39 protein-coding genes (1 of these 39 running past the window's edge) are annotated in these 57,671 nt (G+C 35.2%); 22 read left to right on the forward strand and 17 right to left on the reverse strand.

Annotated elements, in window-relative coordinates:
• The 12 genes from BLP44_RS09450 to BLP44_RS09505 form a co-directional block, all read left to right on the forward strand.
• Window positions 1-2,173: the 3' portion of a baseplate J/gp47 family protein gene (locus BLP44_RS09450; RefSeq protein ID WP_091132112.1), read on the forward strand. It extends 1,202 nt beyond the left edge of the window; the window shows 2,173 of its 3,375 coding nt (coding positions 1,203-3,375); its start codon lies beyond the left edge, outside the window; the stop codon is at window positions 2,171-2,173.
• The gene (locus BLP44_RS09455) at window positions 2,161-4,869 is read left to right on the forward strand and encodes a hypothetical protein (RefSeq protein ID WP_091132117.1); all 2,709 of its coding nucleotides are present in this window, start codon (window positions 2,161-2,163) and stop codon (window positions 4,867-4,869) included. The genes BLP44_RS09450 and BLP44_RS09455 overlap by 13 nt, the downstream gene beginning before the upstream one ends.
• Before the next feature lie 11 nt (window positions 4,870-4,880).
• The gene (locus BLP44_RS09460; protein WP_091132120.1) at window positions 4,881-8,321 is read left to right on the forward strand and encodes a hypothetical protein; all 3,441 of its coding nucleotides are present in this window, start codon (window positions 4,881-4,883) and stop codon (window positions 8,319-8,321) included.
• Window positions 8,305-10,122, forward strand: coding sequence for a contractile injection system tape measure protein (locus tag BLP44_RS09465; protein ID WP_091132124.1), 1,818 nt, complete (start codon window positions 8,305-8,307; stop codon window positions 10,120-10,122). The genes BLP44_RS09460 and BLP44_RS09465 overlap by 17 nt, the downstream gene beginning before the upstream one ends.
• An 11-nt stretch (window positions 10,123-10,133) precedes the next feature.
• Complete coding sequence (locus BLP44_RS09470) at window positions 10,134-10,712, forward strand: hypothetical protein (RefSeq protein WP_091132878.1); 579 nt, start codon at window positions 10,134-10,136, stop codon at window positions 10,710-10,712.
• Entirely contained in the window at window positions 10,709-11,536 is an 828-nt protein-coding gene (locus tag BLP44_RS09475) for a DUF6734 family protein (RefSeq protein ID WP_091132127.1), read from the forward strand. Before BLP44_RS09470 ends, BLP44_RS09475 begins: the two co-directional genes overlap by 4 nt.
• A gap of 11 nt (window positions 11,537-11,547) precedes the next feature.
• Complete coding sequence (locus tag BLP44_RS09480) at window positions 11,548-12,408, forward strand: DUF6734 family protein (RefSeq protein WP_091132131.1); 861 nt, start codon at window positions 11,548-11,550, stop codon at window positions 12,406-12,408.
• A 39-nt stretch (window positions 12,409-12,447) separates the two neighbouring features.
• Window positions 12,448-13,932, forward strand: coding sequence for an eCIS core domain-containing protein (locus tag BLP44_RS09485; RefSeq protein ID WP_091132134.1), 1,485 nt, complete (start codon window positions 12,448-12,450; stop codon window positions 13,930-13,932).
• Window positions 13,933-18,039 (forward strand): eCIS core domain-containing protein, encoded by a 4,107-nt coding sequence (locus BLP44_RS09490; protein WP_244511721.1) that lies wholly within the window; start codon window positions 13,933-13,935, stop codon window positions 18,037-18,039. It begins immediately after the preceding gene.
• A complete protein-coding gene (locus BLP44_RS09495) occupies window positions 18,036-18,689 on the forward strand; it encodes a hypothetical protein (protein ID WP_091132138.1) in 654 nt (217 codons plus the stop codon). The genes BLP44_RS09490 and BLP44_RS09495 overlap by 4 nt, the downstream gene beginning before the upstream one ends.
• A gap of 68 nt (window positions 18,690-18,757) precedes the next feature.
• Entirely contained in the window at window positions 18,758-19,576 is an 819-nt protein-coding gene (locus BLP44_RS09500; RefSeq protein ID WP_091132141.1) for a peptidoglycan-binding protein, read from the forward strand.
• A gap of 3 nt (window positions 19,577-19,579) precedes the next feature.
• A complete protein-coding gene (locus tag BLP44_RS09505; protein WP_091132144.1) occupies window positions 19,580-20,884 on the forward strand; it encodes an ATP-binding protein in 1,305 nt (434 codons plus the stop codon).
• Between the two features lie 308 nt (window positions 20,885-21,192).
• On the opposite strand, the gene BLP44_RS09510 is transcribed toward BLP44_RS09505, so the two are convergent.
• Together BLP44_RS09510 and BLP44_RS09515 are read right to left on the reverse strand one after the other, a co-directional pair.
• Window positions 21,193-24,135, reverse strand: coding sequence for an Ig-like domain-containing protein (locus tag BLP44_RS09510; protein WP_091132148.1), 2,943 nt, complete (start codon window positions 24,133-24,135; stop codon window positions 21,193-21,195).
• A 283-nt stretch (window positions 24,136-24,418) separates the two neighbouring features.
• The gene (locus tag BLP44_RS09515; protein ID WP_091132152.1) at window positions 24,419-25,015 is read right to left on the reverse strand and encodes a hypothetical protein; all 597 of its coding nucleotides are present in this window, start codon (window positions 25,013-25,015) and stop codon (window positions 24,419-24,421) included.
• Between the two features lie 182 nt (window positions 25,016-25,197).
• Between BLP44_RS09515 and BLP44_RS09520 the strand changes: the two genes are divergently transcribed.
• Both BLP44_RS09520 and BLP44_RS09525 read left to right on the forward strand, forming a co-directional pair.
• The gene (locus BLP44_RS09520; protein ID WP_091132156.1) at window positions 25,198-25,605 is read left to right on the forward strand and encodes a helix-turn-helix domain-containing protein; all 408 of its coding nucleotides are present in this window, start codon (window positions 25,198-25,200) and stop codon (window positions 25,603-25,605) included.
• A gap of 1,074 nt (window positions 25,606-26,679) precedes the next feature.
• Entirely contained in the window at window positions 26,680-27,531 is an 852-nt protein-coding gene (locus BLP44_RS09525; RefSeq protein ID WP_091132159.1) for a hypothetical protein, read from the forward strand.
• Between the two features lie 253 nt (window positions 27,532-27,784).
• Here the strand turns inward: BLP44_RS09525 and BLP44_RS09530 are convergent, their stop codons facing one another.
• The 4 genes from BLP44_RS09530 to BLP44_RS09550 all read right to left on the reverse strand — a co-directional run bounded on the left by BLP44_RS09530 (window position 27,785) and on the right by BLP44_RS09550 (window position 31,755).
• The gene (locus tag BLP44_RS09530; RefSeq protein ID WP_091132163.1) at window positions 27,785-28,807 is read right to left on the reverse strand and encodes an META domain-containing protein; all 1,023 of its coding nucleotides are present in this window, start codon (window positions 28,805-28,807) and stop codon (window positions 27,785-27,787) included.
• A 285-nt stretch (window positions 28,808-29,092) separates the two neighbouring features.
• A complete protein-coding gene (locus tag BLP44_RS09535; RefSeq protein ID WP_091132166.1) occupies window positions 29,093-29,791 on the reverse strand; it encodes a DUF1826 domain-containing protein in 699 nt (232 codons plus the stop codon).
• Between the two features lie 545 nt (window positions 29,792-30,336).
• Window positions 30,337-31,029 carry a DUF1266 domain-containing protein gene (locus BLP44_RS09545; RefSeq protein ID WP_244511722.1) on the reverse strand — a complete coding sequence of 231 codons (693 nt, stop codon included), beginning with the start codon at window positions 31,027-31,029 and terminating at the stop codon, window positions 30,337-30,339.
• 27 nt (window positions 31,030-31,056) lie between these two features.
• On the reverse strand, window positions 31,057-31,755 hold the full coding sequence (locus BLP44_RS09550; RefSeq protein WP_091132175.1) for a hypothetical protein: 699 nt from the start codon (window positions 31,753-31,755) through the stop codon (window positions 31,057-31,059).
• A gap of 312 nt (window positions 31,756-32,067) precedes the next feature.
• On the opposite strand from BLP44_RS09550, the gene BLP44_RS09555 reads away from it, so the two are divergent.
• Complete coding sequence (locus BLP44_RS09555; protein ID WP_091132178.1) at window positions 32,068-33,069, forward strand: SDR family NAD(P)-dependent oxidoreductase; 1,002 nt, start codon at window positions 32,068-32,070, stop codon at window positions 33,067-33,069.
• Window positions 33,070-33,135: 66 nt separating this feature from the next.
• Window positions 33,136-33,939 carry an AraC family transcriptional regulator gene (locus BLP44_RS09560; protein ID WP_008463560.1) on the forward strand — a complete coding sequence of 268 codons (804 nt, stop codon included), beginning with the start codon at window positions 33,136-33,138 and terminating at the stop codon, window positions 33,937-33,939.
• Between the two features lie 9 nt (window positions 33,940-33,948).
• Here the strand turns inward: BLP44_RS09560 and BLP44_RS09565 are convergent, their stop codons facing one another.
• From BLP44_RS09565 to katG, 5 genes are all read right to left on the reverse strand, one after another.
• Entirely contained in the window at window positions 33,949-34,896 is a 948-nt protein-coding gene (locus BLP44_RS09565) for an aldo/keto reductase (protein WP_244511723.1), read from the reverse strand.
• Window positions 34,897-34,941: 45 nt separating this feature from the next.
• A complete protein-coding gene (locus BLP44_RS09570; protein ID WP_066034823.1) occupies window positions 34,942-35,550 on the reverse strand; it encodes a class I SAM-dependent methyltransferase in 609 nt (202 codons plus the stop codon).
• 136 nt (window positions 35,551-35,686) lie between these two features.
• Window positions 35,687-37,804, reverse strand: coding sequence for a cation:proton antiporter (locus tag BLP44_RS09575; RefSeq protein WP_091132185.1), 2,118 nt, complete (start codon window positions 37,802-37,804; stop codon window positions 35,687-35,689).
• Between the two features lie 3 nt (window positions 37,805-37,807).
• On the reverse strand, window positions 37,808-38,383 hold the full coding sequence (locus BLP44_RS09580) for a hypothetical protein (RefSeq protein WP_091132190.1): 576 nt from the start codon (window positions 38,381-38,383) through the stop codon (window positions 37,808-37,810).
• A gap of 158 nt (window positions 38,384-38,541) precedes the next feature.
• Complete coding sequence (gene katG, locus BLP44_RS09585; protein ID WP_091132194.1) at window positions 38,542-40,818, reverse strand: catalase/peroxidase HPI; 2,277 nt, start codon at window positions 40,816-40,818, stop codon at window positions 38,542-38,544.
• 485 nt (window positions 40,819-41,303) lie between these two features.
• Between katG and BLP44_RS09590 the strand changes: the two genes are divergently transcribed.
• On the forward strand, window positions 41,304-42,095 hold the full coding sequence (locus BLP44_RS09590; protein WP_008463552.1) for a polysaccharide lyase: 792 nt from the start codon (window positions 41,304-41,306) through the stop codon (window positions 42,093-42,095).
• 198 nt (window positions 42,096-42,293) lie between these two features.
• Here BLP44_RS09590 and BLP44_RS09595 read toward each other — a convergent pair whose 3' ends face one another.
• The gene (locus BLP44_RS09595) at window positions 42,294-43,316 is read right to left on the reverse strand and encodes an LLM class flavin-dependent oxidoreductase (protein ID WP_008463550.1); all 1,023 of its coding nucleotides are present in this window, start codon (window positions 43,314-43,316) and stop codon (window positions 42,294-42,296) included.
• Window positions 43,317-43,663: 347 nt separating this feature from the next.
• On the opposite strand from BLP44_RS09595, the gene aspT reads away from it, so the two are divergent.
• The 4 genes from aspT to BLP44_RS09615 are packed head-to-tail and all read left to right on the forward strand — an operon-like array spanning window position 43,664 to window position 49,330.
• Window positions 43,664-45,358, forward strand: coding sequence for an aspartate-alanine antiporter (gene aspT / locus BLP44_RS09600; RefSeq protein ID WP_091132197.1), 1,695 nt, complete (start codon window positions 43,664-43,666; stop codon window positions 45,356-45,358).
• A 35-nt stretch (window positions 45,359-45,393) separates the two neighbouring features.
• Window positions 45,394-47,040, forward strand: coding sequence for an aspartate 4-decarboxylase (aspD, locus tag BLP44_RS09605; protein WP_091132201.1), 1,647 nt, complete (start codon window positions 45,394-45,396; stop codon window positions 47,038-47,040).
• 29 nt (window positions 47,041-47,069) lie between these two features.
• On the forward strand, window positions 47,070-48,119 hold the full coding sequence (locus BLP44_RS09610; RefSeq protein WP_066034829.1) for a type II asparaginase: 1,050 nt from the start codon (window positions 47,070-47,072) through the stop codon (window positions 48,117-48,119).
• 17 nt (window positions 48,120-48,136) lie between these two features.
• Window positions 48,137-49,330, forward strand: coding sequence for a porin (locus BLP44_RS09615; protein WP_091132206.1), 1,194 nt, complete (start codon window positions 48,137-48,139; stop codon window positions 49,328-49,330).
• A gap of 380 nt (window positions 49,331-49,710) precedes the next feature.
• Here the strand turns inward: BLP44_RS09615 and BLP44_RS09620 are convergent, their stop codons facing one another.
• From BLP44_RS09620 to BLP44_RS09640, 5 genes are all read right to left on the reverse strand, one after another.
• On the reverse strand, window positions 49,711-50,871 hold the full coding sequence (locus tag BLP44_RS09620; RefSeq protein WP_091132210.1) for an ABC transporter permease: 1,161 nt from the start codon (window positions 50,869-50,871) through the stop codon (window positions 49,711-49,713).
• Window positions 50,840-52,024, reverse strand: a complete 1,185-nt coding sequence (locus tag BLP44_RS09625) for an ABC transporter permease (protein WP_091132213.1) — start codon at window positions 52,022-52,024, stop codon at window positions 50,840-50,842. The genes BLP44_RS09620 and BLP44_RS09625 overlap by 32 nt, the downstream gene beginning before the upstream one ends.
• On the reverse strand, window positions 52,024-53,010 hold the full coding sequence (locus tag BLP44_RS09630; protein ID WP_091132217.1) for an HlyD family secretion protein: 987 nt from the start codon (window positions 53,008-53,010) through the stop codon (window positions 52,024-52,026). The genes BLP44_RS09625 and BLP44_RS09630 overlap by 1 nt, the downstream gene beginning before the upstream one ends.
• The gene (locus tag BLP44_RS09635; RefSeq protein ID WP_244511724.1) at window positions 53,011-54,399 is read right to left on the reverse strand and encodes a TolC family protein; all 1,389 of its coding nucleotides are present in this window, start codon (window positions 54,397-54,399) and stop codon (window positions 53,011-53,013) included.
• Between the two features lie 469 nt (window positions 54,400-54,868).
• Window positions 54,869-56,521: a sulfatase-like hydrolase/transferase gene (locus BLP44_RS09640; RefSeq protein WP_091132223.1), complete on the reverse strand. Its 1,653-nt coding sequence runs from the start codon at window positions 56,519-56,521 to the stop codon at window positions 54,869-54,871.
• A 459-nt stretch (window positions 56,522-56,980) separates the two neighbouring features.
• On the opposite strand from BLP44_RS09640, the gene BLP44_RS09645 reads away from it, so the two are divergent.
• Window positions 56,981-57,661: a metal-dependent hydrolase gene (locus BLP44_RS09645; protein ID WP_091132886.1), complete on the forward strand. Its 681-nt coding sequence runs from the start codon at window positions 56,981-56,983 to the stop codon at window positions 57,659-57,661.
• Window positions 57,662-57,671 lie beyond the last annotated feature (10 nt).

Below are 57,671 nucleotides of genomic sequence, written 5' to 3' on the forward strand. Positions count from 1 at the left end.
ACCTATAAATAGTATTAAAGTAAAAGTTGAAGTTAAGGATGTAAAATCTTTAGTATTAGAAAGCGATACTGGTCTTCTTAATGCCGCGAAACCTTTTTTCCCTTTTACAACTCAACCCGAAAAAAATAGCTCATTTATAATCAACTATCCTGAGATTTTTTCTAAAAAATGGACAGACGCAGATATTAACATAAAATGGAAAAATACTCCATTATCATTTGAAACTCATTATGCCGCTTACAAAAGTAGTTTTATAGAAAAAATAAGCAAAAAGATTTTTATTGACGCCATTTTTATCAAAGATAATATTGAGGCGAAAATGAACGTCAATCAACCTGAAGATGGAATTGCCAAAAAAAACAATTCAGAAATAGAAACCGTTTCAGAAGCCAACCATTCACTTGAAATAAATCCAGACAATCCAATTGTAACAAAGGATTATTTTAAAGCAACATTATCCGTTTTAAACAAAGAAGTTTGGCACGAACAAAATAAAACAGTCAATTTATTTGATGCTGATGAAGGTAATGGATTCGAATCAAATATCCACGTAAAAGGAGATTATGAACTTGGCAAAAGCGGTCCCATTCGATTGACCCTAAATCAGTCATTTTTACATTCATTATTTCCAAAAATATATACTTTGGCGATAATGAATGTGGCGACAGATCCATCAACGCCAATTCCAAATGAGCCTTACACACCTGTTGTAGAAAGCATAAGTTTGAATTATTCTGCAGAGGAAACTATTGATTTTGGTATTTCTGCCTACGAGTCCAACCGAATAAAATTGTTTCATGAAGCTCCTTTTGGACAGCGCGAAGAACATTCTTATTTGAAACAGCAAGCCATCAATAAAGAAATTTTAGAAGTTGAACCAATTACCAATTGTCTGGTTCCTGATTATTGCAATGGAGGCGAATTTTACATCGGTCTTCAAGATGCCGAAATATCACAACAGATTTCACTATTATTTCAAATATTGGAAGGGAGCGAAAATACCGGCGTACCCACCTTTACAGGAAAACAAAAAGTAGAATGGTACATATTGTGCGATAATTACTGGAAAAATCTTGACAAGGATATTTTAGCAAATGGGATAGATAACTTCTTAAAATCAGGAATCGTAAAATTTGGCATTCCAAAACAGGCATCCAATGACAATACATTGTTTCCAGCCAATACCATTTGGATAAAAGCCAAAATGCACAAAGATTATGATGCCGTTTGCAAAGTTATCGATGTGAAAACTCAAGTTGTTACCGCTCAATTTTTTGATAACAACAATAATTTAGCTCATTTAGAGAGCACATTACCTGCCAAAACAATATCTAAATTAATTACACGAGTTCCGCAGATTAAAAGCATAGAACAGCCATTTAATTCGTTTGATGGAAAGCCATTAGAATCAGATCCCTCCTATTATCTGCGTGTGAGCGAACGCTTGCGCCACAAAAACAGAGCTATAACGCTTTGGGATTATGAGCATCTTATTTTACAGGAATTTCCAAGCGTGTTTAGAGTAAAATGCCTAAACCATACTTTTATTTCGGGTACAGAAACCTCATTTTTATCTCCAGGAAAAGTAACGCTAGTCGTAATTCCAGATATCGTAGACAAAAATGTATTCGATATTTATGAGCCAAGAGTTAGCACAGCCACATTAAACAGCATTGAAAGTTTTATCAATTCTAAAAATTCCATGTTAGTATCTGCTAAAGTCATTAATCCTGATTATGAAAAAGTTATAATCAAACTGGATGTAAAGTTTTATCCCGAATTCGATGAGAATTTTTATAAAAAACAGCTTAATGAAGATCTTATCAAATTTTTATCGCCTTGGGCCTTTGATACCTCAAAACAAATCATATTTGGAGTTGAACTGCAACGAAGCATTGTTATCGAATACATCGAAAACCTGTACTATGTAGATTTTTTATCTACTCTGGAAATGGCAATCTATATCGATAAGAAAACAGATAAGGAACATCCTAAACCATTAGAAGACACAGAAAACAATAAAGACAATATTCATCTTTTAGACTTTCAAACCACATTATCACCATCAAGCCCTAAGAATATTTTAGTCTCTGTTAAAAACCACATTATCAGCACCAATATCATGACCTGTAAACCAACAACCCACGAAGAACCTGAAAAATGTCGCTACTAAACCCACATATCACCATTCCTAAAAAATCAGCATCAGAAGATGATTTGGATTTCTTTTATCTAAGAAAAAAAGGAATCGAATATATTGAGTCTTTTGGCAGCAAATTCTGGACTGATTTTAACGAGCATGATCCAGGTATTACAATGCTCGAGATACTTTGCTATGCCGTTTCAGATCTGGGCATGAGACTTAATCTTCCTATAGAAAATATATTAGCATCTGATGACATCAATAAAGACATTCCAAAGCAGTTTTTTAAAGCTTCAGAAGTATTGTCTTCCAGCCCTGTTACCCAAAATGATTACCGAAAACTATTTATAGACATAGATGGGGTTAGAAATTGCTGGCTCGCCAAACATGAGAAAACGGTTTATGTAGACTGCAAAAAAAATCAGCTTTCTTATGATGTTAACGATTATAATAATCTTGCAGCAACTCCGAACTTAAGAAAGTCTTTCGAACTAAATGGTTTGTATGATTTGTATGTAGATTTCGAAAGTTCAAAACCATCAGAAATAGAGATTGTTAAAGAAAAAATAAGAAAGCAGTATCATGCCAACAGAAACCTTTGCGAAGATCTTGTCGATATCAAAAAAGTCGTAGACTATCCTATCAAAATATGTGCTGATATTGAAGTAAATACAGAAGCCGATGAAGAATTGGTTCATGCCAATGTTCTTCATGCCCTTGAAAGTTACTTATCGACAACGGTCAATTTTTATTCGTTAAAACAAATGATTGACAAAGGATATTCGACTTTGGAAATTTTTGATGGTCCATCTTTAGAGAATGGTTTCATTGATACCAAAGAATTGCTTAAAGCCGATTTGAGAAACGAAGTGCGTCTTTCAGATATCATGAGAATCATCATGTCGGTGCCAGATGTGATTCTGATTAAAGATATTTCTTTGGGAAACTGTGGTGGTGATGATTTAGAAAACAAATGGCTTATCTGCCTTGCGCCTTATCAAAAACCAGTTATTTGTGCCAAAAGTGTTTTCAATTACAACAAAGGATTATTGCCTCTGAATATCAATCAGGCACAAGTAAAAATTTATTTAGATGCCATAAAAGCCGAAAAAGACAAAGCTACAACCAACGCCAGCCAGAATAAAGAATTAGAAATACCTAATGGCGAATACCTCAACACCGATTTTTACACCACCATACAAAATGATTTCCCTGAAACCTATGGTATTGGCGAAGTAGGTCTTCCAACTCGAGCGTCTGTTGAACGTAAAGCTAAAGCAAAACAATTAAAAGGATATCTTTTATTTTTTGATCAGATATTAGGGAGTTATTTTAAACAATTAGGTCAGGTAAGCGAATTGCTTTCGGTAAGCGGAAATTTGACCCGAACTCTTTTTACTCAAGTCGTTAAAGACATTGAAGGCGCGAATGACATTGTCGACGGATACGATAATTACACTGACGACAGCATTACAGAACTGCTTTTTGACCAGCAGGACAATAATATCGAAAGAAGAAACAAAATTTTAGATCATCTATTATCTCGTTTTGCTGAGAATTTTTCAGAATACGTTTTTGTCAATAAAACTATTTATGGCAATACTACAGACCAAGTGGTATTGCGCGACAAAGAAAACTTTTTGAAAGATTATAAAGTTGTAAGCAAAGACCGAGGCAATGCTTTTGATTATTACAAACAGCCTATTGCCAATTTATGGAATACAAATAATGTTTCAGGAGCGGAAAAAAGGATTTCAAGACTCATTGGCATTAAAGATTACAGCCGAAGAAATCTTTCCAACTCTTTTGTTCAGATGTACAATTTTATTGATTCAGACAATCAATCGGTATATAGATGGCGTATTGTGGACACAAATAATGAGATTGTGCTTTCTTCAACGGCAGAATACTTTGATACTTCTGCTGCAAATAAAGAGCTTTATTTTGCTGTATTGCAAATTATTCAGACTCGGGAATATAAAATAAAAGAAGCCTTTAAAAACGGCACTGTAAAAGATTTATCCATTATCGACAATATCTTAATTCAGATATCAGACGCTGGGAAATATTCGTATGACATTATAAATCCAGCCATCAAAGACAAGAAAAACCCAAACCGAATTATTGCCCGCAGATTTGAATATTATACTAATCTTCCTGATTTAGAAAAATCGATTCTGGATTTAATTCAATTCATGAAAGAAGATTTTACTGAGGAAGGAATGTTTTTGGTTGAACACATGATGCTCCGCCCAGATGTACATCAAACAACAGTAAATCCAGATACTTTCATGCCAATCTGCGCCGAAGAGTGCGGCGATTGCGAACCGATAGACCCTTACTCCTACCGTGTGAGCGTAGTGCTGCCAGGATATACATTGCGATTTGCCAATACCGATTTTAGAAATTATATAGAAAAAATAATCAAAGAAGAGCTGCCAGCTCACGTTCTGGCAAAAATATGCTGGATTGGCTATAGGGAAAAAGATGTGAAAGACCCCGCAGAAAATCAGCTCGTTCAATTTGAAAAAACGTACAAAGACTACTTGATTGCCAAAACCGATTTGAATCAAGAGCAGCCAGAACCGCAATTAATCAGTTTCATTAAGGCTTTAACCTCTCTAGACAATGTTTACCCAACAGGACGTCTATTTGACTGCAGTGATGAAAATGAACGATTGTCAGATAAAATTATACTAGGAAAAACGAATTTAGGATCACTATAAAAACTATTGCCATGTCAGCAAAACTTTCAACAATAACAACACAATACCGACGATTCACAAAGAATCAGGTACTTACAGAAGGAAACCTTAATGAGGTTGTAGATTTTTTTGACGACCAGGATCGCCTATCGCGCATTTACCTGAGTGGCGTTGGTATAGTTTGCGGACTTTATCCAAGTTATGATGAGTCTCAAAAAACGATTTCAATAACGCAGGGAACTGGTGTAACTACAGATGGTGATCTTTTTAAATTATATCAGGCAGATGTATTGGGAAACAAAAAAATCGATTTTGATTCTAAAACCTATACGCACTGCAAAGTCTATGATAATACAAAAGCGGCATACAAGCCTTTTTTCTACGGTGGAGCAAATCAGCAATTGCCTCTTTTTGAACTCTTGACAGAAGAACACCAAAAAAAAGAAAAGGATCCAAATTTTGCTTTAGCACAATTTAAAGCAAATACAAGTTTTGAGCTTAAAGATGCTGTAATTCTTTTGTATCTAGAGTCTTATGAAAAAGAATCTGACCTTTGCGTAAGCCTTTCATGCGATAATCAGGGATTGGAAATTGTTGGAAATTATAAAGTTTTAATTGTCAGCAAAGACGTTGCCGCAAAAATAATGAATTATGACAGCATGATTGGCAAAATCAATTATGGCAATTTATACCATACATTACCAGATCTAAAATCGAACAGAATTGTATTAAAAAAAGAAGATTTTGTTCACCTTGAAGCATTAAAACAAACTTTTACAAAAGGTATTTTCAAAAATAATGTAGTTAAGAATTTGCAGGATGGCTACAATAAGCTGCTGACAGGCCTAAACATGCCGATAGTTTTAGATGTTATTCAAAAAAAAATAACCGAACTATTTAATTTTGATGGAGATCCCATACTTCCTTCAGATTTTCAATATCGATATGATCTGCTTAACGATCTTGTGGATACTTACAACGAAACTAGAGCGCTTTTACTCAATTTAGAGGATAGTTACTGTTATCCTGATATTAATGCTTTTCCGAAACACTTAATGCTGGGCGAACTATTCAAATCAGAACCTTGTTTTGAATTTCGTCATGCCTTCTACAAATCGCCTTTGCTTACAGGAGAAAGCCTTACTCCTTGCAATGATTGCCTTGCAGATGATACTGATTCTGAAGAAAAAGACATCACATCAGATGAACTGAAAATATGCTATGGCGAAGATACAGCCAGACAAAGAATGTACAGTCTTATTCTAAGAAGTGCAGAATTATTAGAAAATTACAATACAGCCTATGATTTTATAAAAATCACGCCTTCACTGCAACTGGGCAAACTGGGCAAAAAAGCCATTCCTTTTTACAATGATGTAAACGAATCGCTTATTAAGGCTTGGGATTTTGACAAAACCATTTTAGGATTGCAAAAAAACAATGTTAGTTATCACGATGACTTGTTGAATACTAAAAAACCACTTGAAATACATCTTGATAGTGATTTTTATAGAATTGAAGGCCATCAAGGACGCAATTACAAAGAAGCACTAAAAGTAATCCAGCAAATTAGGCTGGATAATGGTCTTGGATTCAACATCATGATTCTGGCGGTAAATGCTAATGAATTGGATAAAACAATCCAAAAATTCACCGAGTATTACCTTAACAAAAATCATGGCTACGAGCATAAAGCAGGTGTAATTCCAGGAGGAACATTCATAATGATCTATTTGGAAGAAAAAGTACCGTATTACTATTATTATAACACCCGAAAACCATCTTTAACTGGAGATTTTGAAAAATTTACAGAAGGCATCCCTATTTTAAATCCAATTGTCGCCGATTTTTCGTTGCCTTATTTATGCTGTGACGAAAACAACATAGGTCTTAGTTTGCCTGTAGATAAAATTTGTTTTGACAGCAAAACACCTCCTCTGCCTTTTAAAGTATCTCCGTCGGGAGGTTTTGTAAAAGCCAATGTTAGACCTGACCAAAATGGAGGAATAGCCGTAAACGAATATGGCGCACTTGTTTTTGATCCAAATTTAGTTAGTAAAGATTTAATTGGCCAGCCGATAACCTTTACAGTCAACAATTTTGATACGGATTGTAAAATAACCATTTTCGAAAAACCGAAATTCGATTTTACAGCTGTTCCTTCAAAATCTCCAGGAGCTGACGAAACGGAAATCATTTTTACCATAACTGGAGAAAATATTGAAGGAAATAAGTTTACTTGGGATTTTGGAGACAAAACCGATTGGGTTACAGATGATAAAACCGAAATAACACATATCTACAAGTATAATAGCGAATCACAAAAGAAATTCACGTTTGATGTTACACTTTATGCAGACAATGGCAATTGTGATTTTAAAGTAACACATCCAGTGACATTTGAAATTTCAGATCCAAAAGTACTGGTCGATGGTAAATTACTTAACAAAATATCTTTTTGCCGAAACGATAAACCTGTGGAACTTACTTTAGAACCTAATGTAAAAGGAGCACAAATTTTAGGAGAAGGAGTTCAAGTTACATTCGGAGAAAAATATATGTTTGTTCCAGGTGAAGTATCTAAGGATATCCAAATCGTAACTATTTTTATAGACGACAAACCATCCAATCTTACCATTACACTTTTAGATCTGCCTATTGCTAGTTTTAGTTACAATGTAGATGCTACAACAGGAATTCTGACCCTAAACAACAATTCCCAAAATGCTGCGGCCTATACTTGGCACATTGACAAGGAAGTAATTGTAACAGATAAAAAAGATCCGATAACGCGACAAACTTCGATGTATAATGAATCTTCAATCTCTGTTTCATTAATTGCTGAGGGTAAATGTGGTTCGGTAACCGATGGTCCAAGATCAATAGAGATTAGAAAAACCGTTGAAGAGAATACATGTCTTGATAATGCAGGTTTATTTATAAATAACTCCATTGGAACGATCTCCAATCTAAGAGAAATTGCTGTTGTAAATAAATTCAATAGAGAAACCAATCGCTTAATTTCTGAAACGGAAAACAGATTGGCCGAAGTTCAAAAAAATCTTGAGAGCTACATTAGCGGTAAATTAAATGATACTTTATCTGAATTATTTACACAAGAAAATTTCAATTTAATATCCACAGTTGTTAGCACTGCCATCAAACTACAGAATCCAGAACTGATTGCGGCAGTACAAACGCTTATATCGCTTAACACCTCATTATTTTATACGATTTTGAGATGCCAAGATCCAGAAACGCTTAAAGCATCAGAGAAACAGATTATTCCAGTAGAATTACTTTTCAATAATTTATTTACAAGCTTTATCGAAATCAAATTCAATAGCGATAAAGAAGGAACATTGAAAGCGTTTTTGACTAGCATGCTGAAGGTATTTCCAAAAATCGATTTTATCATATCTTCTTTAAACATACAAATAGAAGCCCTTACAGCCAATGCAAAACTTAGATAAACATATCATCAATAAAGTTTTCCTTGAGATAAATACCAATTCTAAAGAGAAAGGATATTATCTCAAGGACAATATTGATGCGTTTTTGCAAAAAGAAGTATTCACGCTTTTAGAAAATTATTTTAACGAAGTAGATTCAAAAAATCCTTCACACAGCATACAATTAGACAAGCTCAACCTTGATATTGCTATAAATCAAAATTTAGATTTCGAAAATTTCAAAGAGCAAATCCTAAAAAAAATTACAAATCAAATCAAGGAAGTTTTTGAAAAAGAAGATAAAAACATTGATGGCTATAAACTCATCAAACCGCAAGAAAAGGCAATAGAAAGCTTCTTTCATTTTCTTGAGACTGGCACAAATGCTTGGTGGACAACTTCAAATCATGATTTCAAAGTAGTAAACGACACCACATTTGATGAAATCTTAAATGATGAGAGCTTTTCTTTTAAATGGAACAATTCCCTTCAAAAGCCAATTGTGAGAACACGATTTATCAAACAATTTAGTGATGTCCAAATTGTAAACATTATTAAAAAAGGAATATTACTCAAAAAAGATAGCAAAGACAGCAGTACCAAAATAATCAATATTGAAACAATAAAAAAATACATTGAAACCAGTATTGCTAAAAATCAATTGATTCCAAATCAAAGGTTTTTGGTTTGGGAAATAGTTCTTTTGAGTCTTTTGGAAACAAGTGGTACAAGTAAAGCAATTATAAGAGAAAAGCTTTCCCAATTAATTTTAAGCGTATTTGAATTTCATAAAAAAAACATCTTTCTAGAACACAAAGATCTTTTTATAAAAGAAATTGAAAATCAGATAGAAAACCAAAACGAACTGGTATTATTGGCTCATCTTGATGCAATTGTTTCAATTATAGAAAAAAAACTAGCCCAAATTATTTTAAAAAAAACAGAGCCAAATACTATCTCAAACGATCAAGTGACCACACAAACTGAGACAGAAACAAAAAATACATCAGAAACAGTAAATGAGGTAAAAATTGAAAGTGAGACAGAAATTGAAAATGCAAAAAAAACAGAAAATCTGGCAGACAAAAAAATAGAATCAGAAAGAATACAGGAAAATAACGAAAATCTAGCGCAAAACCAGAGTTCTATTTTGTTTAAAAGCAAAGATGCGGCTATTAGCAATGACAATAAAAATATCGAAAACGTATCAAACAAATCAAAAGAAGAAACTCTTAGCGATCACGAAAAAACAATTGATAAAAAGGATACTGTTTTTGAAAAAGAAAAAGTCAAAAACGAAGACCGATTTGATGAGAATGACATCATTAGCGAATCCTATGTTGACAATGCAGGTTTAGTATTAATTCATCCCTTTTTAAAATCTCTTTTTGAAAATTGCAAACTGCTCAATAAAGACAATACTATAAATGATCCAGAAGTTGCCGCTCATCTCTTGCATTATACAGCTACGGGAAAAGAACAGGACTATGAAAATGCTATGATCTTCGAAAAGTTTTTATGTAATATTCCGATAGCTGAGCCTATTGAAAGAAACATTGTACTCTCAGAAGAAATGAAGAAAGAAGCGGCCACAATGCTGCAAGCGGTATTGAGCAATTGGGATATCATGAAAAAATCTTCGGCAGAATTGCTTCAAAACGAATTTTTGCAACGCTCGGGGAAATTAGACATTAATGGTGACGAAAGTCCTGTAATCACCATGGAACGAAAAACACAAGATATTTTATTGGACAAATTAAGCTGGAATTTGAGCATCATCAAATTAGCTTGGAAAAAACGAATCATATATGTGAACTGGTAAATATGAAAAATATGAATATTGATAACACCTCTTTTTTAGAATACGACAAAAAAAATATTCGCGGCCTTCAGCAAATGGCTTTAGAGTTTTTATTCAATAATGTAAACATGTCTAAAGTAGTCTTTTGTGGAGGTGTTGCAGACTATCTCAATCTTCGCGAATATTATGATATTACCATTAATGATATCGATCTGATTTTTGAAAAGGAACTGGATTTACAGCCCATGATGAACAAACTGGAGACAAAAAGATACCTCTCAAAATATTATAAAACAAAAAATGGCGAAGCGTTGGTGCATATTTTCAGAGTTGGAGAAAATTCAATTAATATAGACAGCTTTCAAAGGGATTTTTCAAATTCAACTTATATACAATCACCTTTGTTGGGCAAAATGGTCTGGCATACCTCATTTGAAGAAAGTAAAAAAAATCATAATACTGAGATACATCTCAACACTTCAGCAGTTAAAGGTGTCGATTATCAATGGAGACGATTGTACAAACACAGCCGTAAAGCTTCTTTGTACAATAATGTAACTTTTCTGGAAGAGAAAAACTTAATTCATACCATTAAAAAAAATATTTTATGAAGGAAGAGCCTAGAATAATTTACAGCTTAGATGCATTTCCTATCAGCAACAATAGATGGAATGAAGGCAATAAATTTAAAGAAACTATTTATTCTACTGCTCTAAGCATACTATACAGCCACTTATGGTACAAGGATATTGAACTTTATGCTGATGAAACAGCTTATAAGTTTCTGTATATGCTTCCTTGCAGAGTGACTAAAATTAGCAGCAATAAAGACGCTGTCATTTGGATGAAATCGAAGATTGATGTTATGGAAAAACAGACGAAACCTTTTATTCATCTTGATAATGACGCCTTTATAAAGAAAAAAATAAATTTTGATTTTGATAAAGTAATTGTTGAACAAAATGATTACGAACTGTACGGCATGTATCAATATCGATTGGATTTTTTTAATAAATATACTCATGATCTAGATTATTGGAAACCCGATTTAGGATATGCTTTCAATTGTGGCGTATTAGGTTTTAGAGACTTAGAACTTCGGGATCAGTTTTTAAAAGCCTATTATGCTTTAGAAGAAATTTTTATAAAAAATAATAATCCAGGCATAACAAGAATAGAACCTTGCATTGTTTTGGAGCAGTATAATCTGGCAACACTATTACATCATAAAAATATTAAGCCAACCTTATTGCTGTGGAAAAAAAACTTGTTCGAAAACAGCCAGCTAGCAGATAGAATTGGTTACACGCATATTGCAGGCCAAAAAAAATACAGAATTGACATTGTTCAGGAAATAGAAAATAGGCTTTCTAAACTGTTTCCGTATTGGTACAAAGAAGTAAAAAATGCTTTGGAGAAAGAAGGCATCGCTTAAAATAAAAAGGTATGAAACAACAACACAAGATGATTTACAGCCTTGATGTACTTCCTATAACAAACAACAGATGGAATATGGGAGACAAATTAAAGGAAACGATCTACATGACTGCTCTGAGTGTATTATATAGCCATTTGTGGTATGATGAAATTGAGCTTTATGTAGACGAAATAGGCTATAAATTCCTGTATATGCTTCCTTGTGCTGTTACCAAAATGCAAAACGGCAATAGAATTGAACTTTGGATGAAATCAAAAATCAATGCTATGGAACTTCAAACAAAACCATTTATTCACATAGACACCGACATCTTTATTAAGAAAAAGATAGATTTTAGTTTTGATGATGTTATAGTAGAACGCAAGGAAGACACTTATCAAATCCATTATAAGAAGCAGGTAGAGTTTTTTAATAAATACACTAAAAATCTTCCTTACTGGCACACCAATTTGGGCTATTCGTATAACTGCGGCATATTTGGTTTTAACGATCTCAAGCTCCGTGACGAATTTATAAAAAGCTATTACGACTTGGAGAAAATATATATCGAAAACCAAGAAGGCTTTACTTCATTAAAACAAGAAGGTTATGAAACCTGCATTTTAATAGAACAATATACACTTGCATCGCTGTTGAATTATAAAAACAATACTCCGACAATGCTTTTGAAAGGTGACAATATAACCGAACAAGGAAAACATGCCGATAGTATTGGGTATTCTCATTTTTTTGGAATGAAAAAATATGACAAATATGTTGTTGATGAAATTGAACTTCGACTCTCTAAAATATTTCCGTATTGGTATAAGCAAATAAAAAATGCATTAGAGAAAGAAGGTGTTATCGCGAATAATCTGCAGTTTGTTTAGAGAAACAAATTAGTATTTCAAAATGATAAAATAATAATCATGAGAGAGTTTGAACAAAAAAAAATAGCCAATCACTCCCCTTCTACTTTTTTTGGACCAAAAGTTCAAAAAAAACTAACTACGGGCACTGTAGGAGACAAATATGAAGTAGAAGCCGACAATGTAGCTGATAAAGTAGTCAACAAACGCAAAACTGGAGGTTTACTTCAATCCAGAAGCGAAGAAGCTGTACAGCAAAAACCCCTTGCAGAAACCATTTCGACAGTTCAAAAAAAGGACTTGGCACAAGAACAGCCTCTGCAAAAAAAAGGCGAAAAAGAAGAAGACAAAAAAGTCCAAAAGAAATCGGATAAAGAAGAAGATAAAAAAGTTCAGAAAAAGGGCGAAAAAGAAGAAGACAAAAAGGTTCAAAAGAAGTCGGATAAGGAAGAAGACAAAAAAGTACAGAAAAAATGTGCTGAATGTGAGAACGAAGATAAAAAGGCTCAGAAAAAAGAAGAAAAAACAGTTCAAGCAAAACGAAATGAATCGAATTCAGTTGATGAAAACGTAGAAAGTAATCTCAACAGCTCTAAAGGCCGTGGCAACGCTATGGACAAAAATACAAAGCGCGAAATGGAATCGGGTTTTGGAGCCGATTTTAGCAATGTAAACATCCACACCGACAGTAGAGCTGTTCAAATGAGCGAAGAATTGGGCGCGCAAGCATTCACGCATGGCAATGATGTTTATTTCAATAAAGGAAAATACAATCCAGAATCCAAAGAAGGTAAACATCTGCTAGCACATGAACTCACGCATACGATTCAGCAGACTGGATCCAAACAAAAATCAGCGACAATACAAAAATCATCTATGGAAAACCATTCAGAAGATCTACACGCAGAAAAACCAGAAAACCCACAGTTTAAAGGCAATCCGCCATTGGAAAAAGCTAATGATAATCAGATGCTTATTTCTACCGGTCAAAAAGGGCAATATGTTTCAGAATTGCAGCAAGGTCTAATGAAAGCAGGTCAAAATTTACCAAAATTTGGAGCAGACGGCGATTTTGGAAGCGAAACACGAAATGCAGTAATAGGCTTCCAAGAAGAAAATGGTTTGAATAAAATTGACGGTATTGTCGGACCAGAAACTATAGGAGCTTTAGACAATAAACTGGTAGGACAAAAACGAGGTGGTGATAATTGTTGTGGTGAAGCGTCTCAATTACCGCAAACTAGGGATTTTAATGTCGATGATACCTCTGTGCCATCTACAACTTTCTGTTCAAAAGGAAATTTTAAAATAACTTCAACAGCAAATTGGGCCAAACCACATAATGCAAAACATTATCATATAGTATTAACAGCTATACAAGGAGGCACAATACGTAAAACTAGCAGAAGATATGATGTTGGCAGAACAGAAACACAATCATTTGCAGTAAAAACCAAAGACTGTATCTTCTTTAAAGTAGAGATTCAAGTAATTAATCCTGGAGGTAGTCCAAATTTAAAAGGATTTTTTAGCGTAACTAACTAGATGCCAGCATTAAAACAAATACCAAAATCAAATTCTCCGCACTCCTCGTCACATCATGACAAGGGGAAGGAATCTTTTTTTGGTGTTCAGGCAAAATTGAATATCGGAAAATCTAACGATAAATTTGAAGTAGAAGCCGATAGAGTCGCAGACCACGTGGTGGCCAATAAACAAACGCCAAAAGCAGACTCATTCTTTTCGCCATCGCCGGTAGTACAAAAGAAACTGGCGCGTAATGTTCAAAAGCAAGAAGAAAAAAATAAAGAAGCGCAACAAAAAACCGCAGCTCAAACCATAACACCTGTTGTACAACTCAAAACCGATTTAATCCAAAATAAACTTGATTCTAGACTAACCGAAAAACGAGAAATTAATCCTGCTTTTTCTGGATCAAAATCATTAATTCAGCGCAAGCAAGAAGATAAAGTCCAGAAAAAAGAAGAAACGGTTCAGAATAAAAAAGAAGTCAAAAAACCTGAAACGGTCTCAAAAGGTACTCCAGCAACCAAACCTTTAATTCAAAACAAAGGAGAAGAAGAAAATGTACAGCAGAAAAAAGAAGAAGAAAAACAAACCTCAGACGAAGAAAAACAACTGCAAAAAAGCGCTGCTGGCGATGCCAATCCAAGCGATAATTCAAATATAGAGTCCAAGCTAAACAGCAGTAAAGGCGGAGGTTCTCCTCTATCTGGAAAAATAAAAACCGAAATGGAATCTGGCATTGGAGCCGATTTTAGCAATGTCCGCATACACAATGACTCCAATGCTGTTCAAATGAATAAGCAATTAGGCGCTCAGGCTTTTGCTACGGGAAACAATATTTATTTTAACGAAGGAAAATACAATCCAAATTCAAAAGAAGGCAAGCATTTACTCGCCCACGAATTAACGCATACAGTACAACAGGGAGCGGCAATTAGAAAAAAACCAGAACCCATCTCCCCTGCTCCAGAAATGATTCAAGGTTCATTCCTCGATTTAGTTCCAGATTGGATTATAGATGAGGCAAGACATATTCCAGGTTACACTTTATTTACCGTTATAATCGGTTATGACCCGTTACGTCAAATTGATGTAGAACGAACTCCAATTAATCTGGTTGAAGGCTTAATGGGACTTATTCCGTTTGGAACTGCCATATTTGACAAGCTTCAGGAATATGGAATTTTACAGCAGGTTTTTGACTGGGTAGAAGGAAAATTAGGAGAACTGGGACTAACAATTGACAGTATTCTTGATTTAGTTGAAGAAGTTTGGGATGAATTATCATTTCCTTACACAGGCATTATTGATTTAGTTACAGAAAAATTTAATGAAGTAGTTAATAGAATAACTTCTTTCGTAAGCGCTACAGTCGATCAGGTAATTACTTGGATAAAAGAAGCCTTAATTAATGTTGCTGAACCTTTATTGGCAGAAAACAAAGCTTGGTCATTAATTAAAAAAATAATCAAATACGATCCATTACGAGATGAGGCTGTAAATGCCACAACGGTAGAAATATTAGAAGATTTCTTAATACTGATAGACAAGCAGACTGAACTTGAGCAAATGCGCGAAAAAGGCACGCTGCAAAAAACTGCCGATTGGCTTGATACTCAAGTTGGAACTTTCAACTCCTTACTTGGCGAACTTCGCGGACTTATCACCTCAGCTTGGGATGCTATTCAGCCATCCAATTTGGTCAATATTGCAGATAATCTCTCTGCGCTTGCCACTCAAGCTGGAGACTTCCTGCAAAGAGTTTGGGATTTTGCTTCAGGTGTGGCGTTAAAAGTATTAGAACTTGTTAAGGAGTCACTATTAGGATGGCTTTCTGCTCAGGCCGCTACCGTAAGAGGGTATTCGCTTGTGAAAGTGATTATCGGAAAAGATCCTTTTACACAAGAAGTCGTAGCTCGCACAGTTCCAAATATGATAAGAGGTTTCATGAGCCTTATGGATGGCGGAGAAGAACAATATGCACAAATGGTCGAGTCTGGTGCAATAGCCAGAATTGCAGGCGAAATTGAAGCGGCAGTAGAGACGCTCAACATGACGCCACAATCTATTATACAGCTCTTTACCGATATTTGGGATTCTATGTCTATTGATGACCTTATTCATCCAATAGATGCCTTCATGAGAATCATTGAGAAATTTGGAGAACCTATTGGCCGATTAATTGCTTTTGTGGCAGAAATTGTTAGAATCGTTATAATGGCCATTCTCGAAATCATGAATTTCCCATTCGATCTCATCGGAAATATCATTACGAGAGCTTTAGAAGCTATTGATGACATTAAGAAAGACCCAATTGGTTTCTTAAAAAATATACTGCGAGCACTTAAACAAGGATTTGTGCAGTTCTTTGACAATATCGTCACCCACTTAATCAATGGCGTAACGGGCTGGCTAATGAGCGAACTAAAAGATGCTAATATTCCAGTTCTCACTGATTTCTCTCTACGTGGTGTTATTACATGGATTATGGAAGTGCTAAATATCTCCATGGAAAGAATTTGGGAAAAACTAGCCGCACATCCACGTATTGGTCCTGCAAGAGTAGCTAGAATTCGTAGCATGATTAATACGCTCGAAGGTATCTGGACATTCATCAAAGATGTCCAAGAACGCGGTATGGCAGCTATTTGGGACAAAATACAAGAACAGCTTAGTAATTTATGGAATACCGTTCTCGATGCCGTGAAAAACTTTGTCATGGAGCGTATTGTCAATAGAATTACGGCCAGACTTTTAAGCATGTTAGACCCAACCGGAATCATGGCTGTGATAAATGGTGCTATGGCATTCTTTAACGCAATTCAAAGTTTTATAAAATACTTACGCGAAATGCTCGAAGTGGTCAATTCGTTTGTCAATGGTGTAGCCGACTTAGCTCGAGGCAATGTCGCCACAGCCGCCGATTATCTAGAAAGAACCATGGGACAAGCTATGCCAGTCGTGATAGGTTTCTTGGCCAATCAAGTCGGTTTAACAGGTATTGGAGCAAGAATTGGCGAAATGCTTGTCGCTGTTCGCCAAATGGTTGATGAAGCATTGACTTGGTTAGTGAATCAGGCTGTAGATAGAGGAATGGCGTTGTTGGACAGAGTGATGGGAAGAAGCGAACCAGAAGCAGCTACTTCATCAGGACCTATTGCAGGAGCTTTAGCTGAAATTCATTCAGAGGGAGAAAAAGAAAAAGACCAAGGCGAAATTACCGCTGATGAAGCTCAGGCAATAAAAAACAAAGTTAATGCAGATCATTCATCAGTGATCGACATATCTTCTGTTACTGATGGTGGCGAAAATTGGAATTTTAATTACATACAGAAAGCAGAGGAAAGTCTCCCCAAAAAACCTATTCCAAAAACAGAGATTAAGCCTACCGTTATGGATCAAGGAAGGCCAAAGACAGTTGTCGTAGATCCATTAACAAATATAGAACCTGATAGTGGTGCTGGTGACCCTAGAGTGAATAGAGGTTTAATGATAGGAAATACCTTTATAGATTCTTTTGTGGCTAAAAATGCAGGTAATCAATCTGAAACTAAAGGCATTCATATTTTATCTGCTGCTTTATATGGAAAAGCAACAAACGAAAATTTAACATTTGGTACACAATCTTTAAATACAAAGATGGATAATGGTCCAGAACAATTTGGGAAGGATAATAAAGCAAAAATTTTAAAATACTCTATGACTGTTAATTATTACCAAGATTCGAAAAATGATGCAACTTTTGCACTACCATCTCCTAGCACTGCACAGTTAACTTCAGCACTTGGTTTTTATATCGCCGAATCTATAACTGCCCAAATAGATGAAATAAACGGAACTAATATTACCTCAGTCTATTCAAATACTCTAAGAGGTAATTTTCCAAATATTATGGGTGTAGCTGCTACTCCTCCTGACCAATTAGTAATAAATTTATTAAAAAATAATACGGTTTCAGGAAGCGTAACGAAATATGGAAATATTTATACAAAAACAAGCTATACAGGATATAGAGAAATAGCCAGAGATCTTTCTAGGACAGATACGGTAATAAGAGATGCTATCAATGATTTAACTACAAATCAAACAATAATTAAAGAAAAAAATACCTTTTATATAAAATGAAAAAGAAATATTCAGAAGAAGTCGAAAAATTATTCAAATTCGGAAAAACAGATTTGTCCGAAGACTGGCCAAATTATGCTCAAGAATTGAACATTAGAAAAAAAAACGCAGATGAACTAATAGAAATTGTAAAGAACTCCAATCTAAGTCATGCAATTTCAGGATTTAAAATATCAGATTTTGCTGCAAGACACGCATGGAGAGCTTTAGGTCAATTAAAAATTACGAAATCAGTAACTGTTTTATTGGATGCATTAATTGATAAAAAAAATGAAGAGGCTTTTGATTTTCGTTCTGAATTGCCAAAAGTCCTTGTATTGTTGGGGTTTGATATAATTCCAGACTTAGAAAAATTCGTAAGAAATCCTATAATTGAATGGGATTTCAAAATTATTGCATTTAAAGCGCTAGTTCAATTTGCATTACAGAATTCCATATATAGAAATAATGTCATAAATACTTTCAGCGAATTATTCGCTAAATATCAAAATGAGCCAATATTTATTTCAAAACTCTTGAACGAGTTATTTAAACTTGATCCCATTGAGTATGAATCTATAAAAGAAATAATCAAAAATGACCAATATGATTTTGGCAGTATTGATAAGGATGGACTAATGAATTTTATAAAACTATCCAAATTATATTAAAAGATTACACATTCTTTCTTTTCTCTGCTGCTAATTTATATCTCAAAAAACTTTTAAAAACATTAGTCATGCAAAAAACATTCTACCAAAAAGAACTGCTTATTAAAGCAACACAACAAAGAAACGGGGCAAATAATAACAAGAAAGACGTCGAAAAAATTCAGTCTTGGCTTAATTTATTTGCTATGCAGCATCCTGGTTCGGGAACGTCAACAGGTATTGATGGCGATTTTGGTCCTGCAACAGAAAAAGCAGTATTGAATTATCAAAAATTCAATGGTTTGCCTCAAAACGGAAATGTAGATCAAAACCTGTTTGATAAATTGGCATCGCCACTTAAAAAAGCATTTGAAAGTCCAATATCTGGAAGTAATCTGAGAGAATTAATTCTCAATACAGCCAAAAATCATCTCAAAAATCAACCTTTTGAACTTGTCATAAACAACCAAAGCAATACAGGACCTTGGGTCCGAAGCTATATGGACGGACATGAAGGAACGGATTGGTTTTGGTGCATGGGATTTGTTCAGGCTATTGTCGACCAGGCAGCTTCTATTCAAGGAAAAAATTTTAAAACGTTAATGCCTCTGACTTATAGTTGCGATACTGTTGGAACAACAGGTCTTCAGAAAAAAATCTTAACTCGTTTTCAAACAGCCAGAACCAATCCCGCTTTTATAAAACCGGGTGATATTTTTCTTCTTCAAAAAACGCCAAACGACTGGATTCATACCGGAATTGTAACTGCTGTTCATGCCGACACCATAGAAACTATTGAAGGCAACACTAATTCTGGCGGTTCTCATAACGGAAACGCTGTGATGGACAAAATCAGAAATTATAAACAATCTAAGCTTGATTTTTTCTCAATCGAATCATTAGTATAGAAAATGGAAAATGTATTTACCTATATCAAAAACCAATTTGTATTTCAGCTTGATACTCTTTTTCAGGTCGAAAATCCAACGGAAAAACCTTTTTTAGACCAAACTGAGGCGAATGGTTTTATTGACGAATTTATTATCGAAAATAATCTTTCAGAAATTGACGTTCTTATCTTGGGATTAGCTCTGGTTCCGCATCTGAAACCCGATTTTCTGAGTTCGATTATTGCCGAATATTTGCCAAATGGCGGTGAACTGCCTGAGTTTGGCGGAATCAAAACAAAAAATCATCGTGGCATTTTGCCAACAGGCGAAACGGCACAGTTTTTAGTTGCTGGAAATGATCTCGAAAACCGAATTTCATTCTACAATTACCTGCATAATCAATCTTTTCTGTATCAAAAAGGCATTATCAAAATAGAAGCGGTCGCGAATGGCGAACCTAAACTAAGCGGTTTATTAATTTTAGAGGATGAATACATCGAAAAATTCATAACCGGAAAAATCCTGAAACCACAGCTGAGCAGCATTTTCCCTGCCCAATTAATAGAAACGCAATTAGATTGGGACGATTTGGTTTTGAATTCCAATACTTTAAATCAGATAAAAGAAATAGAAACTTGGCTTAAATTCAACGATATTCTGCTTCACGAATGGAACATGAAAGCCAAAATAAAGCCCGGTTTTAGAGTCATGTTTTACGGCGCGCCCGGAACGGGAAAAACCCTTACGGCTTCACTTTTAGGAAAATATACTCAAAGAGATGTTTATAGAATTGATTTGTCAATGGTAATTTCCAAATACATTGGCGAAACCGAGAAAAACTTGTCTTCTCTTTTTGATAAAGCGGCCGATAAAGATTGGATTTTGTTTTTTGACGAAGCCGATGCGGTTTTCGGAAAAAGAACCAATGTACGTGACGCGCATGATAAATACGCCAATCAGGAAGTTTCATATTTATTACAACGCATAGAAAATCATCCCGGATTGGTGATTTTGGCTTCTAATTTTAAAACCAATATAGATGCTGCTTTTACCCGCAGATTTCAATCTATAATTGAGTTTGAAGTGCCTTCTTATGGCGAACGTTTGAAACTGTGGCAAAATAATCTGCCAAAAGGGATTAAAATTGCCGAAGACGTAAATCTTCAAGAACTTTCAAAAAAATACGACATTACAGGCGCCAACATTGTCAACATCATTCAATATGCTTGTTTGAGAACTTTAGAAGACCAAAACAAAAGCATCAACCTGAATCATCTGCTTCAGGGAATTAAAAAAGAGTATACAAAAGAAGGAAAAATGATGTAACGGAATATGGCAACGACAAACCTAGAATTAATACTTTCGCCAAAAGTATTGCCCATAAATACTCGTTAGCGCGGATTTGCAATCCGTGCTATCGTTGTTTTTTTTTTTACAAAAAATAACTACCAATCTTTAAGAGCACGGATTACAAATCCGCGCTATCGTTGTTGAGCTTAATCTTTGTGAGCTGGTTTCTATAAGAATTCTTTGGAGAGCTGAAAATGAGAATGAGCCCGATACAATATCGAGCTCATTATGATGAAATTCAATTAAAAATTCGTCTGAAGTTCATTTTCTAAATTTTAATCCTATCATTTAACAATCAATTTTTTAGAAACATTAAAAGCATTAGAATTAATTGTCACAATATATATTCCAGGGGCTAAATGATGGTTGATTTTTGAAGATGAACTGATTTTGTTTACCAAAACTTTTCTTCCGCTGCCATCAGCAACTGTTACAGTTGCTGTATCACCTGCTTTCAGTTCTGGCAAAACAATATTAAATTCATTATTAACTGAAGGATTTGGATAAATGCTAACTACAGAATTCTCAACTATAACCTCAGGAGTATTAACTTTTTTCGCTGTCGAAGTGTTTTCAAACTGCCATTGTGCACTATCCCAATTATTTTGACCTCCAAGATATTGCGCAGAACCATTTAGATTTTCAATATGAATCATCGCTGTTGTCTGCCATCTATTTTTGATTCTTACCCAAGTTGCGTCTACATTTTCAGAAGACCATTGCGCACTCCACCAGCTGGATTGACCTGCTGTACATTGTACTGCACCGGTTAAATTCTCAATATGCATTATATCTCCTGTACCTACATTTTTAATTATATAATAAGTAGCATCGATAGCCACTTTTTCCCATTTGTAAGTATTGTTTGCTACTGTTGAACCGTATCCTACATTGTTTCCGGCATCATATAAATAATTGCCTGTCCATTTGTTTTTAATGGTAAAATAGTTTCCTGTTGCAGCATTTACAGTAATAGCTGCAGTACTCGTTTTATTTCCATCAACTGTAATTACAGTAATGGTAGCGGTACCTGCTGAAACTGCTGTGACTAATCCTGACGAATTGACCGTTGCCACAGCTGTATTGTTTGAAGCATAATTAACCGACTTATTAGTTGCATTTGAAGGCAAAACTGTTGGTGTTAGCTGCTGTGTCCCGCCTACAGCTAATGTTGCTGATGAAGGACTTAAACTCACACTTGTTACGGCCACATTTGATGAATTTACTGTTATTGCAGAAGTCGCGGTTTTATTACCATCCTGAGTCGTTACTGTAATGGTAGCCGATCCCGAAGCAACTGCGGTTACTAAACCTGAACCACTTACTGTTGCAACACCAGTATTATTTGAACTATAACTTACTGTTTTATTGGTGGCATTGGCCGGAGAAACAGTAGGAGTTAATTGCTGTGTAGCGCCAACACCTAGAGTTACTGCTCCTGGCGAAACCGTTACTCCTGAAACCGGAACATTTGTAGTAGAACAGTTTCCGCTCTGCGTCCATGAAAATGTACCAATTGCACTAATTTCTTCGTTAGTTGTGGCATTTCCGCCTCTATTAGAATAATTCATATTGCAATAGGTGCCATTTCCGCTTGGAGAACCTGCAATAAGTACAAAATAGCCTCTGCCCCAGTTTCTGTTCAATGCATTGTTATTTGGATATTCTTTACCCGTTCCGTTAACGGTTATGTCTCTAAAAGAAAGATTATAAATACCATCTCCCGATCTTTTACTAATAGAAATTGCATCGTTTCTTGAATCTATAATATCAATGCTGTAAAGCTGAACATTCTTAACCTGACTTCCAGCATTCGTTGCACTAAAAATATCAATTGCCGCCACCGGATTGTTGTAGGTATCATTAAAAGTTCCGCAGGCTGTTATGGTAATATCATGAATTTCGTGCATACCATCGTTGTTAAATGGTGCTCCCGGAAAATTATTACTCACTCTGATTCCTGCTTCCAGATTGTCTTTGATAATTAAATTGTAACCTTTATTATTTTTTCCTCCGTAAATAGCAAGTCCACAAGCGCGCCAACAGTTTTCTGAAGTATTGTATCTAAATGTATTATTGATACATTCGAGTCCGTCAGCAGACCAAATTGCCTGATCGTCGTCTCCATTGTTTCTAAAATTACAGTGTTCTACAATTGAATTCGCTGTTCCTTTGCAAAGATTGATTCCATCAGCATAATTATTTCTAAAACGACAGTGCGATAATGTAAATCCGTCAGCAATTGCCGGCCCACCAGAATTGTATTGCGCAATCCAGGCACCACATTCAAAATGTTCTGCCCAGATATTTTTTACTATTGAACCACTTGTAAAAACTCCGTTTATTGCTTTATAAGAATTACTTCTCGAAGCTGAATTTGTTGTAAGATATAAATCTGTGAATGAAATGTTGCTCGCATTGGCACGTAATCCTCCATTTAAACTGCTTGTGTTGGTAAAATTAATCTGTGTGTACCACATTCCTGCACCAATTAGCGAAGTGTTTGCTGAACCAAAATATAATTCTCGGTTAACATTATAAACCCCAGCTGGAAGAAATATTTTTTTTCCGCCATTTGCATCAATAAAAGCCTGAAGATCACTTCCGTTTCCTGAATAAGTTACGGCACCTGCAGGAGCTGTAACAGCTGTTGGCACTGGTTCCATTTCTGCAAAGTCAATATGAACATTACCTGATTCTCTCACCAATTTTAATGTTCCGTTTACAGCAATTTTAGCAGGAAGTTTATAACGAACTTCATCAAAACGCATTCTTGGGTTTTGATTTGTAATTCCGTTATTGTTCGGATTTCCGTTACTCCACAAATATTCCCAAGACCAAATTGAAGTCAAGGTAAGCGTTGTAAGCTTTGTGTTGCCATTATAAACCCCGATAGTTCCAGATTGCCCGTCAGGAACACTATAACGAATTACTAATCCGTCAGCGGCTTCACTAAGCGTCCATTGAACAGTCGCATTTGTGGCAGACATATTCACACACTGCTGATCTGAGGCTTCTGACTGAAGATCGGCCTGACTGTATGATTTTGCAGTAACTGAAGCACCATTAGACAATTGACCTAAATTTGCTTCGTACCTTTTATAAGGTGCATCATAATAACCGCGTTGGGCATAGGAACCTGAAGCAAAAAGAAGAAAAAAAAACCATAATATAATATGGTAATATTGGCCTCTTCTCAAAAAAATAAAATGTAATTTGTTTCTCATAAGTTTTGGTTTATTAAATAGTTAGTGCCTCACAAAAAGGCTATAACGAAACTATACTTAAAAAAGAAATTAAGGTAAAAGTGGACAAAAAATCAAGATCAATACAACGATTTTGTCATTATAAAAATCTAAAAATCAACCAAATACACTTTTTCTCAAAATAAAAAATCAAGAATCAATATAGATGCAAATTTGATAATTAAGGTCTTGAAAATGAGAATATAAAAAAACAACCTTATTTTTTAATCCTATTTGTTTCTAGAAATTTACTTTCATTTATTCCTCAAGAATTGTTTGATTGCAAATCCGCGCTATCGTTACGGAGATAAATCTGCGTGATCGGGTTCCTTTTCTTGATTTTCTCAACTCCCCTTTCTCTTATGAATTCTACTGCATCAAGCATTTTGTTTATATGAATATATGGCGTCATCAAATCGGGCTCAGAATCTGCGGAATGTGGAGACAATGAAAGCTCAAGGATTTGGTATAGAAATGATTCAAATTCTTCTAGCGTTTTTTCTGCAAATGCTTTTTGAAACACCAAAAATGGATTCTCATATTCTTCTTTTGTTAGCGAAGAAAGATGAAAAACCGTTTCAGATCGCAGAGAATCTTTTATTTTCCATTTTCTACTTTTCTCCTTTAGACAGGAACACACCTTGAGGAAAGATTTGATAACGGTATACAAAACAAAAACATCCGAAGGATTGTCCTGTTTGTAGACTTTTGTTTTATAGCTGTATAGTACAGCTTCGGTTAAACTTTTTTTGTAGTAATCCAGATGTGCAAAAGCAAAAAAAGCATCGATTGCCTTAAATGGATTTCCCGCCGTATATCCCGCCCAGATACTAGTTTCGAAAGATATTTTATTCTTTTTCATGGCTTATAGATTTAAAATTCTAAAGCAAAATTCTATTCTTTCTAAAGGATAATCTATTCGAAATACAGATATAATATTCTTACAAAATAATTCTTCTTTGAAATATTTTTTTATCTTTGAAAGTCACGATTTTTAGCCCAAATGGCTTTATCTTTGAATCTTCAGAAAACTCAATATTCATTATGGAACAGAAAATACATCAGGGAAGAAACGTAAAACGTTTTAGAGAAATGCTTAACATAAAGCAGGAAGCTTTGGCTTATGATCTGGGCGAAGACTGGAACCAAAAGAAAATTTCGATGCTGGAGCAAAAAGATGTTATTGAAGAAAATCTACTAAAACAAATTTCAGCCGTTTTAAAAATTCCTGTTGAAGCTTTTCAGAATTTTGATGAGGAACAAGCGATTAATATTATTTCTAATACTTTTGGAGAACACGCTTTCGCTAATTCATTTAATTACGGAACAATTAATATTCATCCAATTGATAAATTGATTCAACTTCATGAAGAAAAGATTGTTTTGTATGAAAGGATGTTGAAGGAGAAAGATGAGATGATGGCGAGACTTGAGAAATTGATTGGAAAATAGTTACTCTAAATCTACAGAAAAACTTATGATTTCAGCTTCTATTTAATCATTACTTCTAACTTCATTAAAACATCTAACTAGATCTTCAAAAAAAACTACAACAAAAGTTTGTTATTTGTACAAATTATACGAATTACTTTTTATCTTTGTAGTCAAATAAATCACGTAACGCAATTTTTTTCATTTATTTTTTGATAAGTAGAATGAATTGATAAGTTGTAAGTCAACATAATATTACAATGTAACATTTGTAATATTACATTAAATAAAAAAGACCTAGCAGGCTAGGTCTAAATAACTAAGAGCGTAGGTTTCGCAACCATTCGATTAGTTTTCCGAGGTTATCAATATACAACGGCGAATTATTAATTAAGCTTGCAAGGCACATTAAAAATAATTGCTTATTAGTACACTGATTCCTTTTTTTGTTTGTTTTCTTTTTCTTCTTAGCCATCTTCTTGGTGTAATAGAATTAAGAAAATACTCAATTTCTCGGAGCAGCCCCAAGTGGCTTTGTTTGAATCTTTTTTCATTGGAATTAGATTTAAATTAATAAAATAAGAACTTATAATAGCCCACTTACAAAATGTAAGATTGGGCTTTATTTGTTTTTACAAATATAGGTGATAAAATTAAACACTCATTTTTAAATAAAAAAGCCACCTATTCAAAAAGTATAATAATTTTTATTAACAGTATAGGGCATAAAAAAAGGTCTAAATGACCTCTTTTTTTATTACTAGAAACTTGCAACCAACCTCCACTACAACATAGGCATAAACAAAATTTCATCTGCAATATTTCATTCTCTAATTAGATAAAATTAATCTTGTTCTATTGACCATTATACTTGAAATTGTTAATAATTGTTGCGATAGAGTGTCGATAAAATACTACAAACTTTTTTCAAAAAACTGAAAGAACACTCCGCTCTACGAAGTATTCTTATGAAAAACTGCGCAAATGTCTCTGACTTTGCGCTTTTTCAAACAAGAGTGTAAGTTTTTATTTTTTAAGTAAAAATACACTCATTTCCCTTTTAAATATTTATTATGTTTACCTAAAAAAAATTAAATGGAAACTGTAAAAGAATTTTTTTCAAGCATATTAAATAATTCAAAAGAAAGAATTAAAAGCCCTTTTATTGGGTCATTCATATTATCTTTTATTTTTTTTAATTGGGAAATGTTTGCCATTTTATTCTTTTCTGATTGGCCAATCCATTGTAAAATAGAATGGATTAGGGAAAGATATTATCAAACTAACAATTTTCTTATTCCTCTGGGATTTGCTCTTTTTTATATATTAATCTTACCATATCTGAATATCTTTTTCGATTTATTTCTTTCTAGAGCAACAAGAATTGAATCAAAAAAAGCAACGTTAATTCATGAAAATAAATTATTGATTGAAGAACGTGAAGCACATCAAAGAAGAAAAATTGCTGATGCAGAAGCTGGAACAAGTCAAATCAGAGATTTAAAAGAAAGAAATGATGCATTACAATCTGAACTAAATGAATTAAGTACCCAAAATCAAGAAGATCTAAAACGACACAATTTTACTGATGAAAAATATAAGGACAGAATCGCTAAATTACTAAATGATCAGAAAGCTCTGCAAATTTTTTCTAAACAGGATTGGGCTGCGGATTTAGATATAGTTGATACTGATTTGGATATATCAACAATTCGAGATGTAATTAAAATTGTAGATAGTTTTTCTGAAGACGAAAGAAAAAAATATTTGAATTTCGTTACCGAATTGGGAGAAAAGAAAAATATCTCTCAGGTATTAGATATGCCTAAATATGAAGAACTAGGATTAATTTCAGTGTATAAAGATAAAAAGGGAAATGAAACCTATTTAACAAAAAAAGGAGTTTTTCTTGCAAATTATATACATAGAGGTCTAGATTTAATGTAATTAAAACCCGACAGCGCGGATTTGCAATCTGTGCCCGCAACAGTAAGGCTCAAAACAAATCATCAAAACAAAAATCACACAAATTAATGTGCTTTTTTATATTTACAAAGAAAACTACCAATCTTTGTGGGCACAGATTGCAAATCCGCGCTATCGTGTCATAAAATAAAAAAACCAGTGAATCAACTTCACTGGTTTTCTAATCATTTTTTATAAATCATCATCTATTTTAAGATGATTTATAGAGCTGATTTTATTTTGTAATGCCAAACATCATGACCAATTTATCATTCAGATAAAAATTAAGCGTTTGGTCTGCTACATCAAAACGCAGGTCTTTATTGCTTAAATAAAATAGCATTTTTTGCTCTGTTTTATTTCCTTCTTCACCAATACATGCCATTAATGTAGCGGCTACTTTATCAAAAGTAATATGATCACCACTTGTTTCATAAGTTCCGGCGAAATTGTTGCAACCTGTATTTCCGCTTACTTTCTTTTCTGTTGGGTTAAACTTAATAGAAGCTTTTCCGTAATCCTGTCCAACATTTTCTAGGGCGATTAGTTTCCAATTGTTTTTTCCAATAAAACTCCAAAGTTGGTCTTGAGTTGGAATAGAGAATTCCATAACTACTTTGTTCTTAGTGTTTTTAAACTGCACTGTATTGTTTTTCTTTACAATTTTGAACTTTTTGTTGGTTATTGCAGCGCTAAATTCTTTTTCTAATTTCATGCTTTCGTCGTCGCAAGCCATTAAAGTTCCCATAGGAGAATTGGTCTTGATTTGATTTTTTGAAGAAAGCTTCGTGTATTTTACGTTGAAATTATTACATCCGTTTTTACCGCTTATTGTACCAGTTTCGTCATTAATTGTGATAAATGCTTTTCCGTTATTTACCTTTTTTCCGTTTAACTGGGTTAAAATCATTTTGGTATCATAAATTCCTTTTTCCTTAGTTACAGGAGTTTTAGAAATTATGCTTTTCAGTTTGTACTCGTATGCAGAAGCATCAGCTGGAATTGGTTCTGGTCTTTTTGTTTTCGTTACCAGAATTTCATATCGATTTCCTTTTTCAAAATTAAAACCTTCAATATGATTATAAAATAGTTGCCATTCTTTGTCATTGTCATACTTTACCTGTAGACATTCCATAGGGCCAACACCCGTACATGGCACTTTACTTTCTTTTACAAACATTTTTAAACTTTCCTGACCATACGTAAATGTTGATAATAACACTACCACAAAAACATACATACATTTAAATCTTTTCATTTATTTTAATTTTTTTAGAACACCGATTAAGCGCTCTGATTATTCAATGATTTTTTTGCAGGCAGGAATTGTGCCACTTTAAAATTAAGAATGCTTTTAACTTTTCTTTATTATCGCTAAAACCCGTCTTTCTTTAATAATTAAAGTACTACATATTGATAATCAGTTCTTTGTTTCAAAAGAACAAAAAATCTTCTTTGTATTACATTTAAGAATGTTTTGATAGGATTTTTACATGTATTTACATTGAACTGACATCTGGAAATGCATTCTCTTTAAAACTGTCTAACAAATCAGCAACAGTCGATATTCTCCATCATTTTCTACAGGCGCCCTATGCACACAAGGCAGTACTCCTTGCTTTGGATGATCTACAGCCAAGCGCCAAAGATGTCCTAAACCTAAATTAATAGGTTTTGCATTTTCATGCAGCTGATAATGCAAATCAAAGTAATTTTCTTTTAAAAAGTCTTCAAACTCCTCTTCTGTTCCATCATGCAGTTCTTTGAGTTTTGCTCTAATTTCTGGAATTAAGATTTTTTGTTCTACTTGCGAATTAGCCACAATATCGCTTGCCGCTCCGTGATAGGTGCATAAAAAAGTGTCGGTTGCAATGGGCGAACGGTCTACGTGAAACGAATACACATCGGTCGAAATGAAATCAAATTCATCATCGCGTTCGTAACATTTCAGTAAATTTAGCGAAGGCGAAGCTCCAAAATCGGCTAATAATTGCAAATCATTTAAGATTATTTCTCTCGCTATATTTCCCTTTTCTGAGAGGTGAAGCGCCATTAGATCTTCTGGAGAAACTTCGGTTATATTTTCTTTTAAAGACAGCTTGGCTACAATTTCTTTAAAATCACCATCCAAATTTCTCTTCCAGCATAACGCATTCCTTTCTCCTTTGAAATCGGTATGCACTAGTTCAGAAAAGGTTGGCACCACTCCTATTTGACTATTTTCAGAAAATGTATTGCTCATAGTAAAATATAAGAAGCTAATGGCTTCCTTACCTTACAAAATTATGCAATAGCGGGCAGTTGAAAAATATTTTGCAGAGGCTTTTTAGGTAATAGTTTTCTATGACTGCTTTTTTTTTATCCTTGGGATATAATTGCAGATATTACAATCGCAATCGATATTACCAAAACAGGTACAATAGAAAGTAAAATAGTATAGAATAATTCTTCTTGAAAAATGCCAATACTACATGAAGATTTGCAGTCAGCTAAAATGACGTAATTCAATAAAACCCAAATTGGAATAAAGATTATCAGCTCAATTACGCTTTTTAAATAGATCTTTTTAATAAAAGAAAATACCAAAAACACTATTGCTAAGAAAACGGCCGTCAGTAGAGACGTTAAATACACATTTTCAACAAAAGAACAATCTAAAAAACCCAATGATATTCTTTCAGAAAAATTTCCCATCGACCAGCAAATCTCCATATAAGTAATTGTAAAAAGTATTGCCCCCAACAATACTTTTTTCTTTAAACCCCGAACTATTTTATTCGGCATCCTTTAGAGATATGTTTTATTCTTAAGCGGACTATTATCATTAGTAAGCAAGTCATTTGCAATCTGTATCATTCCGCTGTTGTTTGAACCGCCCCAAACGGCTCTTCCAAAAATATAGCTCGTGGTGTATTCTTTCCAAGTAGTACAGTATTTCTTCAAATCGGTGTGGCATTTTTTTAAATATTCTTTGAGTTCATTTTCTGAAAGATAACCCAAATCGTAACAGCAACGCGCTAAGAAAGCACCTCTTCCGTAATTCCAGCCACTGTCTTTTGTCTTTTTTATTTGAGAAAAATCCGTGATGATGTTTTGTTCCATTAGTTCTGGAATCGTATTATTAAGCTGTCTAAATAAATCTATGTAATGTTCAAACAAGCCTTCTTCTCTTGGCAGATTAGATTTTAAAATGTCCACATAATTTTCGCTATCCTCAAATGCTCGGTAAACGATTTCCATATTTTCGTCTTGGTTTCTGTCGTGCAGATTTTGCAGCACTTCAATAGCTTGCTCTCTATTATAGATTCCCCAGTACTCTTCAGCCAATGTGACAATATCAGATCTATTCAAACCTGTTTCATAAGAATTCAAGTAAGCCGACTGCTGTTCTGCATACATGGAGCCAACAAGCAAATGATCTAATAAATAGCCTCTTACAGCATTTTGATTATTTAATCTAAGGCTTTGAAATGAATTCAAAATTTTTGAAAAGAATCCCATAACTCTTTATGCTACTTTTAAATGAGGAACTTTGTTTTGTAAAATATCGAGAAATCTTTCGCCAACTATTTGATATTTGGCTCTAGTTTCCAATTGTTTTTTCAAGTTCAGCATATCTTCGGGAGCAGTTACATAATTTAGCCTATCATGAATTTCAAGCGACAACGGACTTCCGTCAATATAAAAAGTGATGACGTGTGTTTTTGGCAAGTATTCTTCTGAAGATTTAGAATAAACGCCCAATTGCGATTTCAAAACGCCCCCATATTCAAGTTTAGCATCTTCAATTCTGAAGTTATCAAAAACAATATGCTCGTCTAATTCGCCCACCGTATTGGTAGTAAAGAAATGCAAATCGTTTCCGCTCAAAACCCAAAAACAATCTGTTTCTACTCTTCTCAGTTTTACACCAATGGTAGATAATGCTGCATTTTTTAGACCATCGGTAACAATTTCTTGAACTTTACTGCTTGTAGATTGTGGCACAGATGCAGAAGTAAATGCATCTATAGCTTTACCTTTCATCCAATGCTTTAATTGTGAAAAATCATTAGCCAATAATTCTTGTTTGTATTGGTCATATTTTGTTCGTTCAAAATTTAAATCAATTTCTCCTTTTGCAGTCTTGTGTTTCTTATTTACATAAATCATAAAAACTATGCCTGCAATTACCAATACAATTGGAATAAAAATTAATGTGCTCATGCTTTTTTTTGTTTGATTAATTTGTTTTTAGATATTTTGCTGGGTTTAATGTTATCTCAAAGCAAAACGATATTTCAAGACAAATTTTAGAAAAAAGAAAATGAGAATTTAAGCAGATATAAATTCGCTTGAAACGATTGGATATACGCAAATACTTTTTATAAATCCGTTTTTAATTACTTGGCATTTTTGGGTAGAAATTTTTAGTCAAGCTTTAAACGACATTCTGAACAAAGTAAATTGACTTTTTAAGCAAAGTCAGACCACCAAAGTGTGCCTTACTTTGCATCATAACTTTTAATAATTAAAAAAATGATACCGAACAATTATCAAGGAGCATTACAACAGCCGCTCAATTCAGGATTTAATGCATCGTCAACAACCAGTGATGTAATCAAAGGAATTAGTCTTGAAGGAAAAAATGTAATTGTGACAGGCGGAAATGCAGGCATAGGTCTTGAAACCACCAAAACACTTGCAAATGCGGGCGCGACAGTAATCGTAGCTGCAAGGGATATTGAAAAAGCTAAGAATAACTTGAAAGGCATAAAAAATGTAGAAATCGAAGCAATGGATATTATAGATCCTGATTCTATTACCGCGTTTGCAGATAAATTTATCTCGTCAGGAAGAGCTTTGCATTTGCTTATAAATAATGCTGGAATTATGTGGGTTCCTTTACGCAGAGACAGTCGCGGAATCGAATCGCAATTGGCTACGAATTACTTAGGGCAATTTCATTTGACGCTAAAGCTTTTTCCTGCTCTTAAAAAAGCCAACGGCGCGAGAGTCATTAATGTATCTTCACTTGGACATCATATGTCGCCTTTCAACTTTGAAGATCCTAATTTTCTTCATCGCGAGTATGAAACTTTACAAGCATACGGACAGTCAAAAACGGCATGCAACTTATTTTCTCTTGAGCTGGACAATCGCATAAAAGCTTACCATATAAGAGCTTACTCTCTTCATCCTGGCTCAATTGGAGGCACAGAACTAGGAAGAGAAGCATCAGTAGAATTATTTCAAAAAATGGGTTTCTTAGATGCAGAGGGCAATATGCTTCCTGAAGTTGCTGCAAGATTAAAGTCAATACCGCAAGGCGCAGCCACAACTATATGGTGCGCCACAAGTCCTTTACTGGATCATATTGGAGGTGTTTATTGTGAAGATGCAGATATTGCTCCATTAGCATCAGAAGAAAGCATCGGAATATATGGTGTCCAGCCCTATGCTTTAGACGAAACCAATGCTAAAAAATTATGGGATTTAAGTGAACAAATGACTGGTGTGTCATTAGCCTCTGTAAACTAATATGGGTTTTGAACAAAAAGAAATGATACTTTCTATCTTTGTAATCATAAATTAATCAAATCAATTATGGATCACATATCAAGATATTTAACTCCAGAAATTAAACTTTCCTGCTATGAAGACAAATTCTTTAAATCAGATATCATGTTTGATGATCATATGCTCATTTGGTTTATCTCTGGTGAAACAAAAATTATACAATATGATGCCTCCTTTCTTTTTAAGAAAGGAGATATCTTTTTAATACCAAGAAACCAGCTTGCAACTATAATCAATTATCCCTCAAACGGAGAACCGCACAAAACAGTTGTAATGCACCTTTCTGTTGAACGGCTAAAAAAATTTTATCAGAATATCGAACTTGTAAAGAAACCGATACCTGAAAATAAAATTTATAGTTTTAATAATCATCCTTTGTTAGAAAGCTGCCTGGCTTCGCTTGTGCCTTATTTTGATTTGAAAAGCCATTTCTCAGAAGATTTGGCTTCTTTAAAAATAACCGAAGCTCTAAGCATTTTGAGAGCAATCGACAAAAATGTTGACAATGTACTCGCTAATTTTGATGAACCTGGAAAAATCGATCTAATTGGTTTTATGGAACGTAATTTTATGTTCAACATGCCTTTGGAAAAACTAGGCTATCTTACCGGTCGCAGTTTATCAACATTCAATAGAGACTTTAAAAAGCACTTTAATACTACTCCTCAAAAATGGCTTACACATAAAAGACTTGAATTGGCCTATTATCAATTGGCAGAAAAAAAGAAAAAGCCAATCGATGTGTATCTTGAAGTAGGTTTCGAAAACTTATCTCATTTCTCATACGCGTTTAAAAAATTATATGGCATTTCTCCCAAGCAGCTGATTTAAAAAGCATCTTTAACTCCATTCCGGGAATTGAGTTCTATTTAAATCCAATTTTTCAATCGCTTTCATATCAGCATCGTCAAGCTTGAAATTGAATATATCTAGATTCTCTATAATATGGGCTTTTTGAGAAGATCTCGGAATAGCAACAATACCGCGCTGATAATGCCATCTTAGACTAACTTGTGCAGTAGTTTTACCATGCTTTTTAGCTATTTGAGTTAATGTTTCATTTGTAAAAAGACCATTGCTCCCTTCTGCAAAAGGTGCCCATGCCTGCATCTGTATAGTATGCTGCTTTAGCACTTTATAATCATTGGACTGCTGAAAATAAGCATGAGTTTCTATCTGATTCACAACTGGTTTTACCTGTGCATAAGACAATAGATCGGCCAACTGTGCAGGATCAAAATTGCTTATGCCAATAGCTCTGATTTTTCCTGCTTTGTAGAGTTCTTCCATTGCTTTCCAAGATCCTTTTACATCGCCTCTCGGACGGTGTATTAGATATAAATCCAGATATTCCACCTGCAATTTTCTTAGTGTTTCTTCAAAACCCTTTTTTGCATTTTCATAACCTGCATCATCAACCCAAAGTTTTGAGGTAACAAAAAGCTGTTTTCTGTCAATGCCACTTTGTTTTATAGCTTTGCCTACCTCTATCTCGTTTCCATATACTTTTGCAGTATCAATAAGGCGATAACCTGCAGATATAGCTTCAACGACAGATTTTTGACAGATCTCACCACTTAGCCCATAAGTTCCAAACCCGAGCATAGGCATCTTTAGACCATTATTCAGTTTAACATCTGGAATGCCTTTAGGCTCTTTATCCATCAAGACATTTCCGAACAGTTTAGGCATACCTAAAATACCTAAGTAAATTCCAGCTGTCGCTAATGAACTATTTTGTAAAAACTTGCGTCGGCTTATTTCGTTTTTTGGGTTTTGAGAATTCATATTTTTGGTACATTAATCAATTCATAATCAGCTAAAAGTAATATATTATTTTCTAAAAACACCAAATATAAAGTTCTGAATAGTTTCAAAAGGAGTTTTATGATCAATTGTAAAAGAATCCACCAATTGAAAGTTTGATTTAAACCGTTCTGCCAAAGATTTCTCAGAATATTGTCTGATTTCGATTCCGCTGCATTTTGTTGGTCCTGTTTCAGAAAAAGTACCAATTGTCAAAATTCCATTTTTGTTTATTCCTTCACTGGCAATCTGGAGATATTTCAGAATATCTTTTTCTTCTGTCAAAAAATGAAATGCGGCGCGATCGTGCCAAAAATCATATTTATGAACTGGTTTGAAATCTGTTATGTCAGATACGATCCAATTTACTTTTTCAGCTTCTTTACCTAAACGGTTTTGGGCTTTTGCAATTGCTTCTTTAGAAATATCTAAAACAGTTATGTCTGAATAACCCAATTTCAGAAGTTCGTCAACCAAAAAGCTATCACCGCCTCCAATATCAATAATTTTAGCTTGAAAGGGAATATTATATTGCTTAAATAGATCTAGTGAAGTCTGAGGAACTGGCTGATACCAGCTAACTTCTGTCAGATCTTTTGTTTGATATATGTTTTCCCAATGTTTCTTTCTATCCATTTTTACAATTTTTAAACCGTTAATTCTTTTCTAAATCTCAGCAATTGTTTCAATAATTAGGAGACCTCATTAAAAAATAAAGATATAATAAGAATAAAAAAGTAAAAATAAAGTGCGGTAAATTATTCCGAAAATGTTATTTAAAAATATTTCGAATTGCTTTTCCTATTTCTGCAAAATCATCATGACTGCTTACAGATCTTTTTTCTGTATTGTTTGAAGCAATTTTAGAAAAAGGATAAATAAGCATATAGTTATTGTTATTAAATCTATGATTCAAAAGATCTGGAATATCTCTCATTTTGGGAAAATACGAATGCATTCCTCGGTCACCCATCATAATCACTAGGCCTTCGTTTTCTTCAATGGAAAGTGCTGTCTGTTCTGCATTTTCCCAATTTGAGAAAACATCAAATGTGGCTTCTATAGAGGCTTTTTTTGCAATTCTTTTCAGAATATTCAGCGTTTTCTCTTTTCCATAAAAACTCATTTTTGCTCCAGAATTACGGCCTATATTCCAGATTCTTAACATCGAATGAAAAAATCCAGCATCCAGCTCGGCATCTGCTGGTATAAAAACCAAATATCTTTTAATCGTGGCGGCAGGCTGTACAGCGTGATACACCATCAAATTGATGCTTTTATTTCGAAGATAACCGTTATACAAATTATACACAAACGAAGCCGAAAAACCTTTTCCCCCTTCAAGCCCTACAATAAGGTCTGTAATTTCTTTTTCTTTTATCACATTACTTATTCCGCTTGCTATATCATTGTCGTGACGTGTAATTGGGTGCAATTCAACATCGGCAGCAGAAGCGGCTTTAATGGCATTTTCTAAAATCCGTTCGGCATTTTTTTCAGAAGATTCATTGGCATCTTCGTTAATTACATTTACAGCATACAGCTGCTTATTTGCAGAGGACTTTACCATCAGTCCAAGATTGACCATTTTTTCAACAGTAGCCTCATGGTTTACTGCCAAAAGTATATTTTCTTTCTCTTCGTTCTTACCCGATACGGTATTGTCTTTATCTGCCTGTGCTATACGCTGTGCACTTGCCATCGATACAAACGATGATACGGTACAAGAAACGAGAATAAGAAGAATACTGCCGTTAAGCACATGTTCATTTAAAAGTCTTATAGGTTCTCCCGCATCATTTTCACCAATAATTATATTATACCCAACCATTACAGAAGCCAGCGTAGCTGCCGCAGATGCAGAACTCAGTCCAAAAATCAGCTGTCCCTCATCATTTGTAAGTTTAAATGTCTTTTTCGTTAGCATAGCTGCAACGTATTTTCCTCCAATAGAAGCAATAAGCATAATTGATGCTACCCACAATGTCTCCCAGCTTTGTATAAAAGCACTAAAATCAATCAGCATTCCGACACTTATTAAAAAGAAAGGAATAAAAATGGCATTTCCGACAAACTCCACCCTATTCATCAACGATGAAGTATGCGGAATTAACTTGTTTAAAGCCAATCCGGCAAAAAAAGCTCCAATGATAGATTCGATACCTGCCAATTCAGCCAAAAGTGAAGCCAAATAAATCATAACGAGTACAAAAAGATATTGGGAGATTTTATCCTCCACATTTTTAAAGAACCAGCGGGCAATTATCGGAAAAACAAGCAGTACAATTAATGTAAAAATGACCATCGAAACTGATAACTTCACCCAGAAAGCTGTTCCGACTTCTCCCTGTGACATTCCAACTACAGCGGCCAAAACAAGAAGCGAAAGCACATCAGTAATCATCGTTCCTCCTACTGTTATATTAACTGCAAGATTTTTGGCAATTCCTAATCCGCTTACCATCGGGTAAACGATTAAAGTATGTGACGAAAAAAGACTGGCAAAAAGAATTGAGGTAAGGAGTGAAAATCCCAGTATATAGTAACCACCAACGAGTCCTAAAATAAACGGAACAGCAAAAGTGAAAATAGAAAAAATAATACTCTTCCATTTGTTCTTTTTAAAATCGGCCATATCGATTTCGAGACCTGCTAAAAACATAATGTACAAAAGACCTGTAGTTCCTGTAACGACGACACTGCTGTCCCTAGAAAGCACTCCAAAACCATTTGGACCTATTAGCGCACCGGCAATAATAAGACCCAACAGATGTGGCACTTTAATTTTATTCAATAAAAGCGGAATGCATAAAATAATGATAATCTCGATAAGATACTTTAACAAAGGATCTTCAATAGGAAAACTTATATGATGTATACTCAGCTGCATAAATTACTTTTTATTGGATGGAGTAAGTTCAACTGAGAATTTTGCGATGCAATTATCTTGACCCGTAATGGTCTGCGTGCCTTTGATTAGATTTTTTTTAATATCATCAAGTACCACGCTCACTTTTATTTTGTTTTTAGCAGAAGCTTCTTTTGCCGAATCCAGCACTATTTTATTCTCAAGATATTGCCCTGTAAAAACTCGTTTAATTTCATTATTGCTCAATACATTGGTATACATTCCTGTCGAATCTGATCGGAACTCCCAAGTTTCAGTGCGCTGATCGCCAATGACATAATTACTGCAATTCGATTCCCTGCAAACCATTTTGCTGTTCCATGCTACTTTTAGGTTTTCAGGCCATTCTTTTATTTTTGGAAGCGTATCTTTTACTTTAGAGAGAGACAGTAAACTGTCTTTCATTTTTAATAGCTTTTCGTATTCTACTTCTTTATCTTGAAACTGTTTCTCCCTTTCTAAAAGTGAGTTTTCGCGCACAATAAGCTCCTGCTCTTTTTTGTTTCCACAAGAATATAATGCAAATATAAAACCGACAAGAATAAGTCCTTTTAAAGTCATAAGAATTGATTTTGGATTCTACAAGTTAAGCAGAAAAATCCTTTTAACCTTCCAAAAACTGATAAAAAAAGGAAAAATTGATTTTTAATTTGCAAGGATCTTAAAAGAAAAAGACGCCTATTATGGCGTCTTTTTAAGTTTATTGCTTTTCGCTAATATTATTTTTTCAAATCAAATCTATCTAGATTCATTACTTTAGTCCAAACGGCAATAAAATCATGCACAAATTTCTCATGTGCATCAGATGCAGCATACACTTCTGCAATTGCTCTCAATTCTGAGTTTGAACCAAAAACAAGATCGGCACGTGTTCCTATCCATTTAGGCTGTCCAGTGCTTCGGTCGTTTCCTGTATAAAGTTCTTTATCGTTAGAAACGGCTTGCCATTGTGTGTTCATATCCAAAAGATTTACAAAGAAGTCATTTGTCAGGCGACCTGGTCTAGTGGTAAAAACACCATTTTTGCTTCCGTCAGCATTAATATCCAGCACACGAAGACCTCCTAAAAGCACTGTCAATTCTGGCGCTGTAAGGGTCAGTAAATTAGCTTTATCGATAAGCAATTCTTCTGTCAAAACAGATGATTTTGTTTTTCTGTAGTTTCTAAAACCATCTACTTTTGGCTCAAGATATCCAAATGATTCAACATCTGTCTGTTCTGCAGATGCATCCATACGTCCAGGAGCGAAAGGCACAGAAACTGAAGCTCCTGCATCTTTAGCCGCTTTTTCAACGGCAGCAGAACCTCCCAAAACAATTAAATCAGCTAGTGAAACTTTTTTGCCGTCATTTTGCGCTGCATTAAATTCGTTTTGAATGGCTTCTAATTTATCTAAAACCACTTTTAATGCAGTTGGATTGTTTACTTCCCAGTCTTTTTGAGGCGCAAGTCTTATGCGCCCGCCGTTTGCACCGCCTCGCTTATCTGATCCTCTAAACGTAGAAGCAGAAGCCCAAGCTGTCGAAACTAGTTGAGACACCGTTAAACCTGAATTTAATATTCTTTCTTTAAGTTGAGCTATATCCTGATCATTTATTAGAGTATGATTTACTTCTGGAATTGGATCTTGCCATAACAATTCTTCCGCTGGCACTTCAGGTCCTAGGTAAAGGGCGCGCGGTCCCATATCACGGTGCGTCAGTTTAAACCAGGCACGTGCGAAAGCATCTGCAAATTCATCTGGATTTTCTAAAAATCGGCGCGATATCTTCTCATAAGCTGGATCCAATCTTAATGACAAATCAGTTGTAAGCATGGTTGGCAAGTGCTTTTTATTAGGGTCAAAAGCGTCAGGAATAATGGCTTCAGCATTTTTTGCTACCCATTGATGAGCACCGGCAGGACTTTTAGAAAGTTCCCATTCAAAGCCAAATAAATTCTCGAAAAAGTTATTGCTCCATTGTGTTGGCGTTTTTGTCCAAGTTACTTCAAGTCCACTTGTAATGGCGTCTGACCCCTTTCCTGAACCATAGCTATTCTGCCATCCTAAACCTTGCAATTCTAAACCAGCAGCTTCTGGCTCTTTGCCCACATGATCCGAAGAAGCAGCCCCGTGGGTTTTACCAAAAGTGTGTCCACCAGCTATTAGTGCTACGGTTTCTTCATCATTCATTGCCATACGACCAAAAGTATCTCTAATATCTTTTGCAGCCGCAATCGGATCAGGATTTCCGTCTGGCCCTTCTGGATTTACATATATAAGTCCCATTTGCACTGCGGCAAGTGGTTTTTCTAAATTTCTACTATGAATATTTCCATCTGCATTATCATCGGATGAAACAACACCATGATCTTTCGGCACGCCTTCAGAGCCATCTTTATAACGTTCATCACCACCAAGCCAAGTCGTTTCAGATCCCCAATATACAGATTCGTCTGCCTCCCATACATCGGCACGTCCTCCTGCAAAACCGAATGTTTTAAAACCCATTGATTCTAAGGCTACATTCCCTGTTAAGATTAGCAAATCGGCCCACGAAATCTTTTGACCATACTTTTGTTTTATTGGCCAAAGCAATCTTCGTGCTTTGTCTAAGCTCACATTATCAGGCCAGCTATTTAGCGGCGCAAAACGCTGTTGCCCTGCTCCTGCTCCTCCGCGCCCGTCATGAACTCTGTAAGTACCGGCACTATGCCAAGCCATTCTAATGAAAAGTCCTCCGTAGTGGCCAAAATCAGCAGGCCACCAATCTTGTGAATCAGTCATAAGAGCATGTAAATCTTTCTTTACAGCGTCAAGATCTAGAGTTTTAAACGCTTCTGCGTAATTAAAATCCTTATCCAAGGGATTTGACAATACTGAATTTTGTCTCAGGATATTTACCTTTAACTGTTTAGGCCACCAGTCACGATTTTTTGTTCCTGAAGCCGCTTGCTTGTCCATGCTCCCATTATGAAAAGGGCATTTGCTGATGTCATTTGATTGATTATCCATAGTTGAAAATTTTTATTTTTGACTAAATTACAAACTAATGAAAGAGAAAATTAGGGCTGTAGATTGTAAATACTACTTCCGAAATAGACAAAATCTATTCATGTCTATTTTTTATATTTAAAATACTTATAACTCAGACAGTTTAAAAAAAAACATCTTTTATTGATGAAAATGACATTTTTCAATATGAGATATTAACTTATAAATTTAATAAAAAGAATCTTTTATTTATATAAAATTTTACAGTACAGCTATTTGCACAAAGTCTGTCCTTAACACTTAAGTATTTCAAGGATAAAAGTGGTCTGAATTCTCCCAAAAGAAAATAAAAAATAGAACCTGTATTTCTATGTACGTAAAAACGTACTTTATTACTCCTTCCCAAAATTATTATTGCCCAACTTTACACTTTCGGTTCCAATACCATAATCTACTATCTATTATTACTAACTATTAATCGTTTACTAACCTTAAAAAATTAAAAGATGAAGAAATTCTTAAAATTAACCAGTATGCTATTAACCATGGCATTAGTGCTTACTTCTTGTGAAAAGGAACAAGAAGACATGAACGGTCTCCAAACCGCTAAAAAAGAGGCACAGCAAATCGCAAGTAAAGATACTCTTGGATCTAATTCGGCACTGGATGGCAACACGACAGCAAGAGGGACAGCCGGAGCAAGAACAATTACATTGCAAACCAATACCTTATCTTGTCCTGGCGGTTTATGCACATCGTATGGTGTTTGGTCAACTGGCGTTTACACGGTTTGGTTCCAAATGAAATTTAATAACGGATTTTACTGGAGCCGAGGCGGAAAATGCGGATACGGAATCTTAATTGGTGACCAAAATACAGGTGGCGATGCTGCATGGGATGGAAATGGAGGAAGCGCCAGATTTATGTGGTATTGTCCAAACGGATCAAACACAGCTAAAGGAAGCGGCGCTTATCTTCAGCCTTATGTATATTATAGAGACCAGCCAGGACAGTACGGAAATGATTTTGGAAAAAAATATTACATTCAAGAAGGCGTTACCTATAACTGCCAGATATCTGTGAAACTGAATACGGGTTCAAATACAGACGGATATGTAAAATATTATGTAAATGGTACAGAAATTTTGAATGAAAAGATTCGTTGGGTAACTAATGATGCTAAGAGAAATGTTAATGCTGTAAGCTTCCACACTTTCCGTGGGGGAAGCCAAAGTTATTGGACTGCTCCTGTAACAAGCTCTATCTACTATCCAAGTGCATCTTGGGATGCTCTGTAGTGCATAAGCTTTAAAAAGAATTTGGACCGAAAAAACAAAATATACAACTTCGATGTTTTTATCATTACCAATAAAACATCGGAGTTGTTATTAATACAAAAATCAGACTGGCAAAGGATGCTAATTGAATTGATTTTTAAAAATAAATCCTGAACCAAATTATTGATTCAGGATTTTATTTTTTTAAGCAAATAGAATCTATCTCCAACCCAATGCCGGAGCCACGTGTTCTAGTATAGAAGATAAAATGTGTACATTATAATCTACACCCAAAGTATTCGGAATGGTCAGCAGCAATGTATCTGCTTCCTGAATGGCTTCGTCTTGCGCCAATTCTTCAATCAGTTTATCAGGTTCTGCGGTATAGCTTTTACCAAAAATTGCTCTTTTGTCTTGCTCTATATAACCAAAACTATCATTGCCTTTGGCTTGTCCGCCAAAATAATATTTGTCTTGATCGTTGACGAGTGCAAAAATCGAGCGACTGACAGAAACTCTCGCTTCACGCTGATGCCCAGCTTTTTTCCACGCTTCTTTGTATAATCTTATCTGCTCTGCCTGCTGAATATGGAATGGCTTTCCATTTTCGTCATATTTAAGCGTAGAACTCTGAAGATGCATGCCGTTCTCTGCTGCCCAAATAGCAGTTGCATTAGATGCCGCTCCCCACCAGATTCGTTCTCTTAATCCTTCAGAGTGTGGCTCTATGCGCAACAGGCCAGGCGGATTTGGAAACATCGGGTACGGATTGGGTTCAGCAAATCCTTCTCCATTTAATTTATCCAAAAATTCCAAAGCTTTTTTACGCCCCATATCGGCATCAGTTTCACCTTCTTCGGGTTCATAACCAAAGTAACGCCATCCATCAATAACTTGTTCTGGTGATCCTCGGCTTATTCCAAGTTGTAAACGTCCTTCTGATATCAAATCGGCTGCTCCGGCATCTTCAACCATATACATCGGATTTTCGTATCGCATATCGATTACGCCCGTCCCAATTTCTATTTTGCTCGTTTTAGCTCCCACTGCCGAAAGCAACGGAAAAGGAGATGCTAACTGCTGTGCAAAATGATGCACACGAAAGTAAGCTCCATCTATTCCTATTTCTTCTGCAGCTACAGCTAAATCAATAGATTGCAGCAAAGTATCTGCCGCTGTGCGAGTCTTGTATGATGGATGATTAGCCCAATGCCCAAATGATAAAAATCCTATTTTCTTCATAATGGCTTCTATTTTTTATTCTCTCAAATATACGCATCAGAAGCGAGTAATGCTATATTTTGCATGATAATTACGTTGCAGATAAAATCTTAAAAATTGACATGTATTTTCTAAAAAGCTCATCTTGATTATAAAAACATGTTTCAAATTATAATTTGCAACCCAAGTTTTTTTGTTTCAAGTTATAACTTGAAACATCTCTAGCCCTAATTTTATGCAATTATTCTGACTTTCTGATCTAATTTTGAAAGACATAAAATATCTGCCCTTAAAATCCCCTCGCCAATTTTTCTGCCTCCCTGCGATTTTCATAATCAATTATTGACAATAACTAAAACAAATACTTTATGGATTGGATTATTACTACATTAAAAGATTATCCCGAACTAGCCATTTTTCTCACCTTATCTTTAGGCTACTTTATAGGAAAATTTAAAATTGGAAGCTTTTCTTTAGGAACTGTAACTAGTGTTTTGCTTGTTGGAGTCTTAATCGGACAATTAGATATTGTGATTTCTCCTAACGTAAAATCTGTATTTTTTCTGATGTTCCTTTTCGCTGTCGGATATAGCGTAGGACCACAATTCTTTGGAGGTCTAAAAAAAGACGGTTTGCCTCAAATGCTGTATGCTGCAGTAGTATGCGTTTTATGTCTAATTTGTCCTTATCTGGTAGGCAAAATTATGGGCTACGATATGGGACTGACCGCTGGTATGCTTGCAGGTTCTCAAACCATATCTGCTGTTATTGGTGTGGCCTCAGATACCATAAATCAACTGAACATTCCTGCCGATCAAAAAGCGGCTTTAATTAATAAAATTCCAGTTGCCTATGCAGTCACTTACATTTTTGGAACCGCTGGATCGGCTTGGCTGTTGGCTTCTATTGGTCCAAAATTATTAGGTGGCAACTTAGTAGAAAAAGCAAAAGAACTTGAAATTCAGCTGGGTGGTGATGCCATTGGCGATGATCCGAGTATTGCCTCTGCATATGATCGCGTAATATACAATGCCTATGAGATTGCTGCACATTCTTATGCTTGTAATAAAACCGTTTTAGATGTTGAAAATGAGTTAGAAAGCAAAGGAAGACGCTTATTTATACAGCGAATCAGAAGAGGAAAAGAAATCATAGATGCTACTCCAGAATTTGTAATTCAAGAAAATGATGTAGTTGCCTTGGGCGGAAGAAGAGAATATATGATGAATTATGTGGCTGCAAATGAGAAAGAAGTTCTGGATATCGAACTTCTTAATTTTCCAGTAGAAGTTTTAAGTGTCTTAATTGTAAAAAAAGAAGTAATAGGCAAAACTCTTGCAGACTTGCGTCACGTAAAATACATGCATGGAGTTGTCATCAGATCATTAAAACGATCTGGAATCCAGATGCCTATATTGCCCAATACCGTGATGCAGAAAGGAGATATGATAGAATTAGTAGGCATCAAACGAGATGTAGATCAAGTTGCCACTCATATTGGTTATCCAGATCGTCCAACAAACTCAACAGATATGGCTTTTGTGGGTTTAGGAATAGTTCTAGGCGGATTACTAGGTGCATTGACCGTCAAAATTGGTGGAGTGCCAATAAGTCTAAGTACAAGCGGAGGTGCTTTAATATCTGGACTTTTCTTCGGATGGTTAAGAGGTCAGCATCCAACTTTTGGGCGAATTCCAGAACCTGCTTTGTGGATTATGAATAATGTTGGATTAAACATTTTTATAGCCGTAGTGGGTATTACAGCAGGACCAAGTTTTATCGTGGGATTTCAAGAAGCTGGCTGGGGACTTTTCATCGCGGGCGCGGCGGCAACATCAATTCCGTTAATTCTTGGACTTCTTATCGGACGATATATTTTCAAATTCCACCCTATTATAAACTTAGGATGCGCCGCTGGTGCAAGAACTACTACAGCCGCCCTCGGAGCTTTGCAAGATGCCGTAAAAAGCAAAACACCTGCTTTAGGATATACCGTAACCTACGCCGTCGGTAATACGCTGCTCATTATATGGGGCGTCGTCATCATTTTAATCATGAGTTAATCAAATTTTATATAATCTCTAAAACAATTTAAATCATGGCAATTGATATTTCAAAAATAAAAACATCTCGAGAGGTCGAGAAAACACTTCAAACCCTAAGTCCGTTTGAAATCAAAAATGAATTAATCCATCTGGCAGAAGAAAGCGCCCTTAAATCGACAGCGATAACCCTTAATGCCGGAAGAGGAAACCCAAACTGGATTGCTACAGTTCCGAGAGAAGCTTTTTTCCTTTTCGGACAATTTGCACTAGAAGAATGTCGCAATGTTATGGAAGAACAAGGCATTTTGGCTGGTATTGTGCAGAACAAAAACGGTGTGGCTTCACGTTTTGAAACGTTTTTGGCTAAACACAAAGATACTCCTGCTGCATCACTTTTAGAAAAAACATACCATTATGGTGTCGAAAAACATGATTTTGACGGCGATGCATGGATCCGTGAATGGATAGAAGCCGTAATCGGATTTAACTATCCTGTTCCTGACCGTATGCTAAGTCAAATAGAAGTCATTGTAAACGACTATTTAGTACAGGAAATGTGCGGTACAGGAAACGACAAAGGCAAATATGATGTTTTTGCTGTTGAAGGAGGAACTGCAGCCATGTGCTATATTTTTGATTCCTTAATGCAAAACCATCTCACCGAACGTGGTGATAAAATAGCGCTGCTTACTCCTACTTTTACGCCTTATATTGAAATTCCGGAATTAGATCGATACAAATTTGATGTAGTTTACGTACAAGCTAGCGGAGTTGGCGAAAACGGATTCCATACTTGGCAATATCCAAATTCTGAATTAGACAAACTGAAAGATCCAGCAGTCAAAGTGGCTTTTGTAGTAAATCCGAGCAATCCGCCGTCTTCTGCAATGAGCACCGAAACATTAAATTATATTGCCGATATTGTAAAAAATGATAATCCGGAATTGATGGTTATTACCGATGACGTTTATGGAACATTCGTTAATAATTTCAGATCCTTAATGGCTATTATTCCTCATAATACGATTACGGTTTATTCATATTCAAAATACTTCGGATGTACAGGCTGGAGACTTGGAACCATAGCCATTCATGAGGACAATATATTCGACAAAAAAATTGCCAATTTAAGTCCTGCTCTCAAAAAAGAATTGCATGACCGCTATTCCAGCTTAACATTAGAACCGGAAAAAATCAAGTTTATTGATCGACTGGTTGCCGATAGCCGACAAGTGGCTTTAAACCACACTGCCGGACTATCTTTACCTCAGCAATTTCAGATGATGCTTTTCTCAGCATTTTGTTTACTAGATACTCAAGATGTTTATAAAACCCTTACACAATCTATCATTCACAAACGTCTTAATTTATTATGGGAAGGACTAGAAGTGCCAATTCTAGAAGACCCAATGCGAGCAGGATATTATTCTGAAATTGATGTTATGGTGGCTGCCAAACATTTTTATGGAGATGATTTTGCCAATTGGCTAAAAACCAATTTCGAACCTGTTGATGTATTGTTTCGTTTAGCCGAAAAAACAGCCATTGTACTTTTAAATGGTGGCGGTTTTGCCGGTCCAGAATGGAGTATCAGGGTTTCTCTTGCCAATCTTCCAACTGATAGTTATCTGATTCTTGGAAAAAATATCCGTAAAATTTTATTGGAATATGTAACCAGCTGGGAAAACTCAAAAAAATAATGGAATTCTAAAATATAAACATTTGATCTATGAAAAATCTATTTACTTTATTATTATCCGTTTTATTAGTAACAGGTATTTATGCTCAAAAATTACCTCGAATTAAAATACTAGCAACTGGAGGAACAATTGCAGGCCAAGGCGCATCTGCAGATCGTTCTGCTTATACCGCGGGACAATTACCGATAAAAGATTTAATCGCAGCAGTTCCAGGAATTGACAAAGTTGCAGAGATTTCAGGAGAACAGATCTCAAATGTAGGAAGTCAGGACATGACTGTAGACATTTGGATTAAACTGAATAAAAGAATAAATGAGATTTATAAAAATAATGAAGCTGACGGAATTGTAATCACGCACGGAACAGATACTCAGGAAGAAACTGCTTATTTTTTATCACTGACAGTACGATATGACAAACCTGTAATTATTACAGGTTCTATGCGTCCAGCAACAGCCATCAGCGCAGACGGGCCAAAGAATTTGTACGATGCAGTAACTCTCGCAGCCTCAAAACAAGCGGCACACAGTGGCGTTTTATTGGTATTTAACGAATACATTTTTACAGGAAGAAGTGCCGTAAAAACCAGTACGACGCACTTAAACGCGTTTACAGCGCCAAACAATGGTCCAATCGGGCAGGTTTATGACGGTAAAGTCATTCTTTATGAAACTCCGGTAAGAAAAGCCAATAAAAATACCCCGTTTGATATTACAGGTTTAACAACTTTACCTGAAGTCGCGATTGTCGAATTATATGCCGATGCGCCTGCAACGGCAATTAATGCTTATGTAGCATCTGGAGTAAAAGGAATTGTAACTGGCGGTTTGGGTAACGGAAATCTAAATAAGGTAAATTCAGATGCTGCAGCTAGCGCTGTTAAAAAAGGGATTGCGGTTGCAAGGGCCTCCAGAGTACCGTCTGGAAGAGTTACTTTATTTGACGAAACCGATGACCAAAAGCTTGGAACAATTGTCACCGATGATTTGATTCCGCAGAAAGCACGAATTTTACTAATGTTGGGCCTTACACAAACAAGCGATAGCAAAAAACTGCAGGAGTATTTCTTTGAGTATTAAACTTGAAATTGTAAATTATGCGTGTCTTAACTTCAATAATTTTGGGCGTTTTTTGGGCTTCAAGTGTTTACGCACAGCAAGAAAAACAGACTGATACGGTCCTAAATCATAAAACACCACTAATAAAAGCAACAAAAGTTGATTTGCTCAATAATGTTGATTTAATTTTCAATACACAAGTAGGGTTCAACACCTATTTTGATGACGGAAATTACACTGGCAGTAAATTTGAAGTAAATCAGTTTAGATTGGAAATAAAAGGAAAAGTGTATAAGGACAAAGTTTTTTTTAGGTTTCGAGACCGATATACTAAAGAAACTGAACCGCAATCTACCGATAACATCAGTAGTTCTACTGACTTGGCATTTATTGGTTATAATATATCCAACAGAACAAGTATTGCAATTGGAAAAATGACGGCTAACTGGGGTGGTTATGAGTTTGATATGAACCCTATTGACATCTATCAATACAATGACATTGTAGATAATTCGGATAACTTTCTGACAGGAGTTCAGGTAAACTGGAAATTGAATGCCAACCATGTCTTTTCGGGGCAGATCTTAAATTCAAGAACCAAAACTTTTTCTGAACTCTATCAAAATGTGCCAGATGTAGAAGAAGCAAAATTTCCTGCAGCTTACGTTGGAAACTGGAACGGAAGTTTTTTAGGCGGAAAATTCAAAACGATATACAGTTTCAGTATTTTTCAGGAAGCAACAAAAAATGGCCGACCTGTAAATATGTACTATACGGCATTAGGAAATCAATTTAGAAGCAAAAAATGGCTTTTTCAATACGATTTCAAATGGAGCAGCGAAGATCTAGACCGAACAGGAGTTGTTAGTACTATTATTCCAGATACTGTTTTAGATCATGCCGCAGAAAACGTGTATTATGTAGAACATTGGCTTAGAACGGTATATTCTCTGAATGAACAATGGAAACTTACGGTTATCGGGATGACAAGTAAAGCCTCGTGGAAAGAGATTCCTGATCCGACTGTAAGCTCGAACCGAATTCGTACTGCATACGGCATTATTCCAACAGTAGAATTTTATCCGATCAAAAACTTCAACTTAAAGTTTTTTGCCACATATGTGCAACGATTCTACAATTATAGCGATTATGCTAAAACAGATTTGGGACAATCGAATATCACAAGCGGAAGAATTATGCTTGGTATAATTTCTCCTTTGGTAGTATTGTAATAATTTAAGCAACTACCTCAATTAAGAAGCTGAAGCAAATCGTAAAATGCGATTTATTCCAGCTTTTTTTATTTGTTCTCTCGCAGATATGGCAGATTGAGCAGATTTAAAAATTATTAATAATTCAAAACTCTCGAAGTTGAGCTTTTTTTTATGAGTTGCCTCCAACTTGAGCTGGAGCCAATTCAAATTATACCATATCATTAGTATCCCCGTGGTTGAAACCCACGGGCTATGTTTGAATGCATGCGTAACGATTAGGCAAAACTCATAACTCATAACTCATAACTCATAACTCATAACTCATAACTCATAACTCATAACTCATAACTCATAACTCATAACTCATAATTCATAATTCATAATTCATAACTCATAATTCATAACTCTTTACCCGCCAAATATCGTAAGCGAACAAAACAAATTGTGCTATAAAAAGCAAAAAGCAATATAAGATGCAATAAAACAGACGGATTGTCCCATAAACTCGCACCCGATTGTACGATGGCCGTATACAAAACAATAAAAGGCGTTGTCGGCAAAAGGTTGGATAGCCACTGCAATACTAGAGGAAGCGACTCAAACGGCCAACTGTAACCTGTAATCAAGAAAATTGGATAAGTCGAAAAAGCCATCATCTGCAAACAAAGCAATTGCGATTTGAACAAAGAACCAATAAACTGAGCCATCGGAATTAAAGTGACAATGAACAAAAACAACAATAAACTCAATTCTAATCCGTTGCCTCTCATGGGTAAATTAAGCAATTTGTAATTTACATTTAAAAAGAAAAAGCCATAGGAAGAAAAAAGAATCAGATAGAACAATCCTTTTCCCCAGATGCCATTAGAAATACCAGAACCCAACCATTCGCTCAAACGAGAACGCTGACGCTCACCTGCAACACTTTCGCATAAGCCAATCAATAATGTTTGCTGTAAAATAAGAGCAAGCAATCCAGGCAGCAAAAAAGCTCCATAACTTGATCTTTCATTAAATAACGGACGATAATCTAAATTTACAGGCATTACATTTTCCATAGCAATAGTAGTGCTCATGCCTTCTTTTTTCTGATAATACTGAAGCCTCACTCCCGCCCCAACCGTGAGACATATCTGTTGGACATTTAGTAAGAGATCGCTCGAGGGAAGAAACCTTGCAGCATTGATTGCCAATACAACATTACTTTGTTTTAAACTCAGCAAATTGGCTTCTGTCCCTTCTGGAATATAAAAATAACCTTGGCAATTGCCTTGATACATCTGCTCTTTTGCCTGTTCTAGATTAGAAAAATGAATGAGTTCTACTATCGGAGAATCGTCGATGTTTTGCTGCAGCAAGCGGGATAATCTCGAATTATCATCATCGACAACAGCCAATTTCACATCAAATTCTTCTTTATTGATATAAATGCTTCCGTAAAAAAAAGCATAAAGCAAAGGTGCGATAAGAAGCGTTAGCAGCAAACTATGATCTTTCACTACGTGCGAAGCTTCTCTCAAAAAAAGATTAGTCAGCGATTGTTGCGGTTTCTTTTTCATTTTTAATCGAATTAAATTGACGTTTGAACAACAACATAGCTGTCGGGTACATTACCGCACAGAACAATAAAAGTTTGGAAAAATCTCCTAAAGCATATTTTAAAGGGAGATTCATATAATAGACTTTAAAAAATCCATCCAAAAACGAGGTATAAGGCATAATAAGCGCATAGTATTGGTCGTACCAAGGCATTGCCCATCTCGGAAAAGTAAATCCGCTGAAAACAAAAGCTGGTGAAGTATAGAAAAGGGCAACATCTCCCGAAAGCATTACGTCTTTAAACAAAGCCGATATAAACATGCCAATGCCTATACAGGCTAAAGAAAGCAGTGTATAAATGATAAAAAACTTACCTGTTGCTGCACCAACACCAATATCAAAAAAAGGAAAAATGACACCTACAATGATGATAAAATTAATCCAGCTGATGGCGAGATGCGCAATTGTTTTTCCAACAATTACAGCAACGACAGAACCTCTAGATGAATCGTAAAGTTCGTGCATTGTTTCTGTCACCCATTCGAAATTTAAAGCCAGCATAGAACCAATAATTAGAATCATCTGCATACCGACAGTTATTAATCCTGGAACCAAATATTCCTGATAATTATAAGTCGGATTATAAAGCTGATAGGTATTGAGACTAATCGGATTCGCAATTGCCATTGCCCTATCAGATTTCATTCCGGTTTTTACCAATTTCTGCAAAATTACGCCTGTGCTTCCAGTAATTACAACTTCGGCGACAGCCTTATAAACTAATTTGGCAGGAACTAACGCCGCAGCATTAGTATACAAGGTTACAGTACTTGGATGTCTGCTGTAAATATTCTTTTGAAGATTTGCGGGAAAATGTATGGCTCCTAAGATTTTACCTTCTTGTATCAGTTTTTTTACTTCGGCTTCACTGCTGACTCTTCTAGTAATTTGCAATGCTTCTTTTTGTTCTAATAAAAAAAGCAATTCACGGCTAACAGGACTTTGATCTTCATCCCAAACCGCAAATGCCAAATTTTTAGCCTCCTGCTTCTGATAAATAAGAGCATAAAAGAAAAACAAAGCTACAGGAACCACAAGCATTACCAAGTAAAACACTTTCAAACTTAGAATGCGCTTCCATTCCCTAACGATTATGTTCTTGATAGCATTCATTAAGGAAGAATTAAAGAAGCCGTCATGCCAGAACGAAGTCCTTTTATCTGTGAAAGGTTTTCAGGCTTTAGTTCTATGGTAAAAGTTCTCAGTTCAAATTCTCCTTTGTCTTTAGACGGAACCCAATTGGCAAATTCCAATGTAGGCGCAATAGAATGTACGGTAGTGCTAAACGTTTCAGGTTCGCAGCCTGGAACTTTAACCGATACTTTGCTTCCTACCTTTAGCAGATTTGATTTATCTTGTCTGATATTAAACTTAATTATAGTTGAGTTTTTCTTCTCTATCGTCATAATCGGATACCCAATGGATACAATTTCTCCCTGATGTGTAACCAGACTCGAGATTACGCCATCTGCTGGAGCATATACTTTTGTATTATCTCCAAGTGCCTTAGTCAATTCATAAGCTTGTTCTGCTTGTTTTACAATTGCATTTGCAGTTTTTAGCAATTCAGGTCTTGTACCATTTTTTAGCATTTGCAGATTTAACTGAGCGGTTTCCATTTCTTTTTTCGCAGCTTGAAACTTAAAATAGAAAACATCTTTTTCCTGTCCCGATATAACATCTTCTTTGTATAATCGTTCCATGCGGTCATAAGTAGTGCTAAACAATTTATATTGCTCCTGACTGATTTGATACAATTTAGAAGTGGCTTCAATAAGTTCTGGCCTTGCTCCTTGCGTAAGCAGTTCCTGCTGCCCTTTTGCTGCATCTATAGCCGATAACGCCTGCGCTTTAATCGCATTTATTTCGTTAGATCGAAGCACGGCCAATAATTGCCCTGTTTTTACAGTGTCGCCTTGCTGAACAAGCAACGAATCTAATCTGCCTGGGAATTCTGCCGCTACATCAACACTTGATGCATCGACCATTCCTATGAAATTATTTTCTTCGTTATTATCTTTTAAGAAAAAAATCAATCCTGCTATTACTACAAAGATCGGAATGATCAGCGCCCAGTAGTTTTTAAATATCTCTTTCATCTATTTAATAAATTGCGTTATTTGACTTGGATTTCCTAAGCTATTAAAATATTCGGCTAATGCCAGATAGTATCCTAATACAGCGGTATAATATCCTTTTTCAATTTCCGTTTCTACCAATAAAGCATCATTCACGTCTTTTGGTGATGACAGCTGATTGTTCATTCTTTTGGTAATTAAACTGCTTGTTGTAGCGGCTTCTTTTCTGGCTGCATCCATGGCATCAACATCGTTTTGAAGAGAACTCATTTTATTCTTAGCTACTCTCGACTGCACTTGAAGCATTAAACTCGAATTCTCCTCTCCTAACTTGGCCTCTTCTATCAGCTGTTTCGCGGCCAAAGTTTTTTTGCTTGTCTGTCCGTTATACAAAGTCCATTGCAATTCCAACCCCACAAACCAATCTGGAATAGAAACCGGTAAATCTTTCTGATATAAGTTGTAATTTCCTATTGCAAAAATATTAGGCAAAGCCATTGATTTGCTGATTTTTTCAGCAGTTTCTGCGTACGTAATCTTGTTGTTTGCAATTCTGTAAACGGGATTTGTAAGCCAGTAATCCTTAACAGGCTTCTCAAGATTCACTGCATTGTATCTCAAGGTGTCTGAAATCACTATTTCGGTATTAAGGTCAACTCCCATAAGCTTATTCAGTTCCAAATGGGCATTTTGCTTTTCCAACTTAATATTGTTGTATTGGCTTTGCGCTTGAATTAAGACCACATTCGTCCAGTTCTTCTGATAAGGAGGCAGTATTTTATTTTTTACTAGCTCTTCTGCGTAATTTTTATTTTTATCTAAAGCATTTACAATCTGTTCCTGTTTTTTAATTAAAGAATTGAGATATAATATTCTGATGTATTGAATTGCAATTAAAAAATCAACTTCTTTGCCAGCAAGCTCGACACCAATATCTGCTGAATTGACAACGGATTGAGCCAAATCAATGCTGGAATTTATTTTATTTCCCAAAAAAATAGGTTGACGAACTCCTACCCCCGCAATAAAATAGGATTGCTTGCTTAAACTAGGATTGTAATCTGGATAAATACCGCTAATCACTTTTTTTGAAGCATCGTAAATACGATCCTGAGCAGCCTGCGATAAATTGCCACCTGTAATTTCATGATAAATTTCGTTGGCAGTATTTACACTTTGCTGCGATGAACCTTCGACAATTCCATCTTTTACCGTTTGCAGATTTATAGTTAGCGGATTGCTTAAATAAGAATAACTCGACAAAAGATCCACCTTAGGGAAATACCCTTTCTTCTCGGCCTGAAGATTGTACTCGCCTGTTAATAATGCAGATCTGGCCTGTTTTATAGTAATATTATTTTGTTTGGCTATAGAAAAACATTCTTCAAGAGAAGTAGTTTGTGCTTTCATATTCAGACAATAGAATAGAAAACAACACAAAATAAAAGGCTTTAAGAAATTTAGTTTTACGTACATCTATATAATATTCTTAGAATTGAAATTACTAACCAGCGACTTCTTATTGCTATTTAACTAAAACAGCATAATACAATAGAAATGAGATAAAAACTTTAAATTGTACTGCTTACGTAAATATTGGGGTTTCTTAACCTAAACAGTAAACGAAAAAATACATCGGCAAAAACAACAGACCGATGGATCAACTATTTAAAGATAAGATTTTATTTAATAAGTTCATCTTAATTTTTGGAAAATCAGACGACTTTACTTAACGAATTAAAAAATTATAAATCTAGTTATAGCATCTAAAAAAAGTGTGTGCTATCTAGGAAGCTCTTAGAATTAAAAAACAGATAGAAACCTCTCCTGTGGAAAGAGAGGCTTTTACCTTAAGAAAAAATAACTAACAAAATTTATTTTATTTTGTACTAATTTGAGTTTTAGATGGGTATTTTTTTAATACTTCTTTATAGCGTAAATACTCAGCTTGAAGAGGCACTCCTAATGGAATATGTCTAATTCCGATTGTCTCGTCTTCCTGAGGATTGGTATACAGGTTGAACATGTTGGAACCATTGGTCTGCTGCATAGTCCCGCTGAATCCACCAATATGTCCCGCTTGAACCACAGAATTTAAAATCTGTACGATTGGCATAAATTTAAACTCATCTACGCGAACAGCCGAAATCTGATCATCCCAGCAGTAAAAAACGCTTTTTCTATTAGAAACACTGTTATCCGCTACCCAAAATGACGCCTGATCAATACCATCAATATATGTTTTTGCAGGTACAAGTTTGGCAAGATCTGCTCCTGGTTTTCCAGCAAGAGACAAAGCGGTATTAAAAAGGTCGGCAAAATCAAATAGACCATCTGATACACGAGGCTGAATCATTCCTTTCCAGTATACAAATGCGGGTCCGCGAACTCCACCTTCCCAAGTAGAGCCTTTAGCTCCTCTAAATGGAGTACGGCCATGTGGCGCAACTTCTGCTTCAGGACCATTATCTGATCCAAAAAAGACTACTGTATTCTCGGCCTCGCCACTTTCTTCAATAGCTTTCATCAAATTATTAAAAATATCATTTACCTCTATAATACAGTCACTATAAGTTGTTCTGGCTGCCGATCTTCCTAAATAATAATCATTCGGATAGTTGTCAAAGTGGCATCCTCTAGTTCCATAGTATAGAAAAAATGGCTTTTTACTACCTTTTTGTTTTTTAAGAAAATCAACGCCATACTGCATCCATTTCTGATCTAAGTCTTTGATATTGTCAGTGTCTATTGTATAAAGATTTTCAATTTTACCACCTTTTACTGCATGTACATCAGATTTACTAAACGGAAGCTTATTGATATACTCATAACGCTCTGGACTTAAAGCTACTTCTGGATTAAAAATAGGGTCTCGCCATTCTGTATACATATCTGAAACAGATAAAAAACCTCTAAAATCATCAAATCCAACATTTTGGGGTTGAGAACCTTCATTTTCTCCAATATGCCACTTTCCAATCGCTTGGGTTGTGTAACCTTGTGCAGAAAGTAGCTGTGCAATTGTAGTAAGTCCTTCCAATCCGCCAGGCTGCCCGTACATTGGCGGGGACTGTATTCCATGATGAATCTGGTTTTGCCCAGTCATAATCGTGGCTCTCGTTGGCGAACAGCTAGGCTGTGAATAAGCCGATGTCAAAATCATTCCTGATTGAGCATAACGGTCTATGTCTGGAGTTGCATTTCCTACTGCTGAGCCACCTCCATTAAACCCCATATCCATATAACCTACATCATCCAATAAAAATATTACGATGTTCGGTTTCTTTCCTTTTTTCTTTTCTAAATCTGCCAATTTCTTTCTGGCAGCATCATTCTGTTCTTTAATAAACATTACTGGTTCCATATTGTCGGCAAGCTTTGTAGGCTGTTTGACTATATACTGATTAGGTTGATTGTAACCAGGTTTTCCTTCGACTTTTTGAGGTTCCTGTGCAAAAGCACAGATACTGCAAAATAAGGTTCCAAGATAGATAACTGATTGTCTGCTTGTGTGGGTAACTACTTTTAACATAATAAATTCTTTAGGTTAAACTGTTAATAATTTTATTTAATGTTAATTCTTCGAGTTAAAAAGATAATGGCTTGTAGATGAAAAAAAGCTTGAAGAATAAAATACAAACTAGTTGTTGAATCATGTAGAATTTATGATTTATCAAATTTAAAAAAAAATGTAAGCAGAATACTACTTTAACAACACAGAACTTTGTTGCAACTTATAAAATGCAACATCTTTATATTGCTTTTTTCAGCATATAAACATTTAAAAACAAACAAATCTTTTTGCAAATAGATTTTTGCATAGTGAAACCAAAATATGCATCATGAGATTTAATATTTGCATAAAATGGAATTGCTTGGAAAAGACATTTCGACGCCTTTTTTTAAGATAAAATCAATTTCTTACAATAAGTTACTGGCATGTTTCTTGGAAAAACAATCTTCATTATTAACTGATTTAAAACGATTTACCATGAAAATTACGTACTACGGACATTCTTGTTTTTCTGTTTATGCCAACGAAAAACATATTCTTTTTGATCCTTTTATTACGCCAAACGAATTAGCCAAAGAGGTTGATGTTGATGCCATAAAAGCAGATTATATTTTTATTTCTCATGCGCATTATGACCATATTCTAGACGTTGAAAGAATTGCAAAAAATACTGGAGCAAAAGTGCTCGGAAATTTTGAAATCTATAACTGGTTATTGAAAAACGGAATCGAAAATGCACATCCTATTAATCCAGGCGGTAAATTTGATTTTGATTTTGGAACCGTAAAATGTGTGGTAGCACAACATCCTAGCAGTTTTATGGACGGCTCTTATGGAGGCATCGCATGTGGTTTTGTGCTTACAACCTCTGATGGCAATTTTTATTACAGTGGCGATACCGCTTTGACTTTAGATATGCAGCTCATTCCTAAATTTACTAAACTTGACTTTGCTGTTTTTCCCATAGGTGACGGACTCACAATGGGAATTGAAGAAGCCATCGAAGCTTCTAAACTTGTCGGAGTGAAAAAAATATTAGGCGTTCATTATGATACTTTCGGTTTTATTGTTATGGACCATCAAAAAGCTTTGGATGCGTTTAAGGATGATTCTCTTCAATTGTTTCTTCCTAAAATAAACAGTACTATAGAAATCTAAATTGTGGATT

This window comes from Flavobacterium anhuiense, assembly GCF_900101855.1.
Classification (GTDB): domain Bacteria; phylum Bacteroidota; class Bacteroidia; order Flavobacteriales; family Flavobacteriaceae; genus Flavobacterium; species Flavobacterium anhuiense.

What these genes read in the sequence shown, in the direction of transcription:
- BLP44_RS09455 (WP_091132117.1), top strand. Translation starts at nt 2,161, where the DNA reads ATGTCGCTACTAAACCCACATATCACCATTCCTAAAAAATCAGCATCA.
- BLP44_RS09460 (WP_091132120.1), top strand. Translation starts at nt 4,881, where the DNA reads ATGTCAGCAAAACTTTCAACAATAACAACACAATACCGACGATTCACA.
- BLP44_RS09465 (WP_091132124.1), top strand. Translation starts at nt 8,305, where the DNA reads ATGCAAAACTTAGATAAACATATCATCAATAAAGTTTTCCTTGAGATA.
- BLP44_RS09470 (WP_091132878.1), top strand. Translation starts at nt 10,134, where the DNA reads ATGAATATTGATAACACCTCTTTTTTAGAATACGACAAAAAAAATATT.
- BLP44_RS09475 (WP_091132127.1), top strand. Translation starts at nt 10,709, where the DNA reads ATGAAGGAAGAGCCTAGAATAATTTACAGCTTAGATGCATTTCCTATC.
- BLP44_RS09480 (WP_091132131.1), top strand. Translation starts at nt 11,548, where the DNA reads ATGAAACAACAACACAAGATGATTTACAGCCTTGATGTACTTCCTATA.
- BLP44_RS09485 (WP_091132134.1), top strand. Translation starts at nt 12,448, where the DNA reads ATGAGAGAGTTTGAACAAAAAAAAATAGCCAATCACTCCCCTTCTACT.
- BLP44_RS09490 (WP_244511721.1), top strand. Translation starts at nt 13,933, where the DNA reads ATGCCAGCATTAAAACAAATACCAAAATCAAATTCTCCGCACTCCTCG.
- BLP44_RS09495 (WP_091132138.1), top strand. Translation starts at nt 18,036, where the DNA reads ATGAAAAAGAAATATTCAGAAGAAGTCGAAAAATTATTCAAATTCGGA.
- BLP44_RS09500 (WP_091132141.1), top strand. Translation starts at nt 18,758, where the DNA reads ATGCAAAAAACATTCTACCAAAAAGAACTGCTTATTAAAGCAACACAA.
- BLP44_RS09505 (WP_091132144.1), top strand. Translation starts at nt 19,580, where the DNA reads ATGGAAAATGTATTTACCTATATCAAAAACCAATTTGTATTTCAGCTT.
- BLP44_RS09510 (WP_091132148.1), bottom strand. Translation starts at nt 24,135, where the DNA reads ATGAGAAACAAATTACATTTTATTTTTTTGAGAAGAGGCCAATATTAC.
- BLP44_RS09515 (WP_091132152.1), bottom strand. Translation starts at nt 25,015, where the DNA reads ATGAAAAAGAATAAAATATCTTTCGAAACTAGTATCTGGGCGGGATAT.
- BLP44_RS09520 (WP_091132156.1), top strand. Translation starts at nt 25,198, where the DNA reads ATGGAACAGAAAATACATCAGGGAAGAAACGTAAAACGTTTTAGAGAA.
- BLP44_RS09525 (WP_091132159.1), top strand. Translation starts at nt 26,680, where the DNA reads ATGGAAACTGTAAAAGAATTTTTTTCAAGCATATTAAATAATTCAAAA.
- BLP44_RS09530 (WP_091132163.1), bottom strand. Translation starts at nt 28,807, where the DNA reads ATGAAAAGATTTAAATGTATGTATGTTTTTGTGGTAGTGTTATTATCA.
- BLP44_RS09535 (WP_091132166.1), bottom strand. Translation starts at nt 29,791, where the DNA reads ATGAGCAATACATTTTCTGAAAATAGTCAAATAGGAGTGGTGCCAACC.
- BLP44_RS09550 (WP_091132175.1), bottom strand. Translation starts at nt 31,755, where the DNA reads ATGAGCACATTAATTTTTATTCCAATTGTATTGGTAATTGCAGGCATA.
- BLP44_RS09555 (WP_091132178.1), top strand. Translation starts at nt 32,068, where the DNA reads ATGATACCGAACAATTATCAAGGAGCATTACAACAGCCGCTCAATTCA.
- BLP44_RS09560 (WP_008463560.1), top strand. Translation starts at nt 33,136, where the DNA reads ATGGATCACATATCAAGATATTTAACTCCAGAAATTAAACTTTCCTGC.
- BLP44_RS09565 (WP_244511723.1), bottom strand. Translation starts at nt 34,896, where the DNA reads ATGAATTCTCAAAACCCAAAAAACGAAATAAGCCGACGCAAGTTTTTA.
- BLP44_RS09570 (WP_066034823.1), bottom strand. Translation starts at nt 35,550, where the DNA reads ATGGATAGAAAGAAACATTGGGAAAACATATATCAAACAAAAGATCTG.
- BLP44_RS09575 (WP_091132185.1), bottom strand. Translation starts at nt 37,804, where the DNA reads ATGCAGCTGAGTATACATCATATAAGTTTTCCTATTGAAGATCCTTTG.
- BLP44_RS09580 (WP_091132190.1), bottom strand. Translation starts at nt 38,383, where the DNA reads ATGACTTTAAAAGGACTTATTCTTGTCGGTTTTATATTTGCATTATAT.
- katG (WP_091132194.1), bottom strand. Translation starts at nt 40,818, where the DNA reads ATGGATAATCAATCAAATGACATCAGCAAATGCCCTTTTCATAATGGG.
- BLP44_RS09590 (WP_008463552.1), top strand. Translation starts at nt 41,304, where the DNA reads ATGAAGAAATTCTTAAAATTAACCAGTATGCTATTAACCATGGCATTA.
- BLP44_RS09595 (WP_008463550.1), bottom strand. Translation starts at nt 43,316, where the DNA reads ATGAAGAAAATAGGATTTTTATCATTTGGGCATTGGGCTAATCATCCA.
- aspT (WP_091132197.1), top strand. Translation starts at nt 43,664, where the DNA reads ATGGATTGGATTATTACTACATTAAAAGATTATCCCGAACTAGCCATT.
- aspD (WP_091132201.1), top strand. Translation starts at nt 45,394, where the DNA reads ATGGCAATTGATATTTCAAAAATAAAAACATCTCGAGAGGTCGAGAAA.
- BLP44_RS09610 (WP_066034829.1), top strand. Translation starts at nt 47,070, where the DNA reads ATGAAAAATCTATTTACTTTATTATTATCCGTTTTATTAGTAACAGGT.
- BLP44_RS09615 (WP_091132206.1), top strand. Translation starts at nt 48,137, where the DNA reads ATGCGTGTCTTAACTTCAATAATTTTGGGCGTTTTTTGGGCTTCAAGT.
- BLP44_RS09620 (WP_091132210.1), bottom strand. Translation starts at nt 50,871, where the DNA reads ATGAAAAAGAAACCGCAACAATCGCTGACTAATCTTTTTTTGAGAGAA.
- BLP44_RS09625 (WP_091132213.1), bottom strand. Translation starts at nt 52,024, where the DNA reads ATGAATGCTATCAAGAACATAATCGTTAGGGAATGGAAGCGCATTCTA.
- BLP44_RS09630 (WP_091132217.1), bottom strand. Translation starts at nt 53,010, where the DNA reads ATGAAAGAGATATTTAAAAACTACTGGGCGCTGATCATTCCGATCTTT.
- BLP44_RS09635 (WP_244511724.1), bottom strand. Translation starts at nt 54,399, where the DNA reads ATGAAAGCACAAACTACTTCTCTTGAAGAATGTTTTTCTATAGCCAAA.
- BLP44_RS09640 (WP_091132223.1), bottom strand. Translation starts at nt 56,521, where the DNA reads ATGTTAAAAGTAGTTACCCACACAAGCAGACAATCAGTTATCTATCTT.
- BLP44_RS09645 (WP_091132886.1), top strand. Translation starts at nt 56,981, where the DNA reads ATGAAAATTACGTACTACGGACATTCTTGTTTTTCTGTTTATGCCAAC.